General features: G+C 66.0%; 35 protein-coding genes and 2 pseudogenes. 23 read left to right on the forward strand and 14 right to left on the reverse strand.

Annotated elements, in window-relative coordinates:
* Positions 1-543 precede the first annotated feature (543 nt).
* Both L6D75_RS25385 and aptA read right to left on the reverse strand, forming a co-directional pair.
* Positions 544-2,037, reverse strand: a complete 1,494-nt coding sequence (locus tag L6D75_RS25385) for a CoA-acylating methylmalonate-semialdehyde dehydrogenase (protein WP_176517907.1) — start codon at positions 2,035-2,037, stop codon at positions 544-546.
* A 73-nt stretch (positions 2,038-2,110) separates the two neighbouring features.
* Positions 2,111-3,457, reverse strand: a complete 1,347-nt coding sequence (aptA, locus tag L6D75_RS25390) for an omega-aminotransferase AptA (RefSeq protein ID WP_176517906.1) — start codon at positions 3,455-3,457, stop codon at positions 2,111-2,113.
* Positions 3,458-3,572: 115 nt separating this feature from the next.
* On the opposite strand from aptA, the gene L6D75_RS25395 reads away from it, so the two are divergent.
* From L6D75_RS25395 to L6D75_RS25415, 5 genes are all read left to right on the forward strand, one after another.
* Positions 3,573-4,493 (forward strand): LysR family transcriptional regulator, encoded by a 921-nt coding sequence (locus tag L6D75_RS25395; RefSeq protein ID WP_176517908.1) that lies wholly within the window; start codon positions 3,573-3,575, stop codon positions 4,491-4,493.
* Between the two features lie 90 nt (positions 4,494-4,583).
* Entirely contained in the window at positions 4,584-5,246 is a 663-nt protein-coding gene (locus L6D75_RS25400) for a TetR/AcrR family transcriptional regulator (RefSeq protein ID WP_176517905.1), read from the forward strand.
* Between the two features lie 9 nt (positions 5,247-5,255).
* Entirely contained in the window at positions 5,256-5,840 is a 585-nt protein-coding gene (locus L6D75_RS25405) for an IMPACT family protein (RefSeq protein ID WP_176517904.1), read from the forward strand.
* A 363-nt stretch (positions 5,841-6,203) separates the two neighbouring features.
* Positions 6,204-6,890 carry an SDR family oxidoreductase gene (locus L6D75_RS25410; RefSeq protein WP_176517903.1) on the forward strand — a complete coding sequence of 229 codons (687 nt, stop codon included), beginning with the start codon at positions 6,204-6,206 and terminating at the stop codon, positions 6,888-6,890.
* 104 nt (positions 6,891-6,994) lie between these two features.
* Positions 6,995-7,942, forward strand: a complete 948-nt coding sequence (locus L6D75_RS25415) for an adenosine deaminase (RefSeq protein ID WP_176517902.1) — start codon at positions 6,995-6,997, stop codon at positions 7,940-7,942.
* 8 nt (positions 7,943-7,950) lie between these two features.
* Here the strand turns inward: L6D75_RS25415 and L6D75_RS25420 are convergent, their stop codons facing one another.
* The gene (locus tag L6D75_RS25420; protein WP_176517901.1) at positions 7,951-8,658 is read right to left on the reverse strand and encodes an ArsR/SmtB family transcription factor; all 708 of its coding nucleotides are present in this window, start codon (positions 8,656-8,658) and stop codon (positions 7,951-7,953) included.
* Positions 8,659-9,129: 471 nt separating this feature from the next.
* Between L6D75_RS25420 and L6D75_RS25425 the strand changes: the two genes are divergently transcribed.
* Positions 9,130-9,327, forward strand: coding sequence for a hypothetical protein (locus tag L6D75_RS25425; RefSeq protein ID WP_236193887.1), 198 nt, complete (start codon positions 9,130-9,132; stop codon positions 9,325-9,327).
* Here the strand turns inward: L6D75_RS25425 and L6D75_RS25430 are convergent.
* Both L6D75_RS25430 and L6D75_RS25435 read right to left on the reverse strand, forming a co-directional pair.
* Complete coding sequence (locus L6D75_RS25430; RefSeq protein ID WP_176517900.1) at positions 9,278-10,459, reverse strand: multidrug effflux MFS transporter; 1,182 nt, start codon at positions 10,457-10,459, stop codon at positions 9,278-9,280. The two genes, L6D75_RS25425 and L6D75_RS25430, sit on opposite strands and share 50 nt — an antisense overlap.
* A 92-nt stretch (positions 10,460-10,551) precedes the next feature.
* Positions 10,552-10,749, reverse strand: coding sequence for a heavy-metal-associated domain-containing protein (locus tag L6D75_RS25435; protein WP_176517899.1), 198 nt, complete (start codon positions 10,747-10,749; stop codon positions 10,552-10,554).
* Positions 10,750-10,896: 147 nt separating this feature from the next.
* Between L6D75_RS25435 and L6D75_RS25440 the strand changes: the two genes are divergently transcribed.
* The 5 genes and pseudogenes from L6D75_RS25440 to L6D75_RS27575 all read left to right on the forward strand — a co-directional run.
* Positions 10,897-11,283 (forward strand): hypothetical protein, encoded by a 387-nt coding sequence (locus L6D75_RS25440; RefSeq protein ID WP_176517898.1) that lies wholly within the window; start codon positions 10,897-10,899, stop codon positions 11,281-11,283.
* A 52-nt stretch (positions 11,284-11,335) separates the two neighbouring features.
* Positions 11,336-13,738, forward strand: coding sequence for a heavy metal translocating P-type ATPase (locus L6D75_RS25445; protein WP_176517897.1), 2,403 nt, complete (start codon positions 11,336-11,338; stop codon positions 13,736-13,738).
* Positions 13,735-14,139, forward strand: a complete 405-nt coding sequence (cueR, locus tag L6D75_RS25450) for a Cu(I)-responsive transcriptional regulator (RefSeq protein WP_176517896.1) — start codon at positions 13,735-13,737, stop codon at positions 14,137-14,139. Before L6D75_RS25445 ends, cueR begins: the two co-directional genes overlap by 4 nt.
* A gap of 329 nt (positions 14,140-14,468) precedes the next feature.
* Positions 14,469-15,401 (forward strand): annotated as a pseudogene (locus tag L6D75_RS27570) (cache domain-containing sensor histidine kinase); the annotation flags it as partial.
* A gap of 261 nt (positions 15,402-15,662) precedes the next feature.
* Positions 15,663-16,259: pseudogene (locus tag L6D75_RS27575) on the forward strand (methyl-accepting chemotaxis protein); the annotation flags it as partial.
* Positions 16,260-16,362: 103 nt separating this feature from the next.
* Here the strand turns inward: L6D75_RS27575 and L6D75_RS25460 are convergent.
* Both L6D75_RS25460 and L6D75_RS25465 read right to left on the reverse strand, forming a co-directional pair.
* A complete protein-coding gene (locus L6D75_RS25460; protein WP_176517894.1) occupies positions 16,363-17,142 on the reverse strand; it encodes an AraC family transcriptional regulator in 780 nt (259 codons plus the stop codon).
* A gap of 108 nt (positions 17,143-17,250) precedes the next feature.
* A complete protein-coding gene (locus L6D75_RS25465; RefSeq protein WP_176517893.1) occupies positions 17,251-18,528 on the reverse strand; it encodes an acetyl-CoA C-acetyltransferase in 1,278 nt (425 codons plus the stop codon).
* A gap of 118 nt (positions 18,529-18,646) precedes the next feature.
* Between L6D75_RS25465 and L6D75_RS25470 the strand changes: the two genes are divergently transcribed.
* The 8 genes from L6D75_RS25470 to L6D75_RS25505 all read left to right on the forward strand — a co-directional run bounded on the left by L6D75_RS25470 (position 18,647) and on the right by L6D75_RS25505 (position 24,683).
* A complete protein-coding gene (locus L6D75_RS25470) occupies positions 18,647-19,999 on the forward strand; it encodes a 3-oxoacyl-ACP reductase (protein WP_236193902.1) in 1,353 nt (450 codons plus the stop codon).
* Positions 20,000-20,001: 2 nt separating this feature from the next.
* Positions 20,002-20,856 carry a MaoC family dehydratase gene (locus tag L6D75_RS25475; protein WP_176518074.1) on the forward strand — a complete coding sequence of 285 codons (855 nt, stop codon included), beginning with the start codon at positions 20,002-20,004 and terminating at the stop codon, positions 20,854-20,856.
* A gap of 66 nt (positions 20,857-20,922) precedes the next feature.
* On the forward strand, positions 20,923-21,228 hold the full coding sequence (locus L6D75_RS25480; RefSeq protein WP_176518073.1) for a MazG-like family protein: 306 nt from the start codon (positions 20,923-20,925) through the stop codon (positions 21,226-21,228).
* Positions 21,225-21,974: a methyltransferase gene (locus tag L6D75_RS25485; protein ID WP_176518072.1), complete on the forward strand. Its 750-nt coding sequence runs from the start codon at positions 21,225-21,227 to the stop codon at positions 21,972-21,974. The genes L6D75_RS25480 and L6D75_RS25485 overlap by 4 nt, the downstream gene beginning before the upstream one ends.
* 21 nt (positions 21,975-21,995) lie before the next feature.
* The gene (locus L6D75_RS25490) at positions 21,996-22,637 is read left to right on the forward strand and encodes a DUF4136 domain-containing protein (protein ID WP_176518071.1); all 642 of its coding nucleotides are present in this window, start codon (positions 21,996-21,998) and stop codon (positions 22,635-22,637) included.
* A 19-nt stretch (positions 22,638-22,656) separates the two neighbouring features.
* Positions 22,657-23,226 (forward strand): DUF4136 domain-containing protein, encoded by a 570-nt coding sequence (locus L6D75_RS25495; protein ID WP_176518070.1) that lies wholly within the window; start codon positions 22,657-22,659, stop codon positions 23,224-23,226.
* A gap of 90 nt (positions 23,227-23,316) precedes the next feature.
* Positions 23,317-23,787: an A24 family peptidase gene (locus tag L6D75_RS25500; RefSeq protein ID WP_176518069.1), complete on the forward strand. Its 471-nt coding sequence runs from the start codon at positions 23,317-23,319 to the stop codon at positions 23,785-23,787.
* Positions 23,788-23,900: 113 nt separating this feature from the next.
* On the forward strand, positions 23,901-24,683 hold the full coding sequence (locus L6D75_RS25505; protein ID WP_371871999.1) for a response regulator transcription factor: 783 nt from the start codon (positions 23,901-23,903) through the stop codon (positions 24,681-24,683).
* Between the two features lie 54 nt (positions 24,684-24,737).
* Here the strand turns inward: L6D75_RS25505 and pbpC are convergent, their stop codons facing one another.
* Positions 24,738-27,092: a peptidoglycan glycosyltransferase PbpC gene (gene pbpC / locus L6D75_RS25510; RefSeq protein ID WP_176518067.1), complete on the reverse strand. Its 2,355-nt coding sequence runs from the start codon at positions 27,090-27,092 to the stop codon at positions 24,738-24,740.
* 77 nt (positions 27,093-27,169) lie between these two features.
* Here pbpC and L6D75_RS25515 point away from each other — a divergent pair, with 77 nt between their 5' ends.
* Entirely contained in the window at positions 27,170-27,463 is a 294-nt protein-coding gene (locus L6D75_RS25515) for a hypothetical protein (RefSeq protein WP_176518066.1), read from the forward strand.
* 72 nt (positions 27,464-27,535) lie between these two features.
* Here L6D75_RS25515 and L6D75_RS25520 read toward each other — a convergent pair whose 3' ends face one another.
* Positions 27,536-32,437, reverse strand: a complete 4,902-nt coding sequence (locus tag L6D75_RS25520) for an alpha-2-macroglobulin family protein (protein ID WP_236193904.1) — start codon at positions 32,435-32,437, stop codon at positions 27,536-27,538.
* Positions 32,438-32,533: 96 nt separating this feature from the next.
* On the opposite strand from L6D75_RS25520, the gene L6D75_RS25525 reads away from it, so the two are divergent.
* The gene (locus L6D75_RS25525; RefSeq protein ID WP_176518185.1) at positions 32,534-33,871 is read left to right on the forward strand and encodes an MATE family efflux transporter; all 1,338 of its coding nucleotides are present in this window, start codon (positions 32,534-32,536) and stop codon (positions 33,869-33,871) included.
* A 68-nt stretch (positions 33,872-33,939) separates the two neighbouring features.
* Here L6D75_RS25525 and L6D75_RS25530 read toward each other — a convergent pair whose 3' ends face one another.
* The 5 genes from L6D75_RS25530 to L6D75_RS25550 form a co-directional block, all read right to left on the reverse strand.
* Complete coding sequence (locus L6D75_RS25530; RefSeq protein ID WP_176518216.1) at positions 33,940-34,395, reverse strand: REP-associated tyrosine transposase; 456 nt, start codon at positions 34,393-34,395, stop codon at positions 33,940-33,942.
* Between the two features lie 149 nt (positions 34,396-34,544).
* Entirely contained in the window at positions 34,545-36,458 is a 1,914-nt protein-coding gene (speA, locus tag L6D75_RS25535) for an arginine decarboxylase (protein ID WP_176517240.1), read from the reverse strand.
* A 152-nt stretch (positions 36,459-36,610) separates the two neighbouring features.
* Positions 36,611-36,982, reverse strand: a complete 372-nt coding sequence (locus tag L6D75_RS25540) for a translation initiation factor Sui1 (protein WP_176517239.1) — start codon at positions 36,980-36,982, stop codon at positions 36,611-36,613.
* 255 nt (positions 36,983-37,237) lie between these two features.
* The gene (locus tag L6D75_RS25545) at positions 37,238-37,771 is read right to left on the reverse strand and encodes an NUDIX hydrolase (protein ID WP_176517238.1); all 534 of its coding nucleotides are present in this window, start codon (positions 37,769-37,771) and stop codon (positions 37,238-37,240) included.
* A 2-nt stretch (positions 37,772-37,773) separates the two neighbouring features.
* Positions 37,774-38,841 carry a DUF2333 family protein gene (locus L6D75_RS25550; RefSeq protein ID WP_176517237.1) on the reverse strand — a complete coding sequence of 356 codons (1,068 nt, stop codon included), beginning with the start codon at positions 38,839-38,841 and terminating at the stop codon, positions 37,774-37,776.
* Positions 38,842-39,087: 246 nt separating this feature from the next.
* Between L6D75_RS25550 and L6D75_RS25555 the strand changes: the two genes are divergently transcribed.
* Both L6D75_RS25555 and L6D75_RS25560 read left to right on the forward strand, forming a co-directional pair.
* The gene (locus L6D75_RS25555; RefSeq protein ID WP_176517236.1) at positions 39,088-40,467 is read left to right on the forward strand and encodes a GGDEF domain-containing response regulator; all 1,380 of its coding nucleotides are present in this window, start codon (positions 39,088-39,090) and stop codon (positions 40,465-40,467) included.
* 366 nt (positions 40,468-40,833) lie between these two features.
* Complete coding sequence (locus L6D75_RS25560) at positions 40,834-42,579, forward strand: methyl-accepting chemotaxis protein (protein WP_373876250.1); 1,746 nt, start codon at positions 40,834-40,836, stop codon at positions 42,577-42,579.
* The last annotated feature ends 139 nt before the right edge of the window (positions 42,580-42,718 follow it).

The following is a 42,718-nucleotide window of genomic DNA, read 5'->3' on the forward strand; positions in this document are numbered from 1 at the left end:
GAAACCCTAAACTTGGCTCAGCAATCTCAAATGACTATGTGATTTCTCGCATGGCCACTTGTGATGCTGATAATCTTTTTGACTATCAGTCCGTACTCACAAGCACCCACACGAATTGCTTGATTCAGTTTGTTAAAGAGCGTTTGGTTAAGAGCTTTTCGTCTCAACCGAGGCGCGCATTCTACGCTTTCCTCAGAGCCTGTCAAGCGTTTATTTTGAAGTTTTTTGCGAGAAACTCGTTTAGCTTCAAACACTTGGCTCGCTGCGATCTCTCGTAGCGGGAGGCGAATCATACAGCGTTTAGAAGCGCTGTCAACCACCTTTTCAACCGCTATCGATCAGTCGATCGAAGCACCTCCAGCACTACCTGGACTAAGTAACTCATTGAATCTCAAGGAGTTTCTCGTTCCGACTACGCTGGAAGTGGGGCGCATTATAAGGGGATTCGAGACCCCGTCAAGGCTTAATTTCAAGAAACCTGGTTATTGCCGAAAACAAAGCGGGGCGGCCTAAAGGCCGCCCCGCTTTTACTTGCATGCCTTATTAAAGGCTAGGGAACGCGAACTGCGACGCCTCATGGCTGGCACGCTGCGGCCAGCGCTGGGTGATCGCCTTGCGGCGGGTATAGAAGCGCACACCATCCGGGCCATACGCATGCAGGTCACCGAACAGCGAACGCTTCCAGCCACCGAAGCTGTGATAAGCCACCGGCACCGGCAGCGGCACGTTCACACCGACCATGCCCACTTCGATCTCGTCGCAGAACAGGCGCGCGGCCTCGCCGTCACGGGTGAAGATGCAGGTGCCGTTGCCATACTCGTGATCGTTGATCAGCTGCATGGCCTGCTCCAGGCTGCTCACCCGCACGATGCACAGCACAGGGCCGAAGATCTCTTCTTTATAGATGCGCATCTGCGGGGTCACCTTGTCGAACAAGGTACCGCCCACGAAGTAGCCATCTTCATTACCCGCCACGCGCAAGCCACGGCCATCCACCACCAGCTTGGCGCCGGCGGCAACACCGTCGTCGATGTAGCCCACTACCTTGTCACGGGCAGCAGCAGTCACCAGCGGCCCCATGTCCAGGCCGCACGACGTGCCGGCGCCGATCTTCAGCGCCTTGATCTGCGGCTCCAGCTTGGCGATCAGCGCATCGGCAACCTGGTCGCCCACACACACAGCGACGGAAATGGCCATGCAACGCTCACCGCACGAACCGTAGGCTGCGCCCATCAGTGCGCTGACGGCGTTGTCCAGGTCGGCGTCAGGCATCAGCACGGCGTGGTTCTTCGCGCCGCCCAGGGCCTGCACACGCTTGCCGCGCTTGGTGCCTTCGGCGTAGATGTATTCGGCAATCGGCGTCGAACCCACGAAGCTCAGGGCCTTCACTTCTGGCGCCTCGATCAGCGCGTCCACAGCTTCCTTGTCGCCGTGCACCACGTTGAGGATGCCTTTGGGCAGGCCGGCCTCGAGCAGCAGCTGGGCAATGAACAGCGTCGAGCTCGGGTCACGCTCGGACGGTTTGAGGATGAACGCGTTGCCGCAAGCGATGGCCAGCGGGTACATCCACAGTGGCACCATGGCCGGGAAGTTGAACGGCGTGATGCCGGCCACCACGCCCAGCGGCTGGAAGTCCGACCAGGCATCGATGTTCGGGCCGACGTTACGGCTGTACTCGCCCTTGAGCACTTCCGGGGCGGCGCAGGCGAACTCGACGTTCTCGATGCCGCGCTTCAATTCGCCGGCCGCGTCTTCCACGGTCTTGCCATGCTCTTCGCTGATCATCTGCGAGATCTTGGCCTCGTTCTGCTCCAGCAGTTGCTTGAAGCGGAACATCACCTGGGCGCGCTTGGCCGGTGGGGTGTTGCGCCAGGCCGGGAAAGCGGCCTTGGCGGAGTCGATCGCTTCCTGCACGGTTGCGCGGCTGGCCAGCTCGACCTTGCGTACCGCCTGGCCGGTGGAGGGGTTGAAGACATCGGCGGTGCGCTCACCCTTGGTAACCAGCTCGCCGTGAATCAGGTGCTGAACAATGCTCATGCATAACTCCAGATAAAGAAGGTTGAAGCCAGCGCGCGATCAGCTCGCGCGCCTTGCGTCAAAATCAGAAAGATCAGTCGATCTTGTTCAGGGTTTCACCGACCGCGTCGAACAGGCGGTCCAGTTCCTGCGGCTGGGTGTTGAAGGTTGGGCCGAACTGCAGGGTGTCGCCACCGAAGCGTACATAGAAGCCGGCTTGCCACAGCTTCATCGCCGCCTCATACGGACGCACGATGGCATCGCCATCACGGGCGGCGATCTGGATCGCGCCGGCCAGGCCGTAGTTGCGGATGTCGACGATGTTCTTGGTGCCTTTCACGCCATGCAGCAGCTTCTCGAAGTGCGGCGCCAGCTCGGCGGCCGACTGCACCAGGTTTTCCTTCTGCAGCAGGTCGAGCGCGGCGATACCTGCGGCGCAGGCGACCGGGTGAGCCGAGTAGGTGTAGCCGTGGGGGAATTCGACGGCGTATTCCGGGGTCGGCTGGTTCATGAAGGTCTGGTAGATCTCGCTGCTGGCGATCACTGCGCCCATCGGAATGGCGCCGTTGGTCACCTGCTTGGCGATGCACATCAGGTCCGGGGTCACGCCGAACGCTTCGGCGCCGGTCATCGCGCCCATGCGGCCGAAGCCTGTGATCACTTCGTCGAAGATCAGCAGGATGTTGTGCTGGGTGCAGATTTCACGCAGGCGCTTCAGGTAACCCTTCGGCGGCGGCAGTACACCCGCCGAGCCTGCCAGCGGTTCGACGATCACGGCCGCGATGTTCGACGCATCGTGCAGCTCGATCAGCTTGAGCATCTCATCGGCCAGGGCGATGCCGCCCTCTTCCGGCATGCCCTTGGAGAAGGCGTTCACCGGCAGCACGGTGTGCGGCAGGTGGTCGACGTCCAGCAGCTGGCCGAACATCTTGCGGTTGCCGTTGACGCCGCCCAGGCTGGTGCCGGCGATGTTCACCCCGTGGTAGCCACGGGCACGGCCAATGATCTTGGTCTTGGTCGCCTGGCCTTTCAGGCGCCAGTAGGCGCGCACCATCTTCAGCGCGGTGTCGGCGCACTCGGAACCGGAGTTGGTATAGAAGACGTGGTTCAGATCACCCGGGGTCAGTTCGGTGATCTTTTCAGCCAGCTGGAACGACAGCGGGTGGCCGAACTGGAACGCCGGGGAATAGTCCAGGGTATTGAGCTGACGGGTGACCGCGTCGGCAATTTCCTTGCGGGTATGCCCGGCACCGCAGGTCCACAGCCCCGACAGGCCATCGAAGATCTTGCGCCCCTTGTCGTCGACCAGGTAGTTGCCCTCGGCCGCCACGATCAGGCGTGGGTCACGGTGGAAGTTGCGGTTGGCGGTGTAAGGCATCCAGTGGGCATCCAGCTTGAGCTGGCTGGCGATACCGGAAGGAGCGGTTTCGGGCATGTTCATCGGCGGTTCCTCGAAAGACGAATAGGCAACGATGGATGTTGTTGCAGCTAAATTCGCACGCAGATAAAGTCTGAAAAAGCCTACATTTCTAATCTTCAGATAGAACAAGACTAAACTGATGAGCCGACGCCCCGATCCTCTGGCACAGGTCAGCGATTTCGATATCCGCCTGTTGAAAATCTACCGAAGCGTCGTCGAATGCGGCGGTTTCTCGGCTGCCGAGAACGTGCTCGGCATTGGCCGCTCGGCCATCAGCCAGCAGATGAACGACCTTGAGCAGCGCCTGGGCTTGCGCCTGTGCCAACGCGGCCGCGCCGGTTTCTCGCTGACCGAGGAGGGCCGCGAGGTGTACCACTCGGCGCTGCAGCTGCTCAGCGCGCTGGAAACCTTCCGCACCGAGGTCAACGGCCTGCACCAGCACCTGCGCGGCGAGCTCAATATTGGCCTGACCGACAACCTGGTGACCCTGCCGCACATGCGCATCACCCATGCCCTGGCCGAACTCAAGGACCGCGGCCCGGACGTGCGCATCCAGATCCGCATGATCGCCCCCAGCCAGGTCGAGCAAGGGGTGCTCGACGGCAGCCTGCATGTTGGCGTGGTGCCCCAGACCAGCCCGCTCTCCGGCCTCGAATACCAACCCTTGTACAGCGAGCGCTCGCTGCTCTACTGCGCCGTCGGCCACCCGCTGTTCTATGCCGACGACCAGCAGGTCGACGATGAGCGCCTCAACAGCCAGGAAGCCATCGCGCCCACTTTCCGCCTGCCCGCCGATATCCAGGCGCACTACCAGGCACTCAACTGCACCGCCAGCGCCTCGGACCGTGAAGGCATGGCGTTTCTGATCCTCACCGGGCGCTACATCGGCTACCTGCCCGACCATTACGCCACGTTCTGGGTCCAGCAAGGCCGCCTGCGCCCGCTCAAGCCGGCCCAGCGCTTCTACGACCTGAGCCTGAGCTGGGTCACGCGCAAGGGCCGGCGGCCGAACCTGGTGCTGGAAAGCTTCCTGGAAAGCCTGGCTGCGACACGCTGATGCCTGCTTGTGCCGCTAATGCTTGTCACTTGCGCGCAGGCAGGTAATCTTGTCCGACATCCGTTGCCACAGACCTGTACGGAATCGTCCATGACCCTAGAAGTCCCTGCGCATCGCCTTTCCGCCTCGGGCAAGCCCGCCGGCCGCATCCGCCAGAAGAACGAACAGGCCATCATCCAGGCCGCCGAAGACGAATTCGCCCGTCATGGCTTCAAAGGCACCAGCATGAACACCATCGCGCTGAAGGCCGGCTTGCCCAAGGCGAACCTGCATTACTACTTCACCAACAAGCTGGGCCTGTACATCGCCGTACTGAGCAACATCATCGAACTGTGGGACAGCACCTTCAACGCCCTGAGCGTCGAGGACGACCCGGGCGAGGCGCTGAGCCAGTACATCCGCACCAAGATGGAGTTCTCCCGGCGCAACCCGCAGGCTTCGCGGATCTTCGCCATGGAAGTGATCAGCGGCGGCAGCTGCCTGACCGAGTATTTCAGCGCCGACTACCGCGAATGGTTCCGCGGCCGTGCTGCGGTGTTCCAGGCCTGGATGGATGCCGGCAAGATGGACCCGGTCGACCCGGTGCACCTGATTTTCCTGCTCTGGGGCAGCACCCAGCACTACGCCGACTTCGCCACCCAGATCTGCCAGGTCACCGGCCGCAGCCGCCTGACCAAGCAAGACATGGAAGATGCGAGCAGCAACCTTATCCACATCATTCTCAAAGGATGCGGCATCGCGCCGAGCGCCTGACTTCTCTATATGCCTTCTACCCTGCTCGACCTCTGCGAGTTTCGCGAGGAAATCCGCAAGAGCCGCTTCATCACCCTGGCCGGCCCGATCACCAGCGCCGCCGAGGCGATGAGCTTCATCGAACGCCACAGCGACCTCGCCGCCACCCACAACTGCTGGGCCTGGAAGCTCGGCGCACAGTACCGCAGCAGCGACGATGGCGAACCCGGAGGCACCGCCGGGCGGCCGATTCTGGCCGCCATCGAGGCGCAGGATTGCGACCAGGTGGTGGTGCTGGTGATCCGCTGGTACGGCGGTATCCAGCTGGGCACCGGTGGCCTGGCCCGGGCCTATGGCGGCGGGGCCAACAAGTGCCTGCAACAGGCGCCGAAACGGCTGCTGGTGCAGCGCAGCGAATTTGCCTGCAGCTGCAGCTTCAGCGAACTGGCCCTGGTGAAGCTGCGCCTGGCCGAGGTGGATGGCCTGGTGCTGGACGAGCAGTTCACCGCCAATGGCGTTGACCTGCGCATTGCCGTCGGCGAAGCCCACCTAGCCGCCTTGCAACAGCAATTGGCAGACCTGAGCCGCGGGCGAATCCTCCTCGAAGCGTGTTGAAGGTTGCACACAACAACTGTGGGCCCGCCTGTGGATAAGCTTGGGGCACTCATCTGCAAGCCTTGCCATTCAAGGCCTGCAGAGCATTGAGCATATTTTGATCACCGTTTGATGACAGTCGCAAGCGGTTGACTTGTCAAGTGTTATCCACAGTCGAAAAGCCGGATGCCGTCATACCCTCACCCGCGCTTGCACACATTAACTGTGGATCAGCCTGTGGATAACCCGTTAGCCAACAAGCCAAGCGCCCGGCTCTGCACGGCCTTGACGCAACTGGTCAATTTTTAACCACCTTCGATGCAGGCGGATGTCCCGAGCCTGCAGTATCCTCAATGTCTTTTTCCCCGATAAAGGAATGGTCCCATGGCTGATTCAAAGACTGCCCTCATCATCGGCGCCTCCCGCGGGTTGGGCCTGGGCCTGGTGCAGCGGCTGCAGGAAGATGGCTGGCACATCACCGCCACGGTACGCGACCCCAAGAAACCCGGCGCGCTGGGTGAAGTTGCCGGTGTACGCATCGAGCAGCTGGAGATGAACGACACCGCCCAGCTCGATGGCCTGAAGCAACGCCTGCAAGGTGAAATGTTCGACCTGGTGTTCATCAACGCCGGTGTCATGGGGCCCCTGCCCCAGGACCTGGAAAAGGTGCAGCAACCAGACATCGGCGCGCTGTTCATGACCAATGCCGTGGCGCCGATCCGCGTTGCCCGTCGCTTGGCCGGCCAGGTCCGCCAGGGCAGCGGCGTGCTGGCGTTCATGAGCTCGATACTGGGCAGCGTGACCATCCCCGACGGCGGCGAGATCTGCCTGTACAAGGCCAGCAAGGCCGCGCTGAATTCGATGATCAACAGCTTCGTGGTCGAGCTGCAACGCCCGGATCTCTGTGTACTGGCCATGCATCCCGGCTGGGTGAAAACCGACATGGGCGGCGAAAACGCCGAGATCGACGTGCTCACCAGCACCCGCGGCATGCTCGAACAGGTCAAGGCCCACAGCGGCAACGGCGGCCTGCGCTTCATCAACTACAAGGGTGAAACCCTCACCTGGTGAGCCGCCTCTGATCGGCGGTTGGCGCAATGCAGGCCTGGCCAAGCGCAATGCCTGGTCAGGCCCTGTAGAATGGCGGCAACCGTACCTGATTGAGATAGCCACCTATGTATGACTGGTTGAACGCCCTGCCAAAGGCCGAACTGCACCTGCACCTCGAAGGTTCGCTCGAACCCGAGCTGCTGTTCGCCCTGGCCGAGCGCAACAAGATCGCCCTGCCCTGGAACGACGTCGAAACCCTGCGCAGCGCCTATGCCTTCAACAACCTGCAGGAATTTCTCGACCTTTATTACCAGGGCGCGGACGTGCTGCGCACCGAGCAGGACTTCTACGACCTGACCTGGGCCTACCTGCAGCGCTGCAAGGCACAGAATGTCATCCACACCGAGCCCTTCTTCGACCCGCAGACCCACACCGACCGGGGCATCCCGTTCGAGGTGGTGCTCAATGGCATCAACCACGCGCTCAAGGATGGCCGTGAACAACTGGGCATCAGCAGTGGCCTGATCCTGAGCTTCCTGCGCCACCTCAGCGAAGAAGAAGCCCACAAGACCCTCGACCAGGCCTTGCCCTTCCGTGACGCGTTCATTGCCGTTGGCCTGGACAGCTCGGAAATGGGCCACCCACCGAGCAAGTTCCAGCGCGTGTTCGACCGTGCCCGCAGCGAAGGCTTCGTCGCCGTCGCCCATGCCGGCGAAGAAGGCCCGCCCGAGTACATCTGGGAAGCCCTCGACCTGCTGCAGATCAAGCGCATCGACCACGGCGTGCGCGCCATCGAGGACGAGCGCCTGATGCAGCGCATCATCGACGAGCAGATCCCCCTCACCGTGTGCCCATTGTCCAACACCAAGCTCTGCGTGTTCGATCACATGAGCCAGCACAACATCCTCGACATGCTCGAGCGCGGCGTGAAGGTGACGGTGAACTCCGATGACCCGGCGTATTTCGGTGGCTACGTGACCGAAAACTTCCACGCCCTGCACACCCACCTGGGCATGAACGAAGACCAGGCTCGCCGCCTGGCCCAGAACAGCCTGGACGCACGCCTCGTGTAACCGGGCCGTCAGCCCACCTGCAACGTGCTGACCCGGGCAATGCGGTTGATCTGCTGGATACCTTCGGCGGAAATCTGCATTGCCCGCGTGCCTTCCGGCTCGCGCATCCAGCCAGACTGCAGGAACAGCGTGAGCAATGCACGCCCAAGGCTGCCCCCCAGATGCGGGCCCTGGTTGCTCCATTCGCTGCAGTGGCAGATCACGCAGCCTTGCTGCTGGCGTGGCGCCAAGGCGTCGATGTAGACCCCTATGCGCGCCAGCGCCAGGCGCCCTTCATCGCTGACCATCACCTGCCGCTCGCTGCCCTCCAGCCAACCCGCGACCACCAGGCGGTGGTACAGCTCGCCGGCCAGCTCACCCCCCAAGTGATCACCACAACGACGCGCCCGGCGCATCGACATCGGCATCTGCGCAGGCTTGGCGCGCTGCTGCCCATCACTGCCGAGCTGCACACTGGCCAACGCTTCGACGGCTGCGCCGACCTGGGGCGTGGCCAGCCTGAAGTAGCGTTTGCGGCCCCGCGCTTCGAGCCTGAGCAAGCCTGCCGAAGACAGCAGCGACAGGTGCGCGCAGGCAGAGGATGAGGACAAGCCGGCCATCATCGCCAGTTCGTCGGTCGGCCGCGGCGTGCCATCGATCAACGCCCACAACATCGCACTGCGCTTGGGGTCGGCCATCAGGCCGGCAATCTGACTGATACTGCTGACTGCATTCATGTCCTGTAACTCCCTGCAAATCACATCTGATTTCCAATGGCCAACCGTGGCAACGCCGATCGCCCTCGGCAGGTGCCAGCCGCGGCGCTCGCCCCGCAGTATAAGCCGCACGCAGGCCCGCCCCGCAGGCGGGCCACGGGCGGCGCAGGCAAAGTGAATGTGGGTAGGGGAACCCTTGAGCGCCGAGCATGGCAAGGCGGCTGGGGCACAATGGCCCGTCAGAGGAAGGAAGCCGCCGGCTGGCAGGGAAGAAACAGCGCAGGAGGAAGAATGGCCCCAGGCATCGCAAGGACTCTGCCGACAACGCCCTTCCTCAAATAACGCAGATTAAAGCGAACCTTCTACACGCTTGCAGGCCTTGCAGCGGCCCGCACCTTGACCGCCAGTCAGAACACTGCACCAAGCCATGGCGAGGGGGCACTGCGGCGCTACACTAGTCCCGCTCTCCCCCCAATTCGAAGGTATGCCGCGATGAAGATTGTCGTCAGTGCGTCAAACCGCAACCCCAACTGCCCATGGCAGGTGAGGCTCGACCAACATGTGGTGAGCTTTCGCAGCGAGGCCGAAGCACGTGCCTTCGTCGCCACCCTGGAAACGCGCCTGCAGGCGCCTCATGCGCTCATGCCGGACGCCTGGCCTGCAAACCCCGGGTCAGTAGCGCGACACTGACCACCAGTGCCCCGCACAAGCTGATCACCAGGGTCATGGGCACCGCGCTGCCATCGTGCAGCAGGCCGACCAACGCTGCCGCTGCGGCGGCGACGCTGAACTGCAGGCAGCCCATCAACGCCGAAGCGCTGCCGGCCCGCGCCCCCTGGCCGCTCATGGCGCAGGCCGAGGCGTTGGGGATGATGCAGCCAAGGCTGGCGATGCAGACGAACAGGGGCAGCAAAAGTGGCCACAACTGCGCCGGGCGCATCGCGGCCACGCCGAGCATCACCAACCCCGCCGCCAGGTACACCCACACCGCCCGCACCAGCAGGAACGCCGGGCCGCGCTTGGCCAGCAGGCGGGCGTTGACCTGCGCGACCAGGATGAAACCCGCCGCATTGGTGCCGAACAGCCAGCCGTAATGCTCTGCCGGCACGCCATAAAGTTTGATAAATACGAAAGGTGAACCGGCGATGTAGGCAAACATCCCGGCGATAGCGATTCCGCCGGTCAAGGCATGGCCGATGAACACGCGATCGGCCAACAGCCGCATGTACTGGCGCAGCGCCCCCGACAGCGGCTGGCGCGGGATGTGCGCCGGCAAGCTCTCCGGCAGGCCCAGGCTCACCGCCAGTAGGCAGGCCGCACTGAACAGGCTCAAGGCGAGGAAGATCGACTGCCAGCCCGCCACGTTGACCAGCACGCCGCCGAGCATCGGCGCAAGGATCGGCGCCAAGCCCATCACCAGCATCAATTGCGAGAACACCTTGGCCGAAGCCACCGGGTCGCACTTGTCACTGACGATGGCCCGCGACAGCACCATGCCGGCACAACCGCCCAACGCCTGGACGAACCGCGCCAGGATCAACGTATCGAGGTTGGGCGCATAGGCGCAGGCCAGCGATGCCAGGGTGAACAGCCCCACACCGAACAACAGCGGCTTGCGCCGGCCGAAGCGATCGGCCACCGGGCCATAGGCCAGCTGGCCGAGCGACAGGCCAAGGAAGTACGCGGCCAAGGTGGCCTGTACATGTTTTTCGTCGGTGGCGAACGCCTGCGCCATGGCCGGGAAGGCGGGCAGGTAGAAGTCGATCGCCAGCGGCCCGAACGCACTCAATGCGCCCAGGATCAGCACCATTCGCAGGTTCATCAGGAATCCATAGCAGGCTAAGCAAGCGCGTAAGTCTACCTGCAGTGGACCCCTTCAGTATGAAAACATTTGCAACAAAACAGCCCCGGGGCTCAGGCCACCTCGGCCTGGTAACCCTCTTCACGGATTGCCGCCAACAGCTGTTCAGGCGCCAATGCGCTGTGCACGCGCACCTCCTTGGCGGCCAGGTCGACTTCCACCTGCGCCTGCGCATCCTGCTCCTGTACCGCGCGGGTCACCGCTTTCACGCAATGGCCGCAGGTCATGCCTTGGACGTTGAACACTTGCATGGGTATTGCCTCCTTGTGGGTTTTGCCCAGTTTCAAGCTTGCCATCGGGGCAAGGTCAAGTTCTGCGGCCAACGGCCGGGCTGGAAATCTGCGCAGACCTCGGCCAAGCTGCGCCTTTGACGATTCAGGCAAGCAGGAGATTTTTTCATGTTCAGGGCAGCAGCGAGCGTTGTCGGGCTACTGGGTGCGCTGGCGGCAGTGCCGCCGGCCTTGGCCGAGGGCAATTCGGACTACAGCGTGCTGATCATTTCCCGGGAGCGCCTTGAAGTAGCCACCAGCTGCGAAATCGGCATCTACCTCAACGACCAGCTGTCCGGGCGAGTGTTCCAGGAGCAATCGGCCTCCTTCAACTTGCCGCCTGGCCCGGTCGATGTGCGCCTGCGCCTGCTGCCCGGGCAGATGCCCGGCTGCGCCCCAGGCATCGAGGACCAGCGCAGCACGCGCCTGAACCTGCAGGTGGGCCAGATCAACAAATACCGCATTGCCATGGGCCACAATGGGCTCGAGTTGAAGCGAGCCGGCCTGGGCTATTGACCTTCCCCGCATGGCAAGGTTGATGCTGCAGGCCAGTCCACGGAGGAAAGCCATGCCCGCATCCACCACTTTTGACCTGCCGATCTCCGGCATGACCTGCGCCAGCTGTGCTGGCCGTGTCGAGCGCGCCCTGCGCAAGGTCAGCGGCGCCGAACAGGTCAGCGTCAACCTCGCCACCGAACAAGCCCGCGTCCAGGCCCCGGCCGGCAGCCTGCCGGCCCTGGTCGATGCCGTGCGCGGCGCAGGCTACGGCGTACCCACCCGCACCCTGGAACTGCAGATCGGCGGCATGACCTGCGCCAGCTGCGTCGGCCGTGTCGAGCGCGCCCTTGGCAAGCTGCCGGGCGTCGAGCAGGTCAGCGTCAACCTGGCCAGCGAACGCGCCCACCTCGAAGTGCTCCAGGCCCTCGATGACCAGCTGCTGATCGCCGCCGTCGAAAAGGCCGGCTACAGTGCCAGCCTGCCGCAGGCGCGGCAGGATGAGCAGCAGGCCGCCCAGCGCCGCTTGCGCAACGACCGCCTGGCAGTCGGCGCTGCCCTGTTGCTGGCGCTGCCCCTGGTATTGCCGATGCTGGTGCAACCGTTCGGCCTGCACTGGATGCTGCCGGCCTGGGCGCAGTTCCTGCTGGCAACGCCGGTGCAGTTCATCCTCGGCGCCCGCTTCTACGTGGCGGCCTACAAAGCCGTGCGTGCCGGTGCCGGCAACATGGACCTGCTGGTGGCCCTGGGCACCAGCGCAGGGTACGGCCTGAGCCTGTACCAATGGGCCCAGGCGCCGGCTGGCATGGAGCCGCACCTGTACTTCGAGGCCTCGGCGGTGGTGATTGCCCTGGTGCTGCTCGGCAAGTACCTGGAAAGCCGCGCCAAACGCCAGACCGCCAGCGCCATCCGCGCGCTCGAAGCGCTGCGGCCAGAGCGCGCCGTGCGCCTGGTCGAGGGCCGTGAAGAGGACGTCGCGATCGCCCAGCTGCGCCTCGGCGACCTGGTGCTGGTCAAGCCCGGCGAGCGTTTCCCGGTGGACGGCGAAGTGGTGGAAGGCAGCAGCCACGCCGACGAGGCGCTGATCAGCGGAGAAAGCCTGCCCGTGCCCAAGCAACCCGGCGACAACGTGACCGGCGGCGCCATCAATGGCGAAGGCCGGTTGCTGGTGCGTACCCAGGCGGTCGGCACGGAAACGGTCCTGGCGCGCATCATCCGCCTGGTCGAAGACGCCCAGGCAGCCAAGGCGCCGATCCAGAAGCTGGTTGACCGGGTCAGCCAGGTATTCGTCCCCGCGGTACTGGTGCTGGCGCTGCTCACCCTGCTCGGCTGGTGGCTGGCCGGTGCGCCGCTGGAAACCGCACTGATCAACGCAGTCGCCGTGCTGGTGATCGCCTGCCCATGCGCCCTCGGCCTGGCCACGCCTGCAGCCATCATGGCCGGCACCGGCGTCGCCGCGCGCCACGGCATCCTGATCAAGGACGCCGAAGCCCTGGAACGGGCCCACGCAGTGAACCGGGTGGTGTTCGACAAGACCGGCACACTCACCTCGGGCAGCCCCCGCGTGGTACACAGCCAGGCGCTGGGGGGCGACACCGCCGAGTTGCACCGCCTGGCCGGCGCGCTGCAACGGGGCAGCGAACACCCCTTGGCCAAGGCGGTGCTGGAGGCCTGCAGCGAGCAGGGCCTGGAGGTTCCGGCGGTAACCGACAGCCAGTCCCTCACCGGCCGCGGCATCGCCGGGCGGGTAGACGGCCGCGAGCTGGCCCTGGGCAACCGCCGCCTGCTCGACGAAAGCGGCCTGCAGCCTGGCGCCCTGGCCCCTATGGCGCAAGCCTGGGAAACCGAAGGCCGCACCCTGTCGTGGCTGATCGAGCAAGGTGCGCAGCCCCGCGTGCTGGGCCTGTTCGCCTTTGGTGACAGCCTCAAGCCCGGCGCCGAGCAAGCCATCACCACCCTGCACGCGCAACACATCACCAGCCACCTGCTGACCGGCGACAACCGCGGCAGCGCCAAGGTGGTGGCCGAGCGCCTCGGCATCGACGACGTGTACGCCGAAGTGCTGCCGGCCGACAAGGCCGCCACGGTCGCGGCCTTGAAGCAGGACGGCGTGGTGGCGATGGTCGGCGACGGCATCAACGATGCCCCGGCCCTGGCCGCCGCCGATATCGGCATTGCCATGGGCGGTGGCACCGACGTGGCCATGCAGGCCGCCGGCATCACCCTGATGCGCGGCGACCCACGGCTGGTGCCTGCGGCCCTGGAAATCAGCCGCAAGACCTACGCGAAAATCCGTCAGAACCTGTTCTGGGCGTTCATCTACAACCTGATCGGCATCCCCCTGGCCGCACTGGGTTACCTCAACCCGGTGCTGGCAGGCGCAGCCATGGCGCTGTCCAGTGTCAGCGTGGTCAGCAATGCCCTGTGGCTGAAAACCTGGAAACCCACCAGCACCTCGCAGGAGGAGGCCCCATGAACATCGGCCAGGCGGCCCGCCGCAGCGGGCTCAGCACCAAGATGATCCGCTACTACGAATCCATCGGCCTGCTCAAGCCGGCCACCCGCAGCGACAGCGGCTACCGCCTGTACCAGCCGCAGGACCTGCACAGCCTGGCGTTCATCAAGCGCTCGCGCGACCTGGGGTTCTCCCTGGACGAAGTGGGCAAGCTGCTGACCCTGTGGCAGGACCGCCAGCGCGCCAGTGCCGACGTCAAGGCACTGGCCGTGCAGCACATCGACGAGCTGAACCGGCGCATCGAGGAGTTGGTCAGCCTGCGCGATACCTTGAGTGAGCTGGCCGCCCACTGCCAGGGCAATGACCGGCCCGATTGCCCGATTCTCAAAGACCTGGCCAATGGCGGCGAGTGTTGCCATTGAGGCTTTTGGCCAGTTGGCCAGCTATTTGGTATGCCATATTAGCCTAGTACCGACCGAATAGTCGCCAAATGCGGCTTCGCCCAATAAATACGGGCATTTTCGCTCAAAAAATCCCGGACGCTGCCGATGCATGAAGCATCGCGTGTCGATAAAAACAAACTCCGGGAGCGTCGATGAACATCAAACAGAAACTGACCTGGGCATTCGCGGTCATCGCCGCGCTGCCCATCGTCCTCGTGGCCACCCTGGTGGTCATCAACCTGCGCGGCGAAGCCCGCGACGGATTCCTCGACAGCAGCAGCCGCGAGATCCGCCAGGTCAGCAATGCCATGAACCTGTTCTTCCAGGGCATCACCCAGAACGTCGACTACCTGGCCAGCCTGCCAGAAGTCACCGGCGCGGGTGCCGACATCAAGAAGCACATCAGCGCCGATGCCGCGCAGATCCCTACCGGCGAGCAGGACAAGGTGCTGTTCGAGCTGTTCACCCGCCTGGCCAACAGCCATTCGGACTACGCCTACGTGTCCTACGGCCTGAAGGACGGCGGCTACGCGTTCTGGCCCGGCGACCCGAGCATGAGCAACTACGACCCACGCACCCGTCCGTGGTACCAGACGGCCATGGCCAACCCCGGCAAGACCCTGCGCACCGCCCCGTACTACTGGGCAGGCGATGACGCAGTGCTGGTCAGCACCGTGCGCGCCGTCGCCAACCAGCTCGGCAACCCCGGTGGTGTGGTCAACATCGACGTGTCGCTCAAGGGCCTGACCGAAATCGTGCAGCAGATCAAGCTGGGCGAAAGCGGCTACCTGATCCTCATGGAAAACAACGGCAACGTGATGGTCGACCCGCGCGATGCCAGCCACAACTTCAAGCAGCTGGCGAGTTTCGGCGAGGGCTATGCCGAGCTGGCCAAGGCCGGCAAGGGCCTGGTCGAAGTCGACCTGGGCGGTGTGCGCTACATGGCCAACGTCTACCCCGACGAGAAACTCGGCTGGACCTTCATCGGCCTGATCCAGCAAAGCGAAGTGATGCAGACCACCACCCGCCTGACCTGGCTCATCGGCACCATCGCGCTGGTGCTGGCGGCCCTGTTCGCCGTGGTCGGCACCGCCTTCGCCAAGCTCATCGTGCGCCCGATCAACAGTGTCACCAGCGGCCTGGAAGACATCGCCCAGGGCGAAGGCGACCTGACCCGCAACCTCGATGTGCGCGGCCGCGACGAAACCGCGCAACTGGCCAACTGGTTCAACCAGTTCCTCGGCGCCATCCGCAGCCTGATCCAGCACATCGGCTCGGCCGCCAGCAAGATCCTCAGCACCTCCAGCAGCTCGACCCGGGTTTCCAGCGACATGGCCGAGGCCGCCGGGCGCCAGCGCGAGGCCGTGGACATGGTGTCCACCGCGTTCCACGAAATGGTCGCCACCGCCAACGAAGTGGCGCGCTCCTGCAGCCAGGCCGCGCAATCGGCCGACAGCGGCCAGCAACAGGCCCGTGAAGGCCAGCAGCAGATCGATGCGGCGGTGCACAGCGTCGACCGCCTGAGCCAGGAAATCGAACAGTCGGCCCAGTCGATCCAGCAGCTGGAGCGCGACAGCAACGCCATCCAGTCGATTCTCGGCACCATTCGCTCGATCGCCGAGCAGACCAACCTGCTGGCCCTCAACGCCGCGATCGAGGCCGCCCGGGCAGGCGAACAAGGCCGCGGCTTTGCCGTGGTGGCCGACGAAGTGCGGGCGCTGGCCAAGCGCACGGCCGACTCCACGGCAGAAATCGACGGCCTGCTGGGCAACCTGGCCAGCCGCACCGCCGAGGTGGCCGAGCAGATGCACGCGAGCCTGGAAGTGTCGCAGCAGTCGGTCAGCCGCATCGGCCTGGCCCGCGACAGCTTTGGCCAGATCCGTGAGTCGGTGGACATCATTCGCGACATGAACACCCAGATCGCCACGGCGGCGGAAGAGCAGCACCAGGTGGCCGAGGACATCAACCGGCATATCAGTCAGATCCATGGCGATGCGCAGTTGGTGGCGGAACTGGCCCAGGCCGCGCGGCAGGATTCGGAGAGCCTGGCCGGGTTGTCAAACGAGCTGGATTCGCTGGTGCGGCGTTTCCGCACCTGACCTGCAGTGCCCCCATCGCCGGCAAGCCGGCTCCCACAAGTACTGCGCATGCCGCTATACCTGTGGGAGCCGGCTTGCCGGCGATGGGGCCAGTACAGGCAACCTACAGCTTCAACTCACCCGGCGTAGCGCCAAACAACTGCTTGAAGGCAGCGATGTAGGCCGAAGTCGAGTCATAACCACACCCCAGCGCGGCCTCGGTCACGCTCTCCCCCGCCTCCAGCAACGCCAGCGATGACAACAGCCGCATCCGCTGGCGCCAGTTGCGAAAACTCAAGCCGGTTTCCCGCTGGAACAGGCGCATCAAGGTCTTCTCCGAACAGCCCAGCTGCAGCGCCCATTGCTGCAAGGTCTGCAGCTGGTCCGGCGCGGCGATCAGGCCATTGCACAGCGCCAGCAGCCGCGGATGACGAGGCAGGGGCAGCGAGAAACTCACTTCAGGCAGCGTGCGCAGCTGGTCGAGCAACACCGCCACCAGCCGTGCCTCGCTGCTGTCACCTTCCGGGTAATGCGCCGGGTACAGGCAGAACTGCTTGATCAGCTCGCGCGCCAGGGGCGTCACCTCCAGCACCCGGCACTGCGCCGCAGCCCAGGGGCAGGCGTCGCGGCGGATATACAGGCTGCGCATTTCGGCCTGCCCGGTGGTCACCACTTCGTGCTCGGCATCGGCCGGGATCCACACGCCCCACTGCGGCGGGGCGAAGTAGCTGCCGTCGCGGGTGTACACACCCAGCACGCCGCTGATGGCGTAGGAAAACTGCACCCAGTCGTGGCTGTGGCAAGTGGTCCAGGAGCCGGCGCCGAGGCTTTCGGCGCGGGCATAGAGAGGCCTGGGCAGGTGGTCCAGGGCGGGGATGGCGCGGGGGTGTCCGATGCTCGGCATGGTGGTTTCTTATAATTCCGACCAGACAAGCCTAACACCTGCGGCCACGCTGTCGCCCCTTTCGCCGGCTGTGGGAGGCGGCTTGCCGGCGAAGGGCGCGACGCGGTCTCAGCGCTCCACAATCATGGTCACGCCCTGCCCCCCCGCCGCACAGATCGAGATCAGCCCACGCCCCTTGCCCGCCGTCGCCAACAGCTTGGCCATGTTGGCCAGGATCCGCCCGCCGGTGGCGGCAAACGGGTGCCCTGCCGCCAACGAGCTGCCCTTGACGTTGAGCTTGCTGCGGTCGATCGCCCCCAGCGCAGCATCAAGCCCCAGGTGCGTGCGGCAGTACTCGGCATCTTCCCAGGCCTTGAGCGTGCACAGCACCTGGGCGGCGAAGGCTTCGTGGATTTCGTAGTAGTCGAAGTCCTGCAGCGTCAGCCCATTGCGCGCCAGCAACCGCGGCACGGCGTACACCGGCGCCATCAGCAGGCCTTCCTGCCCTTTGACGAAATCCACCGCCGCCGTTTCACCGTCGACCACATGGGCCAGCACTTCGAGCCCATGCGCCTGGGCCCATTCCGGCGTGCCCAGCAGCACCAGCGAAGCGCCATCGGTCAGCGGCGTGGAATTGCCGGCGGTCAGCGTGCCCTGACCGCTGTGGTCGAACACCGGCTTGAGCTTGGCGAGCTGTTCCAGGTCCAGGTCCGGGCGCAGGTTGTTGTCACGCGCCAGGCCCAGAAAAGGCGTGAGCAGGTCGTCCTGCCAGCCCTCGGCGTAGGACGCGGCCAGGCGCTGATGGCTGAGCAGCGCCAGCTCGTCCTGTTCGGCCCGGCCAATCTGCCAGGCCTGCGCCATGCGCTCGCAATGCTCGCCCATCGACAGCCCGGTGCGCGGCTCGCCATTGCGTGGCAGCTCCGGCTTCAAATGGGCCGGGCGCAGTTGCAGGAAGGGTTTGAGCCGCTCGCCCAGGGTCCTGCCGCGGTTGGCTTGCAGAAGGATGCGGCGCAGGCCCTCGCTGACGGCGATCGGCGCGTCGGAGGTGGTGTCCACGCCGCCGGCAATGCCCGATTCGATCTGCCCCAGGGCAATCTTGTTGGCCACCAGCAACGCCGCCTCCAGGCCAGTGCCGCAAGCCTGCTGGATGTCGTAGGCGGGCGTGCGCGGCGACAGCCGCGAGCCGAGCACGCACTCGCGGGTCAGGCTCATGTCGCGTGAATGCTTGAGTACCGCACCCGCCACCACCTCGCCCAGGCGCAGGCCATGCAGGCGGTAGCGCTCGATCAGGCCTTCGAGGGTGACGGTGAGCATCGCCTGGTTGCTGGCAGTGGCATAGGCGCCGTTGGAGCGGGCGAAGGGAATTCGGTTGCCGCCCAGGATCGCGACCCGGCGAAGTGAACGCATGCGTGGATTCCTCCTGAAACAATTGGGTCCGTACAGCCTAGGTGTTTTTACCGCATTCGAACGACCTTGCCACAAAGTTGGTCCACACTTGCAAGCTTGCCTTCAGGGAGACCCGCACATGAGCGATCGCTATCTCGGCTTTGCCAACTCCAACCTCGGCCGGCGCCTGGTCGATGCCCTCGGGCTGCCACGCCCGGCGCCACTGGAACGTTGGCAGGCCGGCCGCCTGCGCCCGGTGGAGGGCGCCCTGGTGCTGGGCGGCGGCCCTCTGGCCAGCGCCGTCGAGGCCATCGCCCCGCGCCTGACCGACGAATGCTACAGCTTCAACGGCGAAGGCCTGCAGGCCCCTGCCTGGGTCGCGGGCTTGGGGCCGAAACTCAAGGCCGTGGTGTTCGATGCCAGCCATCTGTCCGACAGCGATCAGCTCAAGCAGTTGCGCGAATTCTTCCAGCCGCTGCTGCGCAGCCTCGCCGCCTGCGCCCATGTGGTGATCCTCGGGCGAGCGCCAGAACAGCTCGACGACCCGCTGGCCAGCGTTGCCCAACGTGCCCTGGAGGGGTTCAGCCGATCACTGGCCAAGGAGCTGCGCAACGGCGCCACGGCGCAGTTGCTGTACGTTGCCGCAGGCGCCGAAAACCAGCTCGAAGGCGCCTTGCGCTTCTTCCTGTCGCCCAAGAGCGCGTTCATTTCCGGCCAGGTGCTGCGCCTTGAACCGTGCAATCGGCAGGTCGAAGACTGGACCCGGCCGCTGGCCGGCCGGCGCGCCCTGGTCACCGGCGCTGCGCGGGGCATCGGCGCCGCCATCGCCGAAACCCTGGCCCGCGACGGTGCGCAGGTCTTGCTGCTGGACGTTCCCCAGGCGCAACAGGACCTCGACGCCCTGGCCGCGCGCCTGGGCGGCAAGGCCCTGGCCCTGGACATCTGTGCCGGCGACGCCGCCGCGCAATTGCTCCAGGCCCTGCCCGAGGGCATCGACATCGTCGTGCACAACGCCGGTATCACCCGCGACAAGACCCTGGCCAACATGACCCCGGAATACTGGGACGCGGTGCTGGCGGTCAACCTCAAGGCCCCGCAGGTACTGACCAAGGCGCTGTTCGACGGCGGCGCGCTGGGCGCGGATGCACGCATCACCCTGCTGGCCTCGGTCAGCGGCATTGCCGGCAACCGCGGCCAGTCCAACTACGCGGCGAGCAAGGCCGGGCTGATCGGCTTCGCCCAGGCTTGGGCGCCGACACTCGCCGAGCGCGGTGGCAGCATCAACGCCGTCGCCCCGGGCTTCATCGAAACGCACATGACCGCCGCCATGCCCATGGGCCTGCGCGAGGCCGGTCGGCGCTTGAGTTCGCTGGGCCAGGGCGGGCGCCCGCAGGATGTCGCCGAAGCCATCGCCTGGCTCAGCCAGCCGGGCTCCGGTGCGGTCAGCGGGCAGGTGCTGCGGGTGTGCGGCCAGGCACTGATGGGGGCGTGAACATGAACCGGCAATGGCACGACCTGCACAGCCCCGACGCCCGCGCCAGCCTGTACCTGCGGGCTGCCAGCAAGCGCAAGATCAGCGGCACCACGCTGCCGGCCACCGGCCTGCGCTGCTTCATCCGCGTAGACCCCGGCAACCTGGCGGCCTACCGCCGGCTCTGTCACTTCATCGACGACGGCCGGTTGCCGGGCACCTACCCGCACGTGATGGCCTTCACCCTGCAGCTGCAGCTGCTCACGGCCCACGACTTCCCGTTCCCGCTGCTCGGCCTGGTCCACCTGCACAACCGCATCGAGGTGGTGCGCCCGCTGGGCGGCATCGACGGGCTGCGCTTCGCAGTCTACGCCGACAACCTGCAGGCACATGCCAAGGGCGGCACCTTCGACCTGGTCACCGAAGCCGAGGACGCCCTCGGCGTGCTCTGGCGCGAGACCAGCCGCATGCTGGTGCGCGGCCTGCACCTCGATGGCCAGCCTGATGCCAGCGAGGCCAGCGAACCCGACGCACTGCCGGAAGCCACCCGCTGGTACTGCGACAGCGACATCGGCCGGCGCTATGCCAAGGTGTGTGGCGACTACAACCCGATCCACCTGAGCGCCGCCAGCGCGCGGCTGTTCGGCTTCCCCAGGGCGATCGCCCACGGCATGTGGAGCAAGGCCATGGCCCTGGCGGCGCTGCGTACCCATATGCCCGCCAGCAGCGGCTACAGCTTCGAGGTGGATTTCCACAAGCCGGTGCGCCTGCCTTCGGAGGTGGTGCTCAGTGCCAGCGCGCCGGGGCCTGCGGGCGAGCTGCGCGTGGATGGGCATGGCGAGCTGCTGCACATGCTCGGGCGTTGGGCGCCACGCTAAGCGCCCCGAATCCGCTTGCTTTGCATCGGGCCTCCCATGAAGCTATGCAGCATTAGGAGACCCCCGATGAACCTGCAAGAACTCACCGAACGCCTGCACCGAATCCGCGACAACAACGACTGGCGCGGCTTCCACAGCCCGAAGAACCTGGCCATGGCCGCCAGCGTGGAAATGGCCGAGCTGGTGGAAATCTTCCAGTGGCTGAGCGAGGACCAGTCGCGCCAGCTGCCGCCCGAGCAGTTGGCCCACGCCGGCCAGGAGGTCGGTGACGTGGTGCTCTACCTGTTGCTGCTGTGCAGCGAACTGGGCCTGGACCTGGAGCAGGTGGTACGCGCCAAGCTGGCCGACAGCGAAAGGCGTTTTGCCCGATGAACGACCGTCATTTCGATGAGCTGGCCACGCGCTTCGCCGAGAAGATCTACGGCGGCGCCAAGGGCGCCATCCGCCTGGCCGTGCTCCAGGCCGACCTGGCCGAAACCCTGCCCGACCGCCCGCTGCGGGTGCTCGATATCGGCGCCGGCCTTGGCCACATGGCGCTCTGGCTGGCCGAGCGCGGCCACCACGTGACCCTGGCCGAACCGGCCGCGCCGATGCTCGAAGGCGCCCGCGCGCGCTTTGCCGAAGCCGGCCAGCACGCCACGTTCATCCAGGCGCCCTGGCAGGACCTGCTCGGCCAGCTCACCGAACCCTACGACCTGGTGCTGTGCCACGCCGTGCTCGAATGGCTGGCCGAACCGCAAAGCATCCTGCCAGTGCTGCACCAGCTCACCGTGCCCGGGGGCTGGTTGTCGCTGGCCTTCTACAACCGCGATGCGCTGGTCTATCGCAACCTGCTCAAGGGCCATTTCCGCAAACTGCGCAGCAACCGCCTGCAGGGTGAAAAGCAGAGCCTGACCCCGCAGAAACCGCTTGATCCACGTGAGCTCAAGGCGCAACTTGAAAGTCTGTGGCAAGTCGAAAGCGAGAGTGGCGTGAGGGTGTTCCACGACTACATGCCCAAGGAATTCCAGGACAAGGCCGAGTTGCTCGACCTGCTGGAAATGGAACTGGCCCACCGCCGTCACCCAAGCTTTGCCGGGCTGGGCCGCTACCTGCACTGGATGTGCCGCCCCCGCTGACCCGCCCGCCGGGAGGAATACATGCCGTACCGTCCGTTGTGCCTGGCCCTGCTGCCGTTGGCCCTGGCCGCCTGCCAGGCCAGCAACCCCTACGTTGCCAGCAGCCGCCCGCTGCCACCGGCCCCCGCCCAGGCGGCCAACACCTTCGACGCCAGCGCCTACCCGGCGCCGGCGCGTGACTACGGGCATTACCGCAGCTGGAGCTGGCGCAACGGCCAGCTGCCTACCGGCACGGCCAATGCCGACCCCGGGCAACTGGCCGACGCCGTCAGCGGCGCCCTCGACCAGCACGGCCTGCGCCCGGCCCGGGGCAGTGCCGGCGACCTGCTGGTAAGTGCCGACATGCGCCTGGAGCGGCGCCTGCGCCAGGTGCGCGACTATGACTACTACGACCCCTACTACGGCCCCTACCCCTACGGCGGAGTCGGTGTCGGTGTCGGTGGCTACCGCAATGGCTACGGCGGCTATGCCAGCGTGCCGATCGTGCGCACCTACGAAGTGGAGGTGATGGTGGTGCGCATCGACCTGTTCGATGCCCGCAATGGCGAGCCGGTGTGGAGCGCGAGTGCCGAAAGCGGCAGTGACCAGAGCTCGCCGCGCGATCGCGAAAGCGCCCTGCGCGAATCGGTGCACAAGGCGCTCAACGGCTATCCTCCCAGTTAACAGTTAACGGAGAACCATCATGTTGCGCCGCCTCGTTCTACTGTCGTTCGCGCTGCTGCTTGCGGCCTGCTCGAGCAACAACGTTCAGCAGGATTTCGACGCCAGCCGCGATTTTGCCGCCTACCGCAGCTGGGCATGGCAGGAACCGGGCCTGCAATACCGCCCGGATGACCCACGCATCAAGAGCGACCTGACCGAGCAGCGCATCCGCCAGGCCGTGGATGAACAGCTCGACCAGCGCGGCCTGCGCCCGGCCCAGGGCAACCGCCCGGCCGACCTCAAGGTACGCGCCTACCTGATCGTCGAGCAGCGCCAGCAACAGATCACCACCAACTACGGCGGCGGCTGGGGTGGCTACTGGAACGGCTACTGGGGCGGCCCGATGTACAACGAGACCCGCAGCGTCGACTACAAGGTGGCGACCATCCAGGTCGACCTGTTCGATGGCCACGACGGCAAGCTGGTGTGGCGCGGCAGCGCCGAGCAGATCATGAACAACTACCCGCCAAGCCCCGAAGAGCGCAACAGCGCGATCCAGAAGACCGTGGCCGAAGTGCTCAGCCATTACCCCCCTGGAAGCAAGAAATAGCCAGCACATAGCCCGTTCGTCAGATCGCGTCTACCCTGTTTAGGAAACCTGACTGAACGGGTAGCAGTGTTCAACGAATAAGGACTGCCAATGCAAAGCATTGTTCTCCTGATGTGGCTTGCCTTGTGCACTGAACAAGATATTCGCGAACGCCAGATCGCCAATTTCCTCACCCTGGGCGTCGCCGCCTGCGCCCTGGCCTGGCTGTTCGTCACCGGCCACAGCTGGATCGGCGCCGACGCCAGCGACGCCGGCTGGGCCCTGGCCATCGTCATGCTGCTGACCCTGCCCGGCTACATGCTCGGGCGCTTCGGCGCCGACGACGTCAAGCTGATGGGCGCCCTGGCCTTGGCCACCAGCCCGCAATACGTGCTGGGCACCTTCATCGGCGCCGGTGTCAGCGTGCTGTTGTGGCTGCTCACCCGCAGGCGTCTGTGGACCCTGCTCAACCCTAAGGTAAAGAAGCGCTTGCAGACCCTGACCGAGCAAATGGGCGACAAACAGGCCTTCGTCCCCTATGTGCTGACCGGCTTTCTGCTGACCGCAGTGTGGATCCAATAATCGTTCCTGCGGTCCGATACCTTGTACATGCCTTGTACAGAATCGCCAGCAGCGTCTACTTTTAAGCTGCCAGAGCGTCTGGTCCGGGAGCTGGGCCGTATAAGAACAGGGAGTTGATCGTGAACAAGTCAGTCAGTGAGGTGAAAGTCCTGGTAGTCGACGACCAGGAAATGATCGTCGAGCAGTTGTGCGAGTTCCTCGAAAGCCATGGCCACCCCTGCGTGGCCGCCTTCTCCACCGACCAGGCCATCGAACGCTATGTGGCCGACGAAGCCATCGGCCTGGTGCTGTGCGACCTGCACATGCCCGATCGCGATGGTATCGAGCTGGTCCGGGCGCTGAAGGAGGTTGCCGGGCGCCAGCGCATGTTCGAGGCGATCATGCTCACCGGCCGTGCCGACAAGCAGGACGTGATTCGCGCCCTGCGCGAAGGCTTTGCGGACTATTACCAAAAGCCCATGGACCTCGACGAGCTGCTCGAAGGCTTGCGCCGCCAGGAGCAGATACTGCTCGAGCGCAAGGCCAACTTCCGCGACCTGGGCAACCTCAACCAGCGCCTGCAGGACCTGGCGGGCTCGATCGATGAGCTTTACCAGGACCTCGAGAAAGCCCGCGGCCAGGGCGTGCACCGGCGCTCCACCGATGTCGAGGAAGCCGAAGGCGACCTGCCCGCAGCGTTCGAGAAACTCTCGCCACGCCAGCTGGAAGTGGCGCGCCTGGTGAGCAAGGGCAAGACCAACTACCAGATCGCCTGCGAGCTGGGCATCACCGAGAACACCGTCAAGCTGTACGTCTCGCAGGTGCTGCGCCTGACCCACATGCACAACCGCACCCAGCTGGCGCTGGCGCTGACCCCCAGCTCTTCGCCGGTACACCTGCGCTTCACCACCCACTGACGCCCAGGCTCAGCATCGTTCGCGGCGCTCGCAGTTCGAACGCCGTCCTGCGCGCTACTCGTTGACCTGGAAGGCGACCCGCGCGGTGGCGCCGGTTTCGTCCAGGGCACTGAGTTCATGCTGCCCCACCCGCTCGAAGCGCACCTGCAGGCTGGCCTGCCCCTCGGTCTCGCCCAACGGCTGGCCATTGAGGAACCACCAGCGCCGCCCACCGCCGCCAAGGGCCGACACCTGCAGCTGCAACGGCTCGCTGCTGCTGGCCGGGCGGCGCAGGTTGTCGCCGGGGCGCACGCCAACGATCGACAGCGGCGGCGCACTGGCCGGCACCTGTGGCGGGCAGCTCGGGTCGATCGCCGGCAGCCGCGCCGCCCGCTGCTCGGCACGCGGCAACCAGGGCTCCAGCGGCGCCGGCCACAGGGCAATGTCGCGCTGCACGGCGCCCGCGCAACTGCCATCCACCCGCAACCCCTGGGCATTGACCCATACCGGCTCGCGCAAGCCCAGCCCGAGCGGCTGGTCGGCCGCCTGCAGGGTCGGTGGCGTGGTGCCGTCGAGGGTCCAGGCAAAGCGCTGGCGGCGGCAGTTGGGGTCCAGGCGCGCCAGCGGCTGCCCCAGCGGCCAGCAGATCGCGGCCACGCCCACACTGTCGGGCACCCGCTCGGCCGGCACGCTGATGCCACGCTGACTGTCGCGGTTGCTCAGCAAGTCATGCACCTGCAGCATCAACGGCGCCGCCGACGCCAGGCCGAACTGCCCCGGCACCGGGGTGCCATCGGGCCGGCCGATCCACACGCCGATCAGGTAGCGCGGGCCGACGCCAATCGACCAGGCATCGCGAAAGCCGTAGCTGGTGCCGGTCTTCCAGGCCAGCTGCGGGCGCTGCACCAGCTCGGCATGCGGGTCGCGGTCCGGCCGCGCCTGGCCGCTGAGGATGCGCCGGATGATCCACGCCGCCCCCGGCGACAACAGGCGCCGCTCCAGCAGCGGGTCCTGGGGCTGCAGGCGCACCTTGGCACTGTTGCCGGCCCGGGCCAGCGCGGCATAGCCGCCGACCAGCTCTTCCAGGCGGCTGCCGGCGCCGCCGAGAATCAGCGACAGGTTGGGCTCGGCCAGCGGCGGCAGCGCCAAGGGCATGCCGGCCATGCGCAGTTGCGCGGCGAAGCGCTTGGGCCCGTAGGCTTCGAGCAACTGCACCGCCGGCAGGTTGAGCGACAGCGCCAGCGCCGAGCTGGCCGATACCGGGCCACTGAAGCCCATGGAGAAGTTGCCGGGGCGGTAGTCGCCGTAGCGGCGCGGCACATCCTGCAGCAGCGACTCGGAATGGATCAGGCCGTCGTCCAGGGCCATGCCGTAGAGAAACGGCTTGAGGGTCGAACCCGGTGAGCGCAGCGAGCGAACCATGTCGACATGGCCGAAACGGCGCTCGTCGGCGAGGTCGATCGAGCCCAGGTAGGCGCGCGTCGCCATGCTTTGCGCATCCACCACCAGGATCGCCGCCGAGGTGCGTTCCGGCAGGCGCGCACGCCAGCCCAGCAGCAGGTCTTCCAGGCGCCGCTGCAGGGCGGCGTCCAGGGTGGTGCGGATCAGCGGCGGGCTGCCGGGGGTGTTCAGGCGTCGTGCCAGCAGCGGCGCCAGCGCAGGCTCCTGACGTGGCGCCAGCAACAGCGGCTCTTCGCGCGCTTCGCTGATCTGCTGGGCGGGCCAGACCTGATACTCGGCCAGGCGCTGCAGCACCTTGTCCCGGGCGCGCTGGGCACGCGCCGGGTGGCGGTCCGGGCGCAAGCGGCTCGGCGCCTGGGGCAGCACCGCCAGCAGCGCCGCTTCGGCAGCGGTGAGGTGCTGCGGCGACTTGCCAAGGTACGCCCAACTGGCCGCTGCCACGCCCTGCAAGGTGCCGCCGAACGGCGCGCGGTTGAGGTAGAGCTGCAGGATCTCGCGCTTGGACAGGTGCCATTCCAGCTGCGCCGTGCGCCACAGTTGCCGCAGTTTCCCGGCCAGGGTGCGGTCGTGTGGGTCGAGCAGGCGTGCCACCTGCATCGACAGCGTGCTGCCGCCCGACACCACGCGCCCGCCGCGCAGGTTCAGCCACGCCGCCCGCACCAGCGCCAGCGGGTTGACTCCCGGGTGGTGGTAGAACCAGCGGTCCTCGTAGGTGAGCAGCGCCTGCAGGTAGTAGGGCGACACCTGTTCCGGGCTGACCGGATAGCGCCATACCCCGTCGGCATCGGCAAAGCGCCACAAGGGCGTGCCGTCCTCGGCCAGCACCACCCGCGCCAGGTCGTCTGCCGGCATGGGCAGCGGCCACAGGCGGTCGGCCAGCCACAACAGGCCGCACAGCAGCGCGATGGCGATGGCACTGGCGCGCAGCAAGCGGCCCGCACGGGTGCGCGGTCGAGCTAAGCTAGGCATCGGGGAACCGACCTGGCCAGGTAAAGGCCAAAGGCTTGAAAGCGGCAACTCGCCGAATCGTTCATCAGGAAGCAACTATGCATGTAGAAGGTTTTTTCGAGTGGCTTGGCCAGGCGCTGGGGGCGTTGATCCGCTTTGTCGTCGATGCGCTGAGCGGCCTGTTCAACCTGCTGGCCAATGCCGGCGGCAACTTCATCGATGGCCTGGCACGCACCCTGGGCATGGACACTTCGCTGGTCAGCATCCTCGCCCTGATCGTTGGCCTGATGCTGCTGTACTCGGCAATCCGCGCCTTCATGCGCGCCTCGATCATTCTCGGGATCATCTGGCTGGTGCTGGGGTTGTGGGTGATGAGCTGGGTGATTCACTGACCTTGAACCCATCGCCGGCAAGCCGGCTCCCACGGGCCTGTGGGAGCCGGCTTGCCGGCGATGGGGCCAGCACTACCGCGCCTTGACCGTCATCTCGCCCTGCCCTTCGCCCACCGCCTGCAGGTTCGGCCGGTACATCGACTCCACCTGCGCCGGCGGCACGCGGTAGGTGCCCGGGGTCACCGCCCGCGCCAGGTACAGCAGGTGGGTGGTGCCATAGCCATCGAGCTTGAGCGCCGCCACGTAGCGGTCATCGCGGTACTCCTGATGCACCACGCTGGCGTTCTGCATCGACTCCCGCCACTCTTTCACCGCACTGCTGGCGTTGTCCAGGCTGGCGGCGCTCTGCGCCAGGTTCTGGTTCTCCAGCTCCAGGCCCGCCGGCAACAGGTCTACCACCAATGCATCCGGTACCCGTTCCTGGGCTTTCAATGCCAGGTGCACCAGCACCAGGTCGCCACTGCGCAGGTTGTGCAGGTCCAGCGGCTGGCCATTCATGCCCAGGTATTCGCGGCGAATCTCCATGCCATTGCCGCCTGCAGCAGGTGCCTGGCGCGGGTAGCCGGAGAGCGTGAGCTGCTGGTAGAGCGTGGCGCTGCCTTCGTTCTGCACGCTCAAGGGCGATGCCAGCAGCGGGCCTTCGAGCTTCATGCCGGCGTCGTCGTTGCTGAACTCACGCACCTCACCGGCACTGTCCAGGCGCGCGCGCCACTGGCCTTCCGGCTTGCCCAGCAGGCCACGGCCTGCCAGGTACAGGGCATTGCGCTCCTGGGTCGACAGCCAGCGGTTGGCCGCCAACTCATCGGACAGGGCAAACAGGCGCTGGTCGACCTGGTCAGCGGCCAGGCTGCTCTCCTGCAACAGCGCCAGGATCAGCGCCTGGTCGCGCAGGCTGCTGCCGTAGTCGGCCATCCAGCCCTTGCTGCGGCTGATGCCAAGGCCGGCTTGCAGCGCTTGCTGCGCGCGCGGCTTGTCGCCCATCTTGTCCAGCGCCACGGCCAGCTGCACCAACGGCAGGCCCGAGCGCGCATCGGCACGCCGTTCGAACAGGCTGCGCAGGGCGCCCAGCGGCGCCTGCTGGTTGCGCGCCAGCACCAGTGCGGCGTAGGCCTGCACGGCAAAACGGGTGTGCTCGGCGTTTTCGCTGTAGTCCACCTCGATCAGGTTGCGCTCCTGCAGGTAGCGCAACAGGCGTTCGTTGGCCTTTTTCAGCGCTTCGGCCGGCACGCCATAGCCCTGGTCACGGGCGCGCAGGAGGAAGTCGGTGACATAGGCGGTCAGCCAGTACTCCTCCTCGCTGTCGGCACTCCACAGGCCGAAGCTGCCGTTGTAGCGCTGCATGCCCAGCAGGTGCTCGATGCCCATCTCGATCTTGCGCTTGCGCACGTCTGCCGGCTCGCCCTTGATGCCCAGGCGCTTGAGGCTTTCGGCATCGGCGTAGAGCGATGGGTAGAGGCCGCTGGTGGTCTGCTCGAGGCAGCCGTAGGGGTAGGCTTCGAGGGCGCGGATCTGCTCGGCCAGGTTCAGCGGCGGGCGGCTCGACAGGGCCAGGCTGGCTTCCAGGCCAGCAGGCTCGAAGGCCGCCAGGTCGGCGTCCGGCAGGGTCCACGGCTGATCCTTGAGCGCTACCCGGTAGTGCTTGAGCATCGCCGGGTAGGCCGGGCGGATGCCCAGGGTCCATTCGCGGGTGAAGGCCGTGGCCGGCTCACCCGGCAACTGCAGGCCATTGACCTGCACCTGCACCTTGCCCTGCCCCAGGCCGCCCTGGGCCTGCACCGGAATCATCAGTGTGCTGCGCTGGCCCTCGGCCAGGCTGACGCTTTGCTGGGCGCTCGCCGTCAGGCTCAACGGGCCTTCGGTGCTGACCTGCACGGTCAGCTGCTGGGCCTGGCCGGAGAGGTTGGCCAGGTCCAGCGCCAGCCGGGTCTGGTCGCCACCGGCGAGGAAGCGCGGCGCCGAGAGTTCGGCAATCAGCGGCGCGGCCACCACGGTCTTGCCTTCGGCCATGCCGAAGTGTTCCTCGGTCCAGGCCTGGGCCATCAGCCGCAGTTCGCCATTGAAGTCGGGGATATTCACCGTCGCCTGGCCTTCGCCCTTGTCGTCCAGGGTCACTGGTAGGCTCTGCTGGGCGACGATGGTCACCGTGGTGTTCGGGCGCTTGCCGCCTTTGGCCATCGCCGCGTCGCCGCCGAACGCCAGGCTGGCCAGGCGGCCCTGGCCGGCTTCGATGAGCTGGCCGTAGATGTCCAGCTGGTCGGCGCCGTAGGCCTTGCGGCCGAACAGGCTGGCGAATGGGTCGGGGGTCTTGAAGTCGGTGATGTTGAGGATGCCCACGTCGACCGCGGACAACAGCACATGCACCTGCTTGGGAATGCCGCCGTCGGCGTTGGCAGCCTTGAAGCGCACCGTCAGGGGTTGCTTGGGCCGCATCTTCTCGGGCGCCTGCAGGCTCAGCGCCAGCTTGCGCTCGGCGCGGGCCAGCGGCAGGTGGAGGACGCCGACCGCGCGTTTGGGCGTGGCGTTGGCCTTGCGCTCGCCCGGGCGAATCACCAGGGCGCTGAGGTACAGGTCGTGGCGCGCCCAGTTCTTGTCGAGCTGGACCTCGAAGGTCTTGCCTTCGGCCGGTACCTCGATTTCCTGCCACCACAGCGGGCCATCGCTGGACTCCACCATCAGGTAGCCGCTACCGGCGGCGGGCGGGGTCACGGTCACCTTGGCCGTGGCGCCGTCGGCATAGGCCGGCTGGTCCAGCGCCAGCTTCACCTGGTCGGGGCGCACCGCACCGCCTTCGGCGTTGTCCTGGGCGCGGTAGCCGGCCCAGAAGCGTTCGCTGGAAACCAGGCCAGTCTGCGGGTCTTCCACCTCGACGCGGTACGGCCCCCACTCCACCTGGAAGTTGAGCTTGGCGGTGGAGCCCGCCTCGACGTCGAGGGTCTGTTCATCCTGGGTGAGGAATTTCTCGTTGTAGGCGTAGCTCCAGCCGTCGCTTTGCGAGTAGTTCCAGTAGTAGTCGCGGCGCTCGCGGATCAGCCGCACCTTGAGCCCTTCGGCAGCGAGCTTGTGGCCGTCACGGTCGGCCACCAGGAATTCGAATTGCACCGGGCCGTCGCTGTCGGTTTCCTCGCCCTCGAACAGGCCGCGCAGCCCGGGCAGGCGCTCGGCAGGCCAGATCGGTTGCTCCAGGCGACGGGTAATCGGGCGGCCGCCGGACTCCTGCAAGCTGGCCTGCACCGTCAGTTGCAGCGGCGAGCGGGCCTCGGCCCAACGGCTTTCGATATCGACCACGGCCTTGCCGGCCTGGTCGAGGGTGACTTCATCGAGTTCCATGTCCTGGTTGAGGTCGGCCTCGGTGACCGAGCCGAACTGGTAGCCGGGCAGCGCCGGCACCGCTTCGCGCAGTGGCCGCAGGTAGGCCTGGCCACTCAGGCGATTGCCCGCGGCCGGGGCGCCATACAGGTAGCGGCCATTGACCTGGATGCGCGCGTCATCTTCCGGCGCAAGCGGCGTGCTGCTGCCCTTGAGCTCCAGCGCCAGGCGCTCGGGCAGGAAGTCTTCGACGAGGAATTCGTACACCTGCTTGCGCCCACCACCGAGGTCGAGCAACAGCTGCCAGCGGCCGGTCGGGGCTTCCGTCGCCAGTTGCAGTTGGTACTGGTACAGGCCGTTGCCATCGGCCTCCCAGACGAACTTGCGGCTGACTTGCTCGTCGGGGCGGCGCACTTCCACGCTGACCGGCTGGGCCTTGACCGGCTTGCCGTCCTGGTCGCGCAGCAGGCCATTGAGCAGCACGGTTTCACCGGGGCGGTACAGGTCACGCGGGCCGAAGATGAAGAACTGCAGCGGGTTGGCCTGGGGGCCGGTGATGTCGAATTCGGCCAGGTCCAGGGCCGCGGTGTTCAGGCGCAGCAGCGTGGTGTGCACGCCCTGGGTAGCGATCAGGGTGTCGGCCTTGGCAGTGATCGGCAGTTGCGCGTGGCCTGCGCCATCGGTGCTGGCCTGGGCCAGCAGCTTGCCCTTGTCGTCGTGCAGTTCAAGGTTGACGCCGCTCAGTGCCTTGCCGCCTTCCAGGGCCTGGGCGAACACGTCCAGGCGGTCGCGGTAGCGGTGGGCGGACACGCCGATGTCGCTGAGGGTGAACAGGGTCGCGGGCTGCGAGTAATCGTAGGTGCCCGAGGCGCGCATTACCGCCAGGTACACACCTGGTGCCTGCAGTGGCTTGATGCCGGCGATGGGCAGCAGCACGGTCTCGCGGGTGTTGCGCGCCGGGTTGAGGTCGAAGCGGCCGCTGTACACCAGCTCGGCCATGTCCAGGGTTTCCTTGGACTGGTAGTAGTACAGGCTGCTGTTGCGGCCCCAGCCGACCAGGAACTGCGACAGCCTGTCCGGCTTGACCCGGAAGAACTCGACATCGACCTTGTCGACGTTCAGGGCGATCACCGGCAGGCCTTCGGCCAGGCGCGTGGGCAGCAGCGAGCCGCGGCTGGCGAAGCCGACCGTGGGCTGCATGTCGCGGGTTTCCAGGCGGGTCACCGATTCGGCGGCCAGCGTCTGGCCATTGACCGCCAGCAGGCCCTTGTCGACGGTGAGCACCAGCTTGCGCTGTGGCTCCAGGTGACGCAGGCGCAGCTCCATCTGGTTGTCGGAGAGCTCCCAGGCGCCGTCGACCTTGCCCTTCACGGTGTCGACCAGGTGCACTTTGCTGGCCAAGTCCTGCTTGGCGTCCAGCGGCACGGAGAAGCTCACCGACAGGCTGCTGGCGCCGTCCAGTTGCACTTCCGAGGCATCCAGAACGCTCAGTTCGCGGCCTTCGTAGCGCTTGGCGAGCACGGCCGGGTCTTCGCGCCGGGCAGCGGGGGCTTCGGCCGGCGCGGCCGCCTGGGGTTTTTCGGCAGGTGCGGGCTTGCCCGGCGTCGAGGAGTCACAGGCACTGAGCAAGGCCAGCGCGCAGGCCAGCAACAATCCTTTGTTGAACATGGAGTGGGAACTCTTTGGCAGCGGGTACGTGAGGGCAGCAACTATAGCGCAACGCTAGGTAGAATAGCGTCCGCCTCCGCACACCCAGGACTTCGCATGGCCTCTCTGACCGCCGACTGGCGTCACTCTCTCACCCACCGCAAGGTGTGGGCCCTGGCCGCGCCGATGATCCTGTCGAATATTTCCGTGCCCATGGTCGCGCTGGTGGACAGCACGGTCATCGGCCACCTGCCCCACGCCCATCAGCTCGGTGCGGTCGCCGTGGGCGGCACGCTGTTTACCTTCATGGTCGGCTTGATGGGGTTTCTGCGCATGGGCTCCACGGGCTTCGCCGCCCAGGCCGCAGGGCGTGCCGATGGCGCGGCGCTGCGCCAGGTGCTTGTGCAAGGGCTGCTGCTGGCGGTGGGCCTGGCCCTGCTGATCGGCCTGCTCGCCCTGCCCTTGAGCCAGTTGGCGCTGCAGGCCATGCAACCGAGCGCCGAGCTGCAGCAGTCGACCGAAACCTTCTTCCACACCCGCCTGCTCGGCCTGCCGGCGGCGTTGGCCAGCTATGCGCTGGTGGGCTGGTTCCTCGGCACCCAGAATGCACGCGCACCGCTGGCGATCCTGCTGACCACCAACCTGCTGAACATCGCCCTCAACCTGTGGTTCGTGCTGGGCCTGGACTGGGGCGTGCTGGGCTCGGCGCGGGCCTCGGTGATTGCCGAGTGGAGCGCCGCACTGCTCGGCCTGGCCCTGACCCGCCCCGCCCTGCGCGCCTACCCCGGGCAGGTCGCCTGGGCCGCGCTCAAGCGCTGGCAGGCCTGGCGGCCGTTGCTGGCAGTCAACCGCGATATCTTCCTGCGCAGCCTGGCGCTGCAGCTGGTGTTCCTGCTGATTACCGTGCAGGGCGCCCGCCTGGGCGAGGCCACGGTGGCGGCCAACGCGCTGCTGCTCAACGGCCTGCTGCTCACTGCCTATGCCCTGGATGGCCTGGCGCATGCCGTGGAAGCGCTGTGCGGGCATGCCATTGGTGCACGCGATGGCGACACCCTGCGCCGATCACTGGTGGTGGCCTGTGGCTGGTCGTTGATCACCAGCCTTGGGTTTGCCGGGTTGTTCCTGCTGGGCGGGCACCTGTTCATCGACCTGCAGACCGACATCGCCAGCGTGCGGGCAGCGGCGTACCCCTACCTGCCCTACCTGGCGGTGCTGCCCTTGATTGCAGTGTGGAGCTACTTGCTCGACGGGCTGTTCATCGGCGCGACGCGGGCGCGGGAGATGCGCAATGCGATGCTGCTGTCGGTGCTGGTCGCACTGCCGCTGGCCTGGGCCATGAGAGGGTTCGGCAACCATGGGTTGTGGCTGGCGTTTCTTGCCTTCATGGCGTTGCGGGCGCTGACCTTGGGGTGGGTTGGCTGGCGGTTGCTCAAAAGAGATCTGTGGCTCCATTGATGTAACTGCATGCGCCTGTAGGAGCGGCCTTGTGTCGCGAAATGAGGGCGCAGCCCTCACCTGCTGCCTCACAACCACACACAATCCCAATGCGGATACTCACCAGCACGCGGCACCAACCCTGCTCGTACAGGATTGGCGATGATGTACCGCGCAGCCGCTCTAACATCCTCCTCCTTGCGCAGTGCCCGGTCATGAAAACCTGGCTGCCAGATATGCTGCCGCTCGGCACCGGCTCGGTAGAGCGCACAACTGCTTCGCGATTTGAAAGCACACATCAAACTCCCCAGGCTCACCGGCCCGAGTTCGATCAACCAATGCAGATGGTCTGGCATCAGTACCCAGGCCAATGATCGGCAATTGCCCTGATGGTCGCTTAGGCGTAGCTGCTGAATAACAGCTCTGGCATATGGCAAGTGCTTGAACAGTGGGGTGCGATTTCGGGTACCGGTGGTGAGCAGGTAGAGCCGGCCAGGCTCGGAGTAGCGGCCCTGACGCAGGCGATGATTGCCTTGACTGTCCATGTCGAGTTCCTTTGAGCAATGTGTTCAAAGGTAGATGGCGGGAGATTGGGGGCGGGGTTGGGTTGTTTCAGGATGTGGGCGGTGAGGGCTTCGCCCTCATTTCGCGACACAAGGCCGCTCCTACAGGGGGGCAGGAGCGGCCTTGGGTATTACGACGAGAGGTACGAGGAGCGGGTCAGGCCCAGGCGCAAGGCGTCGAGGAACTGGGTGCGCTCGCGGGCGCTGATCTTGGCGCTGGCCACCTTGTCGCGGTAGTGGGTCATCAACTCCTCCGGCGACAGGTGCACGTAGCGCAGCATGTCCTCGATGGTGTCGTGGGTCTCGATACCGGCGTGGTACACGCTGCCATCGGCGTTCTGGTAGATGTTCACCGAATCGGTGTCACCGAACAGGTTGTGCATGTCGCCGAGGATCTCCTGGTAGGCGCCGACCAGGAACACGCCCAGCAGGTAGTCCTCGCCTTCGTTGACCGCATGCACCGGCATGCTGGTCTCGATGCTCTGCTCGTCGACGTACTGGTTGATCTTGCCGTCGGAGTCGCAGGTCAGGTCCTGCAGCACGGCGCGGCGCATCGGCTCTTCGTCCAGGCGGTGCAGCGGGATGATCGGCAGCACCTGGCCGATGGCCCAGGTGTCGGGCAGGCTCTGGAACACCGAGAAGTTGCAGATGTACTTGTCGGCCAGCTTGTCGTTGAGCTCGTCCAGCACCTGGCGGTGCGAGCGCTGGCGGGCTTTCAGCGAGTTGTGCAGGCGACGGCAGACGGCGAAGTAGCACTGCTCGGCCAGGGCCTTTTCGGCCAGGCTGAGCTTGCCATCGGCGTACTGCGCAGCCACGTCGCCCATGTAGTGGGTGGCGCGCCAGTAGGTTTCGGTGACCATCTCGATGTCGGTCGGGCCAAGCAGGTCGACCAGCCACTGCACGGTTTCCGGCAGGCTTTGCTTGTTCTCGATCAGCGGCACTTCGTCGTTGTGGCTTTCGACGTCGGTCACCTGGATCACCAGCATGGCGTGGTGCGCGGTCAGCGAGCGGCCGCTCTCGGAGAAGATGTGCGGGTGCGGCAGGCCCTGCGCGTCGCAGAACTCCTTGAGCATGCCCACCACCACGCCGGCGTAGTCGTCCATGTCGTAGTTGATCGAGCTGGCGTTGCGCGAGTGGGTGCCGTCGTAATCCACGCCCAGGCCACCGCCCACGTCGATATGGTCGACCGGCAGGCCCAGCGCACGCAGCTCGCCGTAGTAGCGGATGGCTTCCTTGAAGCCGTGCTGGTAGTCGGCCAGGTTGGCGATCTGCGAGCCCATATGGAAGTGCAGCAGGCGGATGCCCTGGTCCAGGCCGGCATCGCGGAAGCGCTGCACCACCGAGATCAGCTGGGCGGCCGAGAGGCCGAACTTGGACTTCTCGCCCCCGGTGTCGGCCCACTTGCTCGACGCCAGCGACGACAGGCGCACGCGCAGGCCGACCTGCGGCTTGACCTTGAGGTCGGCAGCTTCTTCGATCACCAGGGCCACTTCGGACTCTTTCTCGATGACGATGAACACGTTGTGGCCGAGCTTCTGGCCCATCAGCGCCAGGCGGATGAACTCGCGGTCCTTGTAGCCGTTGCAGACGATGGTGCCGCCCTTGGGCGCCAGCGCCAGCACCGCCAGCAGCTCGGGCTTGGAGCCGGCCTCCAGGCCGATGGAGACGTTCTGCGTGGCGATGATGTTCTCCACCACCGCTTCCTGCTGGTTGACCTTGATCGGGTACAGCGCGGTGTACTGGCTCTGGTATTCAAGGCGCGCGATGTTGGCATCGAAGGCGCCGGTCAGCTGGCGCACGCGGTCCTGCAGGATATCGGGGAAGCGCACCAGCAATGGCAGCGACAGGCCGCTCTGGCGCAGCTCGTCGACCTGCTCGTACAGGTCGATCGGCGCGCTGCCTGGGCCGTTGGGGCGCACTTCGACGCGCCCGGCTTCATTGATGGCGAAATAACCAGCGCCCCAATGGCGGATGCCATAAACACTGCGGCTGTCGGCCACGGTCCATTGGCTACCATCGTCTTTGCGTGTGCGTCGTACGGACATTCAAGTCCCCTATAGAAAAGTCCAAGACACTGCCCCGCAAGGAGGCGGGCGCAGTGTAAAAGCTGAAAATGACGATTCGTCCGTGCCCAGGGGTAGACCCTGGCCACGGCAACGAGTTTAGAAAGCGCGGGGCAAAAAATCGCGGGCAGCCATCAGCCGCCTGATTTTTTTGCCTTGAAGCCTTGTTTGGTCAGCTCACCAATCAGCAGCTCGACATGGTCGCCCTGGATTTCGATGACCCCATCCTTCAGCGCGCCGCCGGTACCGCAACGGCGCTTGAGGGTGGTGGCCAGCTCCTTGAGCTGGTCGAGCGGCAGCGGCACGCCGGTGACGGTGGTCACGGTCTTACCGCCACGGCCTTTGCTTTCACGGCGCACACGGGCAATGCCATCGCCTTCGGGGATGAGCTGCTGCTTGCAGGTGCAGGCGTCCACCGGTTGGCCACAGTCGGGGCAGTGCCGACCGGCATCGGTGGAGTACACGAGACCGCCAAGGGCGGCGAAGGAAGAAGCTTTCTTGGACACTTTTGTTCCTCGGTGCTGAGGACAAAAACTGGTCGACGGGAGCCGACCGCGAAGCCCCACTCTGGCAGGGGCGGCGCTACTGCTGCAAGACTTGCGGCAGCCCGAAAAGGGCGCGCAGTTTAACGATAAATCACGCCGTTGCTAAGTACTGGAATGCGCCATTTTGCGAATGATTTGCGACCCTTGGGCAAAAACCCTGGGGGCCTTTGCCGGCGCTGGCTTGCCGGCGATCACAGCGGCCCGCCAAGGCAGCGCTCAAAGGCTGGCCTTGTAGCGCTGCAATGCCGCCAGCGAGTCGGGGCAATAGGGCTTGACCAGGCTTTCCGCCTCCGCCTGCTCGATCGCCACGAACCTGGCCTCGATCACCTCTTCGGGCTGCAACCGCAGCGGCGCATCCGACACCGCCGAATACACCGCGCACCACAGGTGGTTGCCCGGCTGGTCGAAATAGAAGCGCTCGTGGAACGTCAGCGGCACCCCGGCGATGCCCAGCTCCTCGGCCAGCTCGCGGGCGGCCGAGGCCGCGTAGGCCTCGCCCGCCGCCACCATGCCGCCTGCGGCCACGTCCCAGTAGCCGGGGTAGAGTGCCTTGCTCAAGGTACGCCGGTGCACGCACAGCTCGCCGGCGCTGTTGAACAGCAAAATGAACGTGCAGCGGCCGATCAGGCCACGCTCGCGCAGTTCGGCCCTGGGCAACGCCCCCAGCACCTGGTCGGTTTCGTCCACCCAGGCGACCAGTTCTCGGTCGGAAGCCGCCCGGTGGGCGGCCTCGTTGGGGCTGATGGCCATGCTCAACCCTGCGACAGCAGCTGGCGCAGGTCGATGACCGCAGCGTTGGCCCGGGAGATGTAGTTGGCCATGACCAGCGAGTGGTTGGCCCACATGCCGAAGCCACTGCCGTTGAGCACCATCGGGCTCCACAGCGGCTCTTGCGAGGCCTCCAGCTCACGGATGATCTGGCGCACGCTGACCGTGGCGTTCTTCTTGGCCAGCACGTCGGCGAAGTCCACCTCGATGGCACGCAGCAGGTGCGACAGCGCCCACGCCTGGCCACGGGCCTCGTAGAACACGTTGTCGATCTGCAGCCACGGGGTTTCCACCAGCTCCTCGTCCACCTGCGGCGCTTGGCCGGCGACCACCGATTCGGTCTTCAGGGTGTTGTTGAGCTTGACCCGGCCAACGCTGGCCGACAGGCGCTGGGACAGCGAACCCAGGCGGGTGGCGACATCGCCCAGCCAGTTGTTCAGGTTGTCGGCGCGGGTGTAGAAGATCGCGCCCTTGTCGCCTGCGGCCAGGCGGGTCTGGTAGCGCGTCAGCGACTTGATCCCCTCTTCGAACTCAGACTCGCTCGAAGGCAGGATCCAGCTCTTGTTGTCGAAGTTGAAGCGCGGCTCGGCCTTGGCCAGGTCGGCGTCCTCGGTGGACTGCGACTGCGAGCGGGCGAAGTCCTTGCGCAAGGCACGGGACAGGTCACGCACCTGCACCAGCACGCCGTATTCCCAGCTCGGCATGTTGTCCATCCACAGCCCTGGCGGGAAGCGGTCGTTGGAAATATAGCCACCGGGCTTGTTCAGCAGGGTGCCGGCCACGGTCTTGAGGGTTTCCACGGTGGTGTAGCCAATCACCATCTGCTGGCCATTGCGCTCGGCCGCCGCCTGGGCGTTCTGCTGCACCGGGAACAGGTCCGGCTCTTCGCTCCAGTACCAGCCCAGGCCGATGCAGACCAGCAGGTACAGGCCGATCAGCGTCCCCAGGGCACGGCTCCAGAGCCCCCCAAGGTAGCTGCGGGCGGCAGCGCCGCGGCCGTCGACACGCTCGCGGGGCTCGGCTTTGGCCTCACGGTTTTTCCAATCCAGCATGGCTTTGTCCTTAATCAGTCACGACGGTTCAGGGCTTGGACCACAGGCTTGCGCCAGGGTGCCACGACAAGCCCGTGTCGCTGCACTATAAAGCAGACACCGCCTTACGCATAAGCGACCAATGAGTCATGAACTGAATAATGCGCTTCAAGGCTTTGTTGACCCAACGCACTCGCGCGTTTGCAAACTGGTGCTAGCATAGAGCCATCATCGCACCTGCACATCCCTCCAATAAGTAGCCAGGACATGACCCACGCCGCGGAGCCGAGCCCCGAGCGCCTAGAGCAGGAGCTCGATCACTTGCTGCAACGCCTTTCGCGCACCAGCCTGCGCAAAGGTGACCAACTCGACCAGCTGGCGCTGCCGCCTGCGCGCAAGCCGGTCTACCTGTTGTTGCAAGACCCCGAGCCCGCCCAGCGCCTGGCGCAGCAGCTCGAGTTCTTCGGCCTGAGCGCGCGGCCACTGTTCGATGCCGAGGCATTGATGGCCGCCCTGGCCGAGCAGATGCCGGCGGCCATGGTCATGGATGTCGACTTCGGCGGGCCCGAGCGTGGCCTGGCCCTGGCCGCGCAGGTGCAGCAAGGCCTGGACAAGCCCATCCCGCTGCTGTTCTTCAGCCTCCACGAAACCGATACGCCCACGCGCCTGGCGGCCGTGCGCGCCGGCGGCCAGGCGTTTCTCACCGGCACCCTGGAGGCCTCGGGCCTGCTGGAAAAACTCGAGATCATGACCAGCACCGCCCAGTCCGACCCGCTGCGCGTGCTGATCATCGACGACTCGCGCACCCAGGCCCTGCATACCGAACGGGTGCTGGGCTACGCCGGCATGACCACGCGCAGCTTGAGCGACCCGATCCGCGCCATGGCCGAGCTTGCCGACTTCCAGCCCGACCTGATCATCCTCGACCTGTACATGCCCACCTGCTCAGGCCCCGAGCTTGCCAAGGTGATCCGCCACAACGACCGCTACGTCAGCGTGCCGATCATCTACCTGTCTGCCGAGGACGACCTGGACAAACAGCTCGATGCCATGAGCGAAGGCGGCGATGACTTCCTGACCAAGCCGATTCGCTCGCGCCACCTGATCACCACCGTGCGCAACCGCGCCGCGCGCGCGCGGCACCTGAAGTCGCGGATGGTGCGCGACAGCCTCACCGGGCTGTACAACCACACGCACATCCTGCAACTGCTCGAAGACTGCAGCTTCCGCGCCCGCCGCGAAAGCCAGCCGCTGAGCTTCGCCATGCTCGACATCGACCATTTCAAGAAGATCAACGACCGCCATGGCCACCCCATGGGGGACCGGGTGATCAAGAGCCTGGCGCTGTTTCTCAAGCAACGCCTGCGCAAGACCGACTTCATCGGCCGCTACGGCGGCGAGGAATTCGCCATCGTCATGCCCAACACCGCGCTGGAAGCGGCGCACAAGGTGCTGGACGAGATCCGCCGGCGCTTCGCCGAGATTCTCTACCCCGCCCAGCCCCACGACCTGCAATGCACCTTCAGTGCCGGCGTGGTGCAGCTCGATGAAGAACTCGATGCCCTGACCATGGCCAGTGCCGCCGACGAAGCCCTTTACCGGGCCAAGCATGCGGGGCGCAACTGCGTGGTGCGCGTCGAGCCGTAGCGAGCCTGCCACCGGCCCGCAAAGCCACCACAGCGATAGCGGCACTGTGCCACTTTTTTATGGCGCCAAGCCGCTGTCGTCATCACCACGTCATAAAACCGCAATAACTTCAGGCACCTACCTCCACTCCCCCGCAGGAAGTTCGCGGCTATGCGCCTGAAGTGGCTGACCAATTTCAACACCCTGTTGCTGGTGACCGTGTGTATCGCCCTGGGCGCGACCCTGTGGTGGTCGCAGCGTGCCCTGGAGCGCCCCTATCAATTGATGGAGCGCTACCTGAGCCTGTCGCAGCAGTTCCAGAACCACACCGCCCGCAATATCGAGGCTTACCTGGGCAGCGGCGATGCCGTGCGCCACGCGGCGGCCATGGAGGCCAACCAGCAGTTGCAGGCGGCGCTGGCCGAACTGCCGGACGAACTGGCCAGCCAACTGCGGCCCAGCCTCGGCTCGCTGAACACCTTCAGCGCCAACGAACTGCTGGCTGCAGGCAAGCTCGCCGGCGACCCCCAGGCCCTGCTGCTGCAGGCCGAGCGCGAGCTGGGCGCCAACTTCGAACAGCTGGCCAGCTACGCCCGCGGCAGCAACAGCGCCGAGGCCAGCCGCTACCTGCTGCCGCTGTTCGATGCCAGCCTGCACCTGGGGCGCCTGTCGCTGGCCCGTGACAAGCTGGTCAGCAGCGGCCGCGCGGAGCTTGCCGATGAAGTGGATCGCGAGCTGCAGCTGATCCGCAGCCAGGCCCAGGTCATCGATGGCCTGCCGCTGCTGGGCGTGACCCGCGCCGCCGAATCCGGTGCCGACGACTTCGCCGCCATGATGGGCCTGGAAACCCAAACCAGTACCGAGCAGGAAGATGTCGCGGTAGCCCTCAAGCGCGACCTGCAGAGCCTGCTCAACCGCTACCCGGCCGAACTGCAGCGCACCCGCGAGCAGATCGAGCGGCGCAGCGCCCTGGCCGCCAGCACCCATGAACGCCTGGATGCCGTGCAACAGGCGATTGCCGGCCTGGAGCCGGAAGTGCGCGGCCAGCACGCCAAGATCGCCAGCGAAGTGCGCCTGATGCAGGGGCTGATGATCGGTTTGATCCTGCTGATCGCGCTGCTCGTCGATACCTTGCAGCGGCGCCTGGCGCGCACCCTGACCAGCCTGGCCCCGGCGCTGTCACGCTGGGCCGAAGGCGACTTCGCCGAGGCCATCGACCTGGGCCGTACCAACCGCGAGCTGCACGACATCCAGGAGTCGCTCAACCGCCTGCGCCACTACCTGGTGGAGCTGGTCGGCACCATCCGCCACAACGCCGAGCAGGTCGCCGGCAGCAGCCATGCCCTGGCCGGCATGAGCGCCGCCCTGCACGACGGCGCCGAACGCCAGGCCGGCGACACCGGGCAGATTCGCGACGCCCTGGGCGAACTGGAAGCGACCATCCAGCAAGTGGCCGGCGATGCCAGCTCCGCCGCCGATGCCAGCCGCGACGCCGGCCGCGCCGTGGAACAGGGCCAGGCGGTGATCGGCCAGAGCCTGTCGGGCCTGCGCGCGCTGGTCGACGAGGTGCAGGGCAATGCCCGCATGATCGAACAACTGGCCGAGGAATCGGCGACCATCGGCGGAGTGCTGACGGTGATCCGTTCGATTGCCGAGCAGACCAACCTGCTGGCCTTGAACGCCGCCATCGAAGCCGCCCGCGCCGGCGAGATGGGCCGGGGGTTTGCCGTGGTCGCGGACGAGGTGCGCTCGCTGGCGCAACGCACCACCGGGGCGACGGGCGAGATCCAGGCGCTGATCGACCGCCTGCAGCAGGCGGCGCGGGGGTCGGTGGCGGGCATGCGGGCGCAGCTCGAACACGCCGAGGCCACCGCCAACCAGGCCCAGGCGGCCGATGGTGCGCTGGATGAAATCGTCAGCGCGATCCGCACCATTGCCGATACGGCGGTGCGCATTGCCGATGTCACGGCGCAGCAGAGCGGCGCGGTGAGCGAGATACGCGACCACAGCGAGCGCATTCATGAGCTGGGCGAGGATAACCTGCAGCGTATTGGCGAAGGGCGTGAGCAGGGCGAGCAGCTGTTGAGCCTGGGGGGCGAGTTGAACCGCGCTGTTCGGGCGTTCAGGGTCTGAGCGTTGCGGCCCTATCGCCGGCAAGCCGGCTTGTATGGTGATACTCGAAGGGGTGGTGGGACGACAAAGCCGATTCTGACTGTTAGCCGCAGTACAGACCGTGGGAGACCTCGCCCCACCCCTTCACCAAAGCGCCGAT

Origin of the sequence: Pseudomonas faucium, from assembly GCF_021602585.1 — a bacterium.
GTDB classification, from domain to species: Bacteria; Pseudomonadota; Gammaproteobacteria; order Pseudomonadales; family Pseudomonadaceae; genus Aquipseudomonas; species Aquipseudomonas faucium.

Excerpts from the sequence above, each read along its gene's own strand:
- L6D75_RS25385 (WP_176517907.1), bottom strand. The coding sequence starts at position 2,037 with ATGAGCATTGTTCAGCACCTGATTCACGGCGAGCTGGTTACCAAGGGT.
- aptA (WP_176517906.1), bottom strand. The coding sequence starts at position 3,457 with ATGAACATGCCCGAAACCGCTCCTTCCGGTATCGCCAGCCAGCTCAAG.
- L6D75_RS25400 (WP_176517905.1), top strand. The coding sequence starts at position 4,584 with ATGACCCTAGAAGTCCCTGCGCATCGCCTTTCCGCCTCGGGCAAGCCC.
- L6D75_RS25405 (WP_176517904.1), top strand. The coding sequence starts at position 5,256 with ATGCCTTCTACCCTGCTCGACCTCTGCGAGTTTCGCGAGGAAATCCGC.
- L6D75_RS25410 (WP_176517903.1), top strand. The coding sequence starts at position 6,204 with ATGGCTGATTCAAAGACTGCCCTCATCATCGGCGCCTCCCGCGGGTTG.
- L6D75_RS25415 (WP_176517902.1), top strand. The coding sequence starts at position 6,995 with ATGTATGACTGGTTGAACGCCCTGCCAAAGGCCGAACTGCACCTGCAC.
- L6D75_RS25420 (WP_176517901.1), bottom strand. The coding sequence starts at position 8,658 with ATGAATGCAGTCAGCAGTATCAGTCAGATTGCCGGCCTGATGGCCGAC.
- L6D75_RS25425 (WP_236193887.1), top strand. The coding sequence starts at position 9,130 with ATGAAGATTGTCGTCAGTGCGTCAAACCGCAACCCCAACTGCCCATGG.
- L6D75_RS25430 (WP_176517900.1), bottom strand. The coding sequence starts at position 10,459 with ATGAACCTGCGAATGGTGCTGATCCTGGGCGCATTGAGTGCGTTCGGG.
- L6D75_RS25435 (WP_176517899.1), bottom strand. The coding sequence starts at position 10,749 with ATGCAAGTGTTCAACGTCCAAGGCATGACCTGCGGCCATTGCGTGAAA.
- L6D75_RS25440 (WP_176517898.1), top strand. The coding sequence starts at position 10,897 with ATGTTCAGGGCAGCAGCGAGCGTTGTCGGGCTACTGGGTGCGCTGGCG.
- L6D75_RS25445 (WP_176517897.1), top strand. The coding sequence starts at position 11,336 with ATGCCCGCATCCACCACTTTTGACCTGCCGATCTCCGGCATGACCTGC.
- cueR (WP_176517896.1), top strand. The coding sequence starts at position 13,735 with ATGAACATCGGCCAGGCGGCCCGCCGCAGCGGGCTCAGCACCAAGATG.
- L6D75_RS25460 (WP_176517894.1), bottom strand. The coding sequence starts at position 17,142 with ATGCCGAGCATCGGACACCCCCGCGCCATCCCCGCCCTGGACCACCTG.
- L6D75_RS25465 (WP_176517893.1), bottom strand. The coding sequence starts at position 18,528 with ATGCGTTCACTTCGCCGGGTCGCGATCCTGGGCGGCAACCGAATTCCC.
- L6D75_RS25470 (WP_236193902.1), top strand. The coding sequence starts at position 18,647 with ATGAGCGATCGCTATCTCGGCTTTGCCAACTCCAACCTCGGCCGGCGC.
- L6D75_RS25475 (WP_176518074.1), top strand. The coding sequence starts at position 20,002 with ATGAACCGGCAATGGCACGACCTGCACAGCCCCGACGCCCGCGCCAGC.
- L6D75_RS25480 (WP_176518073.1), top strand. The coding sequence starts at position 20,923 with ATGAACCTGCAAGAACTCACCGAACGCCTGCACCGAATCCGCGACAAC.
- L6D75_RS25485 (WP_176518072.1), top strand. The coding sequence starts at position 21,225 with ATGAACGACCGTCATTTCGATGAGCTGGCCACGCGCTTCGCCGAGAAG.
- L6D75_RS25490 (WP_176518071.1), top strand. The coding sequence starts at position 21,996 with ATGCCGTACCGTCCGTTGTGCCTGGCCCTGCTGCCGTTGGCCCTGGCC.
- L6D75_RS25495 (WP_176518070.1), top strand. The coding sequence starts at position 22,657 with ATGTTGCGCCGCCTCGTTCTACTGTCGTTCGCGCTGCTGCTTGCGGCC.
- L6D75_RS25500 (WP_176518069.1), top strand. The coding sequence starts at position 23,317 with ATGCAAAGCATTGTTCTCCTGATGTGGCTTGCCTTGTGCACTGAACAA.
- pbpC (WP_176518067.1), bottom strand. The coding sequence starts at position 27,092 with ATGCCTAGCTTAGCTCGACCGCGCACCCGTGCGGGCCGCTTGCTGCGC.
- L6D75_RS25515 (WP_176518066.1), top strand. The coding sequence starts at position 27,170 with ATGCATGTAGAAGGTTTTTTCGAGTGGCTTGGCCAGGCGCTGGGGGCG.
- L6D75_RS25520 (WP_236193904.1), bottom strand. The coding sequence starts at position 32,437 with ATGTTCAACAAAGGATTGTTGCTGGCCTGCGCGCTGGCCTTGCTCAGT.
- L6D75_RS25525 (WP_176518185.1), top strand. The coding sequence starts at position 32,534 with ATGGCCTCTCTGACCGCCGACTGGCGTCACTCTCTCACCCACCGCAAG.
- L6D75_RS25530 (WP_176518216.1), bottom strand. The coding sequence starts at position 34,395 with ATGGACAGTCAAGGCAATCATCGCCTGCGTCAGGGCCGCTACTCCGAG.
- speA (WP_176517240.1), bottom strand. The coding sequence starts at position 36,458 with ATGTCCGTACGACGCACACGCAAAGACGATGGTAGCCAATGGACCGTG.
- L6D75_RS25545 (WP_176517238.1), bottom strand. The coding sequence starts at position 37,771 with ATGGCCATCAGCCCCAACGAGGCCGCCCACCGGGCGGCTTCCGACCGA.
- L6D75_RS25550 (WP_176517237.1), bottom strand. The coding sequence starts at position 38,841 with ATGCTGGATTGGAAAAACCGTGAGGCCAAAGCCGAGCCCCGCGAGCGT.
- L6D75_RS25555 (WP_176517236.1), top strand. The coding sequence starts at position 39,088 with ATGACCCACGCCGCGGAGCCGAGCCCCGAGCGCCTAGAGCAGGAGCTC.
- L6D75_RS25560 (WP_373876250.1), top strand. The coding sequence starts at position 40,834 with ATGGAGGCCAACCAGCAGTTGCAGGCGGCGCTGGCCGAACTGCCGGAC.